This window comes from Microbulbifer variabilis, assembly GCF_020524905.1.
Lineage (GTDB): Bacteria > Pseudomonadota > Gammaproteobacteria > Pseudomonadales > Cellvibrionaceae > Microbulbifer > Microbulbifer variabilis_A.
In genome coordinates this window covers 460,885-501,896 of record NZ_JAIVKI010000002.1, presented here as the reverse complement: position 1 = coordinate 501,896, position 41,012 = coordinate 460,885, and the positions used below count along the sequence as shown (strand labels likewise).

At 50.9% G+C, this 41,012-nt stretch carries 39 protein-coding genes (1 of these 39 running past the window's edge); 16 read left to right on the top strand and 23 right to left on the bottom strand.

What is annotated here, in order from left to right; all coding sequences use genetic code 11:
- Window positions 1–109: 109 nt before the first annotated feature.
- From LC073_RS05225 to LC073_RS05210, 4 genes are all read left to right on the top strand, one after another.
- Complete coding sequence (locus LC073_RS05225) at window positions 110–856, top strand: hypothetical protein (protein WP_226644373.1); 747 nt, start codon at window positions 110–112, stop codon at window positions 854–856.
- Between the two features lie 202 nt (window positions 857–1,058).
- Complete coding sequence (locus LC073_RS05220) at window positions 1,059–1,484, top strand: acyl-CoA thioesterase (protein ID WP_226644371.1); 426 nt, start codon at window positions 1,059–1,061, stop codon at window positions 1,482–1,484.
- A 222-nt stretch (window positions 1,485–1,706) separates the two neighbouring features.
- On the top strand, window positions 1,707–2,495 hold the full coding sequence (locus tag LC073_RS05215) for a YwqG family protein (RefSeq protein WP_226644370.1): 789 nt from the start codon (window positions 1,707–1,709) through the stop codon (window positions 2,493–2,495).
- A gap of 265 nt (window positions 2,496–2,760) precedes the next feature.
- Window positions 2,761–3,195: a DUF1810 domain-containing protein gene (locus tag LC073_RS05210; RefSeq protein ID WP_226644368.1), complete on the top strand. Its 435-nt coding sequence runs from the start codon at window positions 2,761–2,763 to the stop codon at window positions 3,193–3,195.
- Between the two features lie 31 nt (window positions 3,196–3,226).
- Here the strand turns inward: LC073_RS05210 and LC073_RS05205 are convergent, their stop codons facing one another.
- Both LC073_RS05205 and LC073_RS05200 read right to left on the bottom strand, forming a co-directional pair.
- Window positions 3,227–4,564: a dicarboxylate/amino acid:cation symporter gene (locus tag LC073_RS05205; RefSeq protein WP_226644366.1), complete on the bottom strand. Its 1,338-nt coding sequence runs from the start codon at window positions 4,562–4,564 to the stop codon at window positions 3,227–3,229.
- 325 nt (window positions 4,565–4,889) lie between these two features.
- Window positions 4,890–5,921: a LysR family transcriptional regulator gene (locus LC073_RS05200; protein WP_226644365.1), complete on the bottom strand. Its 1,032-nt coding sequence runs from the start codon at window positions 5,919–5,921 to the stop codon at window positions 4,890–4,892.
- A gap of 1 nt (window position 5,922) precedes the next feature.
- Between LC073_RS05200 and LC073_RS05195 the strand changes: the two genes are divergently transcribed.
- From LC073_RS05195 to LC073_RS05175, 5 genes are all read left to right on the top strand, one after another.
- Window positions 5,923–6,849: a CmcJ/NvfI family oxidoreductase gene (locus tag LC073_RS05195; protein ID WP_226644364.1), complete on the top strand. Its 927-nt coding sequence runs from the start codon at window positions 5,923–5,925 to the stop codon at window positions 6,847–6,849.
- Between the two features lie 71 nt (window positions 6,850–6,920).
- On the top strand, window positions 6,921–8,249 hold the full coding sequence (locus tag LC073_RS05190; RefSeq protein WP_226644362.1) for an aldehyde dehydrogenase family protein: 1,329 nt from the start codon (window positions 6,921–6,923) through the stop codon (window positions 8,247–8,249).
- A gap of 39 nt (window positions 8,250–8,288) precedes the next feature.
- On the top strand, window positions 8,289–9,107 hold the full coding sequence (locus tag LC073_RS05185) for a prolyl hydroxylase family protein (protein ID WP_226644360.1): 819 nt from the start codon (window positions 8,289–8,291) through the stop codon (window positions 9,105–9,107).
- 232 nt (window positions 9,108–9,339) lie between these two features.
- Complete coding sequence (locus tag LC073_RS05180; protein ID WP_226644358.1) at window positions 9,340–9,972, top strand: DUF6058 family natural product biosynthesis protein; 633 nt, start codon at window positions 9,340–9,342, stop codon at window positions 9,970–9,972.
- Between the two features lie 186 nt (window positions 9,973–10,158).
- The gene (locus LC073_RS05175; protein ID WP_226644343.1) at window positions 10,159–11,661 is read left to right on the top strand and encodes a tetratricopeptide repeat protein; all 1,503 of its coding nucleotides are present in this window, start codon (window positions 10,159–10,161) and stop codon (window positions 11,659–11,661) included.
- 87 nt (window positions 11,662–11,748) lie between these two features.
- Here the strand turns inward: LC073_RS05175 and map are convergent, their stop codons facing one another.
- A complete protein-coding gene (gene map, locus LC073_RS05170; protein WP_226644340.1) occupies window positions 11,749–12,519 on the bottom strand; it encodes a type I methionyl aminopeptidase in 771 nt (256 codons plus the stop codon).
- A complete protein-coding gene (locus LC073_RS05165; protein WP_226644339.1) occupies window positions 12,512–12,718 on the bottom strand; it encodes a ParD-like family protein in 207 nt (68 codons plus the stop codon). The genes map and LC073_RS05165 overlap by 8 nt, the downstream gene beginning before the upstream one ends.
- Window positions 12,719–12,839: 121 nt before the next feature.
- Between LC073_RS05165 and LC073_RS05160 the strand changes: the two genes are divergently transcribed.
- Window positions 12,840–14,576 (top strand): phytoene desaturase family protein, encoded by a 1,737-nt coding sequence (locus LC073_RS05160; protein ID WP_226644337.1) that lies wholly within the window; start codon window positions 12,840–12,842, stop codon window positions 14,574–14,576.
- A gap of 77 nt (window positions 14,577–14,653) precedes the next feature.
- Here the strand turns inward: LC073_RS05160 and LC073_RS05155 are convergent, their stop codons facing one another.
- The 6 genes from LC073_RS05155 to LC073_RS05130 all read right to left on the bottom strand — a co-directional run bounded on the left by LC073_RS05155 (window position 14,654) and on the right by LC073_RS05130 (window position 21,658).
- On the bottom strand, window positions 14,654–15,247 hold the full coding sequence (locus tag LC073_RS05155; RefSeq protein WP_226644336.1) for an OmpA family protein: 594 nt from the start codon (window positions 15,245–15,247) through the stop codon (window positions 14,654–14,656).
- 73 nt (window positions 15,248–15,320) lie between these two features.
- Window positions 15,321–15,968 (bottom strand): HAD family hydrolase, encoded by a 648-nt coding sequence (locus LC073_RS05150; RefSeq protein ID WP_226644334.1) that lies wholly within the window; start codon window positions 15,966–15,968, stop codon window positions 15,321–15,323.
- A gap of 14 nt (window positions 15,969–15,982) precedes the next feature.
- Complete coding sequence (locus tag LC073_RS05145) at window positions 15,983–16,348, bottom strand: hypothetical protein (protein WP_226644333.1); 366 nt, start codon at window positions 16,346–16,348, stop codon at window positions 15,983–15,985.
- Between the two features lie 50 nt (window positions 16,349–16,398).
- Window positions 16,399–17,145, bottom strand: coding sequence for a 16S rRNA (uracil(1498)-N(3))-methyltransferase (locus tag LC073_RS05140; RefSeq protein ID WP_226644331.1), 747 nt, complete (start codon window positions 17,143–17,145; stop codon window positions 16,399–16,401).
- Between the two features lie 134 nt (window positions 17,146–17,279).
- Window positions 17,280–20,411: an efflux RND transporter permease subunit gene (locus LC073_RS05135; protein WP_226644330.1), complete on the bottom strand. Its 3,132-nt coding sequence runs from the start codon at window positions 20,409–20,411 to the stop codon at window positions 17,280–17,282.
- Complete coding sequence (locus tag LC073_RS05130) at window positions 20,411–21,658, bottom strand: efflux RND transporter periplasmic adaptor subunit (protein WP_226644327.1); 1,248 nt, start codon at window positions 21,656–21,658, stop codon at window positions 20,411–20,413. Before LC073_RS05130 ends, LC073_RS05135 begins: the two co-directional genes overlap by 1 nt.
- Before the next feature lie 289 nt (window positions 21,659–21,947).
- On the opposite strand from LC073_RS05130, the gene LC073_RS05125 reads away from it, so the two are divergent.
- Window positions 21,948–24,302 (top strand): Tex family protein, encoded by a 2,355-nt coding sequence (locus LC073_RS05125; protein WP_226644323.1) that lies wholly within the window; start codon window positions 21,948–21,950, stop codon window positions 24,300–24,302.
- An 89-nt stretch (window positions 24,303–24,391) separates the two neighbouring features.
- Here the strand turns inward: LC073_RS05125 and LC073_RS05120 are convergent, their stop codons facing one another.
- The 5 genes from LC073_RS05120 to LC073_RS05100 all read right to left on the bottom strand — a co-directional run bounded on the left by LC073_RS05120 (window position 24,392) and on the right by LC073_RS05100 (window position 29,754).
- Complete coding sequence (locus LC073_RS05120; protein WP_226644320.1) at window positions 24,392–25,057, bottom strand: pseudouridine synthase; 666 nt, start codon at window positions 25,055–25,057, stop codon at window positions 24,392–24,394.
- Between the two features lie 69 nt (window positions 25,058–25,126).
- Window positions 25,127–25,966, bottom strand: coding sequence for a methylenetetrahydrofolate reductase [NAD(P)H] (gene metF / locus LC073_RS05115; RefSeq protein WP_226644307.1), 840 nt, complete (start codon window positions 25,964–25,966; stop codon window positions 25,127–25,129).
- A 61-nt stretch (window positions 25,967–26,027) separates the two neighbouring features.
- Entirely contained in the window at window positions 26,028–27,413 is a 1,386-nt protein-coding gene (ahcY, locus tag LC073_RS05110) for an adenosylhomocysteinase (protein ID WP_226644304.1), read from the bottom strand.
- A 94-nt stretch (window positions 27,414–27,507) separates the two neighbouring features.
- A complete protein-coding gene (gene metK, locus LC073_RS05105) occupies window positions 27,508–28,728 on the bottom strand; it encodes a methionine adenosyltransferase (RefSeq protein ID WP_226644301.1) in 1,221 nt (406 codons plus the stop codon).
- A gap of 69 nt (window positions 28,729–28,797) precedes the next feature.
- On the bottom strand, window positions 28,798–29,754 hold the full coding sequence (locus LC073_RS05100; protein ID WP_226644298.1) for a metalloregulator ArsR/SmtB family transcription factor: 957 nt from the start codon (window positions 29,752–29,754) through the stop codon (window positions 28,798–28,800).
- 254 nt (window positions 29,755–30,008) lie between these two features.
- Between LC073_RS05100 and tkt the strand changes: the two genes are divergently transcribed.
- Together tkt and gap are read left to right on the top strand one after the other, a co-directional pair.
- Window positions 30,009–32,009, top strand: coding sequence for a transketolase (gene tkt, locus LC073_RS05095; RefSeq protein ID WP_226644296.1), 2,001 nt, complete (start codon window positions 30,009–30,011; stop codon window positions 32,007–32,009).
- An 88-nt stretch (window positions 32,010–32,097) separates the two neighbouring features.
- A complete protein-coding gene (gene gap / locus LC073_RS05090; protein ID WP_226644293.1) occupies window positions 32,098–33,108 on the top strand; it encodes a type I glyceraldehyde-3-phosphate dehydrogenase in 1,011 nt (336 codons plus the stop codon).
- Window positions 33,109–33,847: 739 nt separating this feature from the next.
- On the opposite strand, the gene LC073_RS05085 is transcribed toward gap, so the two are convergent.
- Window positions 33,848–35,854 carry a hypothetical protein gene (locus LC073_RS05085; RefSeq protein ID WP_226644289.1) on the bottom strand — a complete coding sequence of 669 codons (2,007 nt, stop codon included), beginning with the start codon at window positions 35,852–35,854 and terminating at the stop codon, window positions 33,848–33,850.
- Window positions 35,855–36,084: 230 nt separating this feature from the next.
- Window positions 36,085–37,224 (bottom strand): aminopeptidase, encoded by a 1,140-nt coding sequence (locus tag LC073_RS05080; RefSeq protein ID WP_226644287.1) that lies wholly within the window; start codon window positions 37,222–37,224, stop codon window positions 36,085–36,087.
- Window positions 37,225–37,301: 77 nt separating this feature from the next.
- Between LC073_RS05080 and LC073_RS05075 the strand changes: the two genes are divergently transcribed.
- The 3 genes from LC073_RS05075 (at window position 37,302) to LC073_RS05065 (ending at window position 38,209) form a co-directional block, all read left to right on the top strand.
- Window positions 37,302–37,538, top strand: coding sequence for a hypothetical protein (locus LC073_RS05075; RefSeq protein WP_226644284.1), 237 nt, complete (start codon window positions 37,302–37,304; stop codon window positions 37,536–37,538).
- Between the two features lie 256 nt (window positions 37,539–37,794).
- Window positions 37,795–37,989 carry a DUF3149 domain-containing protein gene (locus tag LC073_RS05070; RefSeq protein WP_226644282.1) on the top strand — a complete coding sequence of 65 codons (195 nt, stop codon included), beginning with the start codon at window positions 37,795–37,797 and terminating at the stop codon, window positions 37,987–37,989.
- Between the two features lie 25 nt (window positions 37,990–38,014).
- Window positions 38,015–38,209: a hypothetical protein gene (locus tag LC073_RS05065; RefSeq protein WP_226644280.1), complete on the top strand. Its 195-nt coding sequence runs from the start codon at window positions 38,015–38,017 to the stop codon at window positions 38,207–38,209.
- A gap of 148 nt (window positions 38,210–38,357) precedes the next feature.
- Here LC073_RS05065 and tatC read toward each other — a convergent pair whose 3' ends face one another.
- The 6 genes from tatC to ubiB form a co-directional block, all read right to left on the bottom strand.
- Window positions 38,358–39,113, bottom strand: coding sequence for a twin-arginine translocase subunit TatC (gene tatC / locus LC073_RS05060; RefSeq protein WP_226644278.1), 756 nt, complete (start codon window positions 39,111–39,113; stop codon window positions 38,358–38,360).
- A gap of 2 nt (window positions 39,114–39,115) precedes the next feature.
- Window positions 39,116–39,667, bottom strand: a complete 552-nt coding sequence (gene tatB, locus LC073_RS05055) for a Sec-independent protein translocase protein TatB (protein WP_226644276.1) — start codon at window positions 39,665–39,667, stop codon at window positions 39,116–39,118.
- Window positions 39,668–39,694: 27 nt separating this feature from the next.
- Window positions 39,695–39,952, bottom strand: a complete 258-nt coding sequence (gene tatA, locus LC073_RS05050) for a twin-arginine translocase TatA/TatE family subunit (protein ID WP_152456476.1) — start codon at window positions 39,950–39,952, stop codon at window positions 39,695–39,697.
- A 111-nt stretch (window positions 39,953–40,063) separates the two neighbouring features.
- Window positions 40,064–40,402 carry a phosphoribosyl-ATP diphosphatase gene (locus LC073_RS05045; protein WP_226644266.1) on the bottom strand — a complete coding sequence of 113 codons (339 nt, stop codon included), beginning with the start codon at window positions 40,400–40,402 and terminating at the stop codon, window positions 40,064–40,066.
- Between the two features lie 8 nt (window positions 40,403–40,410).
- On the bottom strand, window positions 40,411–40,824 hold the full coding sequence (gene hisI / locus LC073_RS05040) for a phosphoribosyl-AMP cyclohydrolase (protein WP_226644263.1): 414 nt from the start codon (window positions 40,822–40,824) through the stop codon (window positions 40,411–40,413).
- Between the two features lie 55 nt (window positions 40,825–40,879).
- Window positions 40,880–41,012, bottom strand: partial view of a ubiquinone biosynthesis regulatory protein kinase UbiB gene (ubiB, locus tag LC073_RS05035; protein WP_226644260.1) — the end only. The gene runs 1,478 nt beyond the window's last position; the window shows 133 of its 1,611 coding nt (coding positions 1,479–1,611); the start codon falls outside the window, past its right edge — the gene reads right to left on this strand; the stop codon is at window positions 40,880–40,882.

Below are 41,012 nucleotides of genomic sequence, written 5' to 3'. Positions count from 1 at the left end.
ATGGCCTCCTTAAAGAACTTGCCGGTTCATGGAGGTCATATTTTCACTCTGCACGCCGGAACGGCAGAGCCTTGTCAAGTCTCACCGCCTGAGGCGGTGGTTTACCTATTTGTTAATTATTGAACAGGGTATCAACCTTAAAGATCTTCTGGAAACTTCATTTAAGAATAATCTGGAACAACAAGATTGGGGCAAAAACAGAAGCTTTACTAGCGAACAAATCAGTGGAGAACTCAACAAAAATGAGTACATGAGATCTACTAAAGAGGATTCGCTTTTACTTATTTCCACAAAATATTCTATGACTCCCGACATGGAAGTTATCGAATTTATTACTGAATACTCCTTATATAATAAAGTAAACGGAAAAAATCATGAACTTGCCTACCATAATTTAATTATATTTCAATCATACCCACACAATGGATCTGTCCGCCTTCTCAACTCAGAAGAAAGAGGTGCCGAGATAAGAAGGTTAAATGAAAAATATCCCACCGACTCATCAGTACCTAAAACTCTTGCAGAGAGAAATAAGGCGCTACTGAATAGGTCCCTGTCAAAATTAAAATATCGATTTGTCGAGATAGATAACCACAACCCAAATGGCAATATTTGGCTGGCCAATCAGGGAAAATTATTAAAAGAAGAATTGAAGAAAGCGCCTACGATAATTTCTAAGGTTATGGCCAAGGATCTTTCGGGCAAGTATCCACTACCGGCAGATCAACTAAAGCCTACAAAACATCTTCTGGAAGAAATTGATGGAGGCATGCTCATTAAACGCTTACCCGGAGGACAGCTAACTTACAGACACAAAGCCGCTCCTTATTACCATCAGTCAGGTTATTCATTTTAAAATAAGTTAGTTAAGCGATCCTCAGCGGCTTATCAATAAGCCGCTATCAAACTCCTTTTAGAGGCCAAGAAAACACTAAGAAATATTGGTTTTTTACTTGCAACTTTACCTTTATCTCAAGGTGAAAAATATAGAACTATTCATAGCTCCAGTGGCCCATTACAATTAACAGCTTTACTGTATTGATTTAAGTGTAATGACAATGAGAGAAGCACCCCGCAACCTTCTACATCAGGAAACCTTAGCTGTACGCTGGGGTGATATGGACGCCTTAGGACATATCAACAACGCCACCTACTTCACTTACTTTGAGCAGTGCCGCTGCAGCTGGTTAGCGGCTATTAAACGCTCCGGCGCGGTTAGCAGTAACCAAGGAGATGGCCCGGTACTACTCAATGCTTCGGCCAATTTTCAATTACCATTGGTATTTCCAGCCAACATTACTGTTAGTATGTATGGCGGCACTCCCGGGCGCAGTAGCTTTAATAGCTATTACGAGATCAGAGATGCGGATGATACCGATAAACTCTACACTACTGGTGAAGCTAAGATCGTTTGGGTAGACCAACAGGCTGGGAAATCCATGCCCGTGCCTGATGATATACGGGTTTTATTACCTACCGCTTAAATTGGACTCCGTCAACTGATTAAGAGAACAGAAAGAAAAGACTACTCCTGAGAACAAATTAGGCATGGATACCGGGTAGAAGTCTGGCGAGGCCTACTCACAACGTATCTCAGGTCAGTGTGTTCTTTCCTTTCAACACACAAGTGTTAACTGATAGTAAATAAGAACGTCGATTGGAAATACAGAGTTACCTCTCTGTCAAGAAATGAAAGGGATGCTGTAATGATTGGAGATGTAAAAAAGCTTGGCCATGAGTGCTTACGTTTACTCGGTTCCCCCACTGAGACATACAGTTTTTTAGGCGGACTTCCCATTGTTTGTCAGGAAATCAAGTGGCCGGAAAACAATGAAGAACCTTTAAGCTTTATCGCCCAGCTTGATTTATCTGAAATTAATGCCGACCAGTGTATTGATTGGCTACCTAAACAGGGGCGACTTTTATTTTTTTATGACCTTGAAGAGTGTCCCTGGGGCTTTGACCCAAAGGATAAGAATGGATGGGCAGTTATCTATGAAAATGGTAGCGAAGAACCCTTTGAACAACCGTTGCCCCTCAATATAGATCCCGAATCTATTGCTCCAGAAATCAAATATTTAAGGTCTTCTCGGTTCACCAGCTACCCCGACTTAGATCGTCTAGATATTTCTTACACAGAAATATCGGATGAAGATCACTGCGATTATTATGAATTTATCGCGAATAATTATGGAGATGATCCTTATCATCAAGTGGGAGGTTACCCAAAGCCCGTGCAGAATGACTCAATGGAGGAGGAATGTCAGCTGGTTAGTGGTGGGGTCTACTGCGGTGAACCTGAAGGCTTTACCTCCGAAAAAGAAAAACATCTCAGGGACCAGCCAAATGACTGGAAATTACTACTACAGTTTGATTCCGACGATGATGTTGAGGTTATGTGGGGAGATTGTGGCAGGCTTTATATCTGGGTTAGAGAAAGTGACGCAAAGCAATGTAACTTTGATAATTCTTGGATGATTATGCAGTGCAGCTGAACCTAAACCGCTAACGATAAAAAGGCGGTTAACTCCGCCTTCCATTTCATTCATCTTGAAAATATCACTATCGAACAAGGCGTAATATACAAGGGTTTTATTTCCACGGTTTCAATAAGCGCTGCTCAAAAGCAGCTGCTTAGAGGGTAAGTGCTACCTCTTTACTATTCCATCAGGAACATGACCCCTATAATCTAGCCCATGGATATTCATGCTACGTTTTACTTCCTGTAAAACATCAATAACCTTTTACGGAAAAATGTTTATGAGTGATTATTTTGACCTGGAGCGGTTCTGCCAGGCACAAAACGACTCTTATCCACAGGCCCTGCAGGAGTTGCGACAGGGGCACAAACGCAGCCATTGGATTTGGTATATTTTTCCGCAGCTCAAGGGACTGGGACACAGCGCTACGTCACAAAGATATGGGGTGACAGGTCTGGAGGAGGCGCAGGCTTACCTGAAGCATCCACAGCTTGGCCCTCGATTGCGGGAGTGTTGCCATGAGTTATTAAACCTACAAGATCTCAGCGCCCTGGAAATATTCGGTAGCCTTGATGCGATCAAGGTCAGATCTAGTATGACCCTGTTCGCCCTTGCTGCGGGTGGCACTGATAATCTATTTATGCAGGTTTTAGAGAAATATTATGAGGGCAAACAGGACCCCCGCACCCTGGAGATACTGCAAAGCCCCCATTAATCTCGAGCCCCCAAACCTCCCGAAAAAACACTCAAGCGGTCTGGGTTTCAGGTTCCTCCAGGCTGTCGCTGCCTAGTAATTTATCCATCACCAGACAGGCGGTGAGGTCGCCCGTGACGTTAACGGCGGTCCTGCACATATCGAGTATGCGATCCACACCGAGAATCAATGCAATACCCTCTGGCGGGACACCTATTCCGGCCAGGATGCTGGCGAGAATCACTATCCCCACTCCCGGAGTACTCGGGGAGCCGATTGAGGCGCCAACGGTGGTTACAGTAAGCCCCACCAGCTGTGCCGTGCTGAGGTCAATGCCATAAACCTGGGTGAGGAAAATCGCCGCGATCACCTGATAGAGCGCGGTGCCGTCCATATTCACCGTAGCGCCTAGGGGCACAATAAACTTGGCGATGGCGGGCTTGACCTCGAGCGAGTGCTCAGCAGTGCGCATTGAAAGCGGCATCACGGCCGCGGAGCTGGAAGTGGAAAAAGCCAGCAGCTGTACGCCGCTAATACGCTGTAGGAAGCTCAGTGGCCGCATTGGCGTGGCCAGTGTGACAATCAACAGATAAAACAGCAGCAGGATTAGCAGCCCCAGAATTACCGTGCCCACATAGACAGACATTCCCACTATCGCGGTGAGACCCACGCGAATGGCGATATCCGCCAATAATCCAAATACCGCCAGCGGCGCGAACAGCATGGCCCAACCGACTATCTTCAGGGCGATTTCCTGCACTATGCCAAAAGCGTATACCGCGGTTTCACGCTGCTTTTGTGGCAGTAACATGACCGCAACACCGGTAAAAATTGCGTAGACCACCAGCTGGAGCATATTGCGCATAGCAATACTCTGATTCAGGTTGGCCGGTATCAGTTCGGCGATTCGCTCCGGTAACGACTTGGCTTCCAGCGCCTGAGGGGGAAGGCTACCGGGTAGTTCGGTGACAGCGCTGAGTAGGGTCTCATCAATATAATTGCCCGGTTGAATAAATTCGGCCAAGAGTATGCCGATAATCACCGCCATAGTGGTTGTAGCAATAAAATAGGGGGCTATACGCAGCCCGACCCGCTTAAGCTGGCCCACATTGCCGCTGCCACAAAGTCCGAGAATGATGGAGGAGACCACCAGTGGAATCACCACCATCTGAATCATATTCAGGAATAGGGCGCCGGGCAGCTTGAACCAGCTGGCCAATATTACACTGAGATTCTCATCGATCAGCCCAGCCCCTTCTGGAGACAGCAGCAGGCCAATACCAAGGCCCAGCACCATAGCGAACAGGATTTGCATCCACAGGCGAGTGCGCATCAATAGGCCCAGGGATTCCACCATCCTGAACAGGTAAACATTGGAACCATGATTCATGTGTGAACAACCAAAATCGAATTCATTAATACGGCCAATCCATGGGAAAGCCACCATTATCCCGCAAGCCTATAGCAAAACCCTTTAGTCAGATCAAGTGTGGGCGATCCAATCCTGTTCGAAGGTAGACGAACACTGAGTCCAAACAATGATTGGCAAGACCTGTTGCAGAATGATTACGTTTAGGTCGCTGAGAGAGGGCGCCGTACAGAGCAATCTCGCCTGCTAGCGGAACCACTCTAGACCAACCCCAACCCTGTGTGCTCTCAATCGACATTGGCGTTTGATGCGGGTGCGGTAGCAATAAAAACGCCCTTCTTTGTTTTCACTGACGAGCGGACGCTGGAACAAACTGTTGCGACAATAAATCCCTGATCCATTTGTGCAGAGGGTCCTGCCCACTGCGGCTGTGCCAGGCGGCGATCACATCGAAACCGGGGGGCTGGTCGGCAATCGGCAGGGTACTCAGGCGCTCATCGGGCAACAGGCGCGAGGGCAGGAAGGCCACAGTATTGGTGGAGGCGATACACTCAGCTGCGGCGGCAAAAGAGGGCACCGACAACACCACATTGCGCTGCAAGCCAAACTCCTCGAACCAGGTATCGGCCATGCCACGCAGTTCTCCACGGGAGGGAGAGACCACCAGCTGCGGTAGTGCCGCCAACTGTGCCAGTGCTAAGGTCTTCCCTTTTAACTGACCCGGTATTTTTGCATGGCGGCAACACACACAAACATAGTGCTCCCGATACAGCAGCATTGCCGGGCAGTTGTCCGGCACAAAACCCGGCGTACTGAACACCAGATCTACCTCGCCGGTTTGTAGCTGTTGCGCCATGCGGTCGATTTCCAGCTTGAGCACAACCACCTTGAGCCCGGGCGCCTGTTCGCGCAGTTTTTTCAGCAGCCCCGGTAACACCACTCGCTGCTCAAAGTCGGTGGCGCTGATGGTAAAAATGCCGGAGTAATCGGCCGGCCGGAATTCGTGTCCACGCAATAGTGAGGCGATGTCGTTTAACACGCTATCGATTCTGGGCGCCAGCCGCTCCGCCAGGGGAGTGGGCACCACTCCGTTACTGGTCCGAATAAATAAACGGTCGCCAAAGATCTCCCGCAGTCGTTTGAGCTGCTCGCTCACGGTCTGCTGAGTCACACCGAGCTGATCCGCCACCCGGGATAAATTTAATTCGCGCAGAATTGCCTGCAGTAGCCTCAGTTGCTTTAGTTCCAGCCGATCTAAGCGATCGGCCCTGTTACCCCTGGTCAAACCTGTATCACTCACAATCGTTACTTGATTTTCATTGTATCTACTCCAGCCTAGCATTGCCGGTACATAGACCCCCATGAGTGAGGAACCCACTATGCCAGGCGCGACTCTGCACCCATCGACACCGGGCTTAATGCGGGCAAGTATCAACTACGCGGACCCCAGCGCAGAGCTGATTTACGACCAGCGCCATACAGGCCCCGGCCCCGCTAGCCTGATTGATCAGATAATTCCCCACCAGGTGACAGTTCATGACGGCAGGCAACTGCAGGCTGCGGGGGAGACCTTCCGTTTGGACGAGCAGGGGTTTGAGCTGGTAGAGCCCAACCTCAATATCGATCTGCACCAGCTGGACAACACTTTAAAAGCGCTGGATAGCGGCAAGCCTTCAGCCAATAGCGCTGTGCTATCGCCAGAATCCCGAGACACCTTGATCCGTACTCAGTGGTATCCGGCGATTGAGCGATGGCTGGCTGCTTATTTGGGGGCGGACCAGGTTGTGACCTTCGATCACACGCTGCGCGCTCAGACTAAAGCAGACGCCATCGCTGAGCAGAGTCGCAGCCGCCGCGCCCCGGTAAAAATCGCGCACAACGATTACACACCCTGGTCCGCCCAGCGCCAGCTCAAGCAGACGCTGCCTGAATACGGTTTAAATCCGGACGATTATCCCCGGTTTAAGTTTGTGAATTTGTGGCTGCCGCTGCTACATAGGGTTGAAGAGTCCCCACTGGCTATGGCGGATTTGCGCAGCGTGGAAGAAGCGGATTTCCATAACATGCGCCTGATTTACCCAGAACGCGAAGGGCAGATTTCTGTCATCAGCTCCAATTCTCATCACCGCTGGATTTGGTTTAGTGATATGTGCCCCGGTGAAGGGCTATTACTGCGGGTTTTTGACAGCGAACACAGCGATGTGATTACCGGTAGTCCCCACAGCGCCTTCGACTTACCGGAAAGTGAAAATGCTCCCCGGCGTACCAGCCTGGAAATTCGCACTATCGTTTTGTTTAAACATTAAGGTGAAAACCGGCAACTCAGAGATGCGCCAGCTCATGTCCAAATTTGAATTTCAATATCGATCGAAACCCTATGAATAATACCCTGAGCTCAATAGATCCCTTAACTAACGAAGTCGTCGGCAGTGTCGATATTTGTTATGAGGACGATTTAAAAAAAATACTGCAACAGGCCAAGCAGGCACAAGTTGAGTGGAGCAAGAAGTCCATTCAGCAGCGTGTACAACTTGTACAAGAAGCCTATAAAAAGCTTGAACCCTTACAGGCAAAGTTGGCAAAACTGATCAGCCGCGAAATGGGCAAAGACGCACGGCGGGCCACTTACGAAGCGGGTGGCGCAATTCATAATGGCCCCTGGTTGGCCGGCGATTCCGGTGAAGCCCTGCGCAGTCAGCGTCAGGGTAACAGTGAAATTCAGTATCGCCCGCTGGGCGTAGTCGCGGTTATTTCTCCCTGGAATTATCCTCTGGCAATGGCCAATAACCTGATCGTGCCGGCACTTATTGCCGGCAACAGCGTGATTTTAAAACCCTCTGAAGAAACCCCTCTGGTTGCGGACTTACTGGTAAAAACACTGAACCAGTCGCTGCCCAGCGGGGTATTACAGATTGCCCATGGGGACGGAAAAACCGGAGAAGCCCTGGTCAAAGCGGATATCAATATGGTCGCTTTCACCGGCTCCCGTGCAACCGGCCAGGCCATCATGGCCAATGCCGCCCCCAAGTTAAAACGTCTGATCATGGAGTTGGGCGGCAATGACCCCATGCTGGTTTTGGCCAGCGCCGATATTCACCGCGCCGCACAGTTCGCCGTGGCTTCCAGCTTTGAGAATGCCGGACAAATGTGTACATCAACAGAGCGTGTTTATGTACACGAGCGTATCGCGGAACAGTTTGAACAAGCGGTGGTTGCCATTGCGAAGAATTACCGCACCGGCGGTTGGTCAGAAGCGGACGTCGATATAGGTCCACTGGCCAATCCCCGTCAGCATCAAAAAGTGGTTCAGCATATTCATGATGCACTGGAAAAGGGCGCAAGGCTTTTGCTGGGAGAAAAGTCCCCCAAACTCCCTTTTATCCCTCCTACAGTAATCAGCGGCATCAAGCCTGGGATGCAACTTGAAGACGAGGAAACTTTTGGTCCGGTAGTCGCAGTAGACCGTTTCAGTTCTATTGAAGAGGTTATTCACAGAGCCAACGACTCTGTATACGGCTTGGGAGCCGTAGTTTTTGGCAAAGAGGGCGCCCAGGAAGCCGCGAATCAACTACAGGCGGGCATGATCGGCATTAATCAGGGTGCCGGTGGAACACCATGGGTAGGCGCCAAGCAGAGTGGTTTTGGATATCACGGCGGCGCTGAGGGACATCGACAATTTGCCCAGCTCACCCTTATTAATCATTAATTAAAAAACCTGAGTGCAGATATTTTGGACGAAGTCATTATGCCAAGCTCTTTAGACATTGCGATAAGCCCACCAACTGAAGCCAACCGTAACCTTGAGCAGGAATTCTTTATTATTGCCAGGGAACCCGGTGCGGAACATCCTGCTCTGCCCACCTGGGCTGCACGGGGGGAAAACCCAGCCTCACTTAATGGAAGCGCGCCTTCTTTAGTTCAGCGAAAAGAAATTACCGAGGTACCCGGCGCTTTTCAATTACTCAATGTATTTTCCCGAGATGAATGTAGGCGTCTGATCGACATCAGCGAAAACATTGGCTATCTGCCCGATGCCGCCGTTTCTTTGCCCAGGGAGGTACGCCATAACGACAGCCTTACCTGGGTGGTAGATGAAACTACCGAACGGCTAATCTGGCAGCGGTGCAGCGCTTTTATGCAGGACCCCAAAGGCTACTTTGAAGGGCGTGAGCCAGTGGGACTTAACCAGCGCTTTCGCTTTTATCGCTATGGAGTGGGCGATTACTTCCAATTTCATACCGACGGTGCCTGGCCGGGCAGCCGAATTATAGATGGCCAGTTGATAGCCAATGGTTTTCCAGACCGTTTTAGCGAAATGACTTTTCTAGTGTTACTCAGTGAAGATTTTGACGGCGGTGCCACACGTTTTCGTTTCAATGCAGATGACCCCTACCAGCAGCCCAGCCGACACTCCATGATGGATATTGATGTAAGAACCCCCGTAGGATCAGTACTGTGCTTTCCCCATGGAATACATCCCCTGCATAGGGTCCACAGCTCAACGCCAATTACTCGGGGGATAAAATATATTATTCGTACAGATATATTATTTCTTCAGGATTGATTAACAAGGTTATCAATTTTTGATTTTATAAAAACCTGCAAAGAACATTCAGCCGCAGGGAAGCTGCTCAATTCAGAGTAAAAGAAAGCACCCCGTAGAGTTTTACAAAAAGACGTTGTATATATTCTGCAGCCCGACCTACATACTAAGCCCGCCATCGAAGTATTGCTGTACGATTTATGTCAACCTGTACTACCAATCCAATCGCAACGGGATATACGGGTGTATATTTATGGAATTGATAGAATATTTACATAATCACTTTTACCGAAAAGAGGAGCTGCTGTCACTAAGCGGTATAGGGCTAGAAGAGTTTACAAACTATCAAAATGCCCTTGTTATGCCTAAAGCTTCCTACACGCTGGCACTGGGTCTACAATGCCATTCTTTCTTCGGCACCCATAATGAATCCCATAACCGGGAGTTCTATGCCAAAGGTTATGTATCCTGGTTAAAAGACCTTCGGCTACAAAATAATCCAAAACAGATTTTTGATCTATTTAAAACAAGGTATAACGATACAATCTATCAATTAAATTCAATTGGCCATACCTGTTCCGATATAAGAATGAACAAGGGGCTTGCCATACATATCGAAAACGAGTGGAAACACTTTATCGATGGGACTTATGGGCTATGCACCAAAAGCGGACTCCCCGAGGATATAGCACGTAAAGAGCTGGCATCTATAGAAATCAAGGAGCTGACGAAAGAGGAAAACCTCGAAAAAATAGATATTCAAAAATTACAAAGGGCTGTAGATCTGCTAGATAGCGCCAGTAGCCTTTTCGCACCCCATGAGCGGCAGAAAAGTTCGAGGCAGGCTCTCATCAACAATATTCGTCAAAAATTTGACCTTAAATAAATACGTTTTGTGAACCTACCTCACAAACCTGTAGAAAAACTGTCACATCAGGCCAATTAAAGATTAGGGCTTAGTGCAAATACCTTATGACTATTTGGTCTTACATATACGAAACGTATATTACTCTATAAAATCCCGCCCCTTAAATTGGCTTAGCCCTCTCCGTACCTTTATTCGAGACATCCCATGAAAAGCAGAGTTTACTGCCTTATATCCTTACTATTGCTATCCGTCTTAGCGGTATCAGCCTACGCTAGAGATTGGCGGGAATATAAAAGCACTAACTTTACCGTCTACTCCGATGTTTCACCGCAAAAAGCTGAGAACTTATTGCGCGAGCTGGAAAAATTTCGCAGAGCCTCACTTATGGTAACAGGCATGGAAGATCATCCTGAAAATTCTAGGCTTAGGGTCTATCACTTTAATAAGTCTAGAGAATTTGAAAACTTCTCCGGAAAAAGAAGTACCGCAGGCTTCTACATCAATACCATCGATGGCCCCTTAATTTTCTCCCAGGAAAACAAACGTGGCATAGTGAACGGCCAAGCAATCATGTTTCATGAATATGTTCACCATCTTATGCGTAAACGCGGTTCCATGCGTTATCCAAAATGGTATTCCGAGGGTTTCGCAGAGTTACTAGCCAGCGCAACTATTGATAAGGATTCCATCACTATCGGCAACTTTCCTGAGTGGAGAGCTTATGATTTGGAAGAGGGTCCCTTGAAAGCCAGGGAAATTCTTCAGCCGGATTACAGTAGAAAGGGTTGGAAACATAGTAGTCAGTATTACGCCAGTGCATGGTTATTATTACACTATTTATTTTTCAGCGATGATGCCAGAGAAAATGCATATCATGAAAAAACTAAAAATTACCTAACGGACATCAATAATGGAGGAGATCCACTAGATCTCTTTAGCCAGCATTATGATATCCGAGTGGAAGATTTAGATATCGCATTAACTCGTTACCTGAAGGAACGGCGCCTGTCGGGATTCAAGGTTAATTTAACCAAAAACGCCTTTAAAATTGAGAAACGAAAACTGAACCATAATGAAAAGTCCCTATTATTGGCGGAACGAGCAGTTGATCTAGAAAGATACGATCAGGCGTTAAGCTATCTGAATAAAGTAAAAAAAGATGCTGCCAAGTTACCTGGAGTTATCGCTCTGAAAGCGAATCTATTAATGCACAATCAGCAGGAAGCTGCGGCACAGGCTTTACTTCAGGAATTATCAGAAATATCTAATTTAAATCATACAGCGGCAACGAATCTATCTGTTTACCATTTATATAGCTTACAGAATACGCTTGAATCCCGACAATGGGATGAGGGGAACTATACCAAAACATTGCATTATGCAGATATGGCTATAACGTTGAATCCGGCTTCCCTACCGGCTTACCAGTACAAATGGATGGCTCAGCAGTACAAAGGCGAAAGTGTTGCCGCACTGAAAACCATGATGGCGGCCTATCAGCAGAATCCAAATAGTATCGAAATTAATAGTGCCATAGGCTTTCATCTCGCAAAGCTCAAAAAACCACAACTGGCAAAACCATTTCTTGAGAGAACTCTAGCCTGGTCCCATGATTACAAGGTTCGATCACGTGCTAAAAAATTGCTTGATTGGGTCGCAAGTGAAACTTCCGCAGACAATAAAACGAATTCAGGTCAGGTATCCTGAGTCCGAGAGCCAGTCCAGGTTTACAAGCACGCGGGGAATTGATCTCTGCGTGCTGTGATTGCGAAGAAATTAACCATCACTCTAATCTTACCTTTCTTCTTCCCGCAAAGTCAGCACTTCATACCCCTCCGCCGTAACCAACACTGTGTGCTCCCATTGCGCGGAGAGCCTGCCATCTTTGGTCACCACGGTCCAACCGTCTTTCTTGAGTTTGGTTTTGCGATTGCCCTGATTGATCATAGGCTCAATCGTAAATGTCATCCCCTCGCGTAAAACAGCACCGCTACCAGCTCGGCCAAAGTGCATTACTTGGGGTTCTTCATGCATTTCACGTCCAATACCATGGCCACAGTATTCACGCACCACACTAAATCCGTGGCTTTCAGCATACTGTTGGATCGCATGGCCCACATCACCAAAAGTCGCGCCGGGTTTTACGGTGTGAATGCCGGCCCACATGGCATCGTAACAACACTGCACCAGTTTTTTCGCAATGGGCGTTACGCTGCCAATCATATACATCTTGCTGGAGTCGGCGATATAACCAGACTTTTCCAGGGTAATATCCACGTTGACGATATCGCCATCGCACAACGCCTGTCCCTCGCGAGGCATGCCGTGGCAAACCACCTCATTGATCGAAGTATTAAGAGAGTAGGGATAGTCGTATTGCCCCTTGCTGGCTGGGCGCGCCTGCAACTCCCGGGTAATAAACATTTCCACCCGGTCGTTAATTTCCATGGTGGTAATGCCCGGCTTCACAATATCATCGAGCATGGCGAATACGCGGCTCAATAACTCACCGGAGTTACGCATCAAAGCCTGTTCCCTGGCGGTCTTTATTTTTATGTTATTCACGGGTGAGTTCTTCCAGAGTAAATGATTCGGTGCGCAGTAACTTCCTACATAATTGGCTGTAACTGAGATCTGGATTCAGCTCGGCCAACATACCGATCTTTATCCAATACTCGGCCTGGGCGTTAATAGAACGCGCCAGCGTGGTACTCGCTTTACGGATTTCATCGTGTAATTCATCCGAGATCTTAACGATACCCATTTTATACACCATATATATAATTCATATATGAAGTGTATATCTCTTTTTACTGAGCGTGCAAGGCAGTTAGCAATACTGAAATTATGCAACTTGTTGCATAGTCAATATTTGAGCGATATGGTTGAAAGATAAAAACAATAGTGATGAGGCCACCATGTCCGAAACCACCGAGAAGAAACGCAGTGCCCCCAAGCCCAGCCGCCTGCGTATTGGCCAGCGTTACCGTGCCAGTCGCTTGAATGGCCCCTATGATGCCCTGGTAATCGGCTCAGGCATTGGTGGCCTGACTACCGCAGCCATGCTGAGTGCTACCGGTAAGAAAGTGCTGGTCCTAGAGCAGCACTACACCGCCGGCGGTTATACCCATGCCTACGACCGCAACGGTTACGAGTGGGATGTAGGCGTACACTACATTGGCGATGTGGGCGAACACCCGACCATGACCCGCAGGATTTTTGACTTTATCACTGCTGGTAAGTTGCACTGGGCGCCGATGGACGACACCTATGATCGCATCTGTATCGGCGAAGAGCAGTTTGACCTACGCGCCGGACGCCAGGCGTTTATCGATGAGCTGGTCAAACATTTTCCCGCCGAACGGGAGAATATTGAGCGTTACCTGGCCCGACTCAATGAAGTAGCCAAATCCATGCAACGCATAGCCATGGAGAAACTATTCCCCGGCTGGTGCGGCCCATTCCTGCGTTTGTGGCGCAAACTGCGCGATCCCTCGTGGCTGAATAAAACCACCCGCGAAGTGCTGGCAGAGATCACCGGTAATGAAAAACTAATCTCAGTGCTCACCGGTCAGTGGGGCGACAACGGTATGGCGCCGGCACAGAGCAGCTTTATTATTCACGCTCTGATTGCCAAGCATTACCTGTATGGCGGTTATTACCCGGTGGGTGGTGCCAGTAAGATTTCCGAAACAATTATTCCGCAGATTCAGGCCAGTGGTGGAGATGTATTCACCTATGCCAAGGTGGAAACCATTCTGTTACAGGGCAACAAGGTTCGCGGCATTCGCATGAGCGATGGCACCGAAATCGAGGCCCCCATAGTGATTTCCGGGGCCGGTGTATTTAATACCTTTGAGAGACTGCTGCCACAGAGTGCCAGTGAGCGCCTCGGCTACCTGCACGACCTGAAAACCGTTTCCCCATCCATGTCCCACCTGTGCCTGTATATCGGCCTGGAAAAGACTGCCGAGGAATTACAGCTACCCAAAACCAATTACTGGCTCTATACCAGTGAGAATTACGAGGAGGATATGCAGGCGTTCCTGCAGGATAGCAACAAAGATATTCCGCTAGCCTATATCTCTTTTCCCTCGGCCAAAGACCCCACCTTTACCCAGCGCTATCCTGGGCGCGCCACTATCGAAATCGTTGCGCCGGCTAATTACGATTGGTTTGCCCAGTGGCATGACAAACCCTGGGGCAAACGCGGTGAAGACTACGAGGCCCTGAAAGAGGCTTTCAGCCTGCGACTGCTGGAGCACCTGTACAAGCACTTCCCCCATCTGCGCGGGCAAGTCGATTACTACGAATTATCCACACCGCTGTCGACGGATTACTTCTGTTTCTATCCCCGCGGTGAAATCTATGGCCTCGATCATGACCCCGAACGTTTCGAGCAGCGCTGGCTGAGACCCAAAACACGCTTGCAGGGGCTGTACCTGACCGGACAGGATGTAATGAGCTGTGGTGTGGCCGGGGCAATGATCTCGGGGGTTCTAACGGCTCAGAGTATTCTCGGTTTGCGCCAGGGAGGGAAATTAATGCGCCAGGTTATCAGTGGCCAGCCTTTTCAGGTACCAACAAGCAGTGGTGAGGAGCTAGGCAAAGTATCCACCTGATATATCGACAGTAAGGAGTTTTCAGCCGCTGCGATCATCAATGGCCCGGCAATAAAAGCCGGGTTTTTTTATTGAATTCACGGGCTCGGGGAAGTCTTTAATCGAGGCAGTCTACCGGGCACTCTGTCGAAATTTAAAACGCGGATAACCAAGCGCCGGTTTTCCTTCTGCCCGTTCTTACTTTCGTTATCGGCAATGGGATCGGTATCGCCATAGCCTTGGGCACGCATGCGCTCAGCATCAATACCGCGCTCGATAAGGAAATTGCGCACCCAGTCTGCACGCCTCTGGGATAGGTGCAGGTTTTTCTTCGGGTCGCCGACGTTGTCGGTATGACCCTCAATCGCAATGCGCATTTCAGGGAAATCGCGCATGATCACCAAAAGCGCTTCCAGATCGGCGATGCTGTCCATACGCGGTGCGAAGCCACCAAAGTCAAACTCCAAACGCAACCTAAAAATATCCCTGCCTTTACGTGAATTTCCACGCAAAAAACGCACCAAATCATCGGCGAAAGGGGCCGCCTGACGCGCCTCTTTCTCACTTTCTCCGGACTGCACCGCAGAGTGAGGCTCAAGCACGTATTTCCTGTTGGGATCGGGGTTGGGACAGCCGGCAAGAAGCAGCACCAGCAGGGCGAGGTAGCAGACGAATAAAGGCTTGCCCGCCATAGACAGAACTTCCGGTTTGCAGACGTCAAATTCAGTGTAGAACAAGCTGCCGGCGGGAGGGGAAGTCTAGCCGTTAGAGAAAATTCAGCACCGCCATCATATCGTTGACCACCTGGGCACCGCGCTGCTCCAACTGCGGCGCTCTCTGACTATGGGTGCTGTAGCCAATTACGCGCATACCGGCGGCCACTGCCGCTTCCACACCGGCGATGGAGTCTTCCACCACCAGGCAGCGCTCTGGCTCCACCCCCATGTTGGTAGCCGCATGTAGGAACAGCTCCGGCCAGGGCTTGCCGCGGGAAACATCCTCGGCACTGAAGATCCTGCCGTTGAAGTAGTCGTAGAGACCGGTTTTACTCAGGGTCAGCTGCATCTTCTGGTGGGAACCCGATGAGGCCACGCAGCTGCGCATGCCGATCTGCTGCAAGTGATCAAGCAAGTCTTCAATACCGGCTACGGGTTCCAGCTCCGCGTGGAATGCCTCGCGAATACGCCGCTCGGTATTGCCAAAATAATTATCCGGCAAGGGGCCGCCAAAACGCTTCTCAATTTCCAATAAACAGTCCCTGGCGGGCCGGCCACTGAACTGTTCATCCAGCTCCTGCGCAGTCGTGTCCATACCCAGCTTATTCATTTCTTCAGCCAAGATGCGGCAGACGATACTTTCGCTGTCCACCAGCACACCGTCGCAATCAAAAATGATCAAATCTGTGGAAGACATGGGACCCCGTAAAATCAGCGTGCGGAGAGCAGCATAATACCGATAACCACACCGAGTATTCCGCTGATACGCAAAAAGTTTTCATTGCCCTGGGAGATTTTGATCGCCAGCGTTTTGCCGCGCTCGAAACCAATTTGCAGCATATAGGCACCACTCAGCAGTACCAATACACCTAAGGCGTTGAAGAGGATATACCAGTTGCGTGTGTCGGCGACCAACAGTAGAAAAAGGCCGACAAGAATGCGCAACCAGGCGGAAAAGAAATAGCCGGTTTCGCTTAGTCGCTCACTGATGGTTTGCGCCAATTTGGGCTTGGCAATAACCGCCACTGATAACAGGACAATCGCAATACCCAATAACCCTACAAGCACTCGAATCATAGTTTCCCTTCCTGGTTTTCATCCTATCCAATTTTGGATTGCGTCGGTTCCTATAGGTCTCCCCATTGGAACTGCAATACGGACAACGCGGCGATAGGCGCGGTTTCAGTGCGCATGACCCGTGGCCCCAAGCGTAGCGGCATAAAACCCTGGCTCAGGGCCAGATCAATTTCCGCCTGGGACAACCCACCCTCCGGTCCCACCAATAACAGGGCAGAATCCGGTTTGCCATTGTCCGCCTGCCAGCGGCGCAGATCCAGCTCGGTACGGTGGTGCAATACCAACTTAGTCTGCTGCGCACCCTGTTGGGTTGAGGTTTGTAAATACTGCGGGAGTTTTACCGGTTCGGCAATTTCCGGCAGCAGATTGCGCTCACACTGTTCACAAGCGCTAATGGCAATCTGGCGCCAGTGGCCGAGTTTTTTTTGCAGACGCTCACCAGACAGTTTGACCTCGCAGCGCTCGCTAAACAAAGGCTGTATGGACGCCACCCCAAGTTCTGTGGCCTTCTGTATGACCCAGTCGAAGCGGTCGCCCCGGGAAATACCAATCGCCAGGGTCAGAGCCAGTGGCGACTGACGATTGTCTTCATGAAATTCCCCAACACGCACCTGGGTGCGCTTACCGGTTACCAGCAACTCTGCGCTGTACTCGCCACCCAAACCATCAAACAGGGTGATCGGGTGGCCGGCACCGAGGCGCAGGACCTTTACTAAGTGCCGGGAGGCAGCCTCATCTAACTCGATTTGCGAAACACCGGCCAGGGCCTGTTGGGAGAAGATACGCGGGATGCGCATGGGCGAAGATCCTGTAAAACACTATAAAAAAGCCGACAGAGACGTCGGCGTTTTGTAGGCGGGTAGTTTAGGCATTTTTGCGCAGGGCAGGCAATGGCGGAGGGCCCCGCCATTGCTCGGAATGTGCATAGCGATCAGACCGTTTCCAGTGACACCGGGGTGTCAATTTGATCCTGGCGCTTGCTTTTCGGGCGCAATACTTCGATGACTTTGTATAAGTTCGGCACCAATAACAAGGTCACCGCAGTAGCGAAGAGAACGCCAAAGGCGAGGCTAATCACCATAGGAATCAGGAACTGCGCCTGGATAGAGCGCTCGAACATGATCGGCACCAGCCCGATAAAGGTAGTGATGGAGGTGAGAATAATTGGACGGAAACGGTCGCGCCCCGCCTGCACCACCGCATCCATCACCGCCCAACCCTGGGCGCGCAACTGGTTGATGCGGTCCATCAATACCAGGTTATCGTTCACCACGACTCCCGCCGCAGCGAGGAAGCCGAGCATGGACATGATGCTGATATCGTGGCCCATCAACAGGTGACCCACCACCGCACCAAAGAATCCAAACGGCACTGCGGTGAGGATCAACAGCGGCTGCGAGTAGGAGCGGAAGGCAATGGCCAGCAGTGCGTAAATGGCGAACAGGGACAATACGAAAAACGCCAAGATCGCACCGTTGAACTCTTCCTCCTCCTGCATTTCACCAGCGGTTCTCAGGGAGAAACCGGGGAACTGGCGCTCCAGCTCCGGCACCAGAGTCTCGCGCATATCCTTGAGAATTTCCTGTGCCGTAGAGGTGTTCGGCGTTAACTCGGCAAACACTCGCACAGTGCGCTCACGATTGTTGCGGCGGATGGTGGTATAACCGGGGACATAGACCGCATCGGCCACCGCAGAGAAGGGCACCTCTCCCTCCGCTGTGCGAATACGCACACGGCCCATCTGTTCTTCGCTGGCGCGTTCTTCCTGCGGATAGCGCACCATAACCCTCACATCCTCTCGACCACGGGGAATACGTTGCACCTCTTCTCCATAGAAACCCTGGCGCACCTGCCTGGCCACATCCGCAAGGTTGATACCCATGGTAGTGGCGTGGGGCTTCAGCTGGATTTCGATATCTCGACGCGCACTGGTGAGGTTGTCACGCACATCATAAACACCGGCGTAGCTGTTCATTTTCTTCTTGACTGCATCAGCAGCGGCGCGCAGTTCGTCCATATTTCCCGAAGCGGTGCTCAGGTTCAGGCTCATTCCATTACCGCCATCGTTGATGGTGGAATCGATTTTCATATCCTCGACACTGGCCGGCATTTCACCGATTAGCTCGCGCCAACGCAAAGCCAGGGTTTTGGAAGTCACATCGCGCGATTCACCATCGGTAAGCTGCAAGAGAACATAGATATTACCGCGCCAGTTGAACACCATGGAGTTCATCACAAAGGACTCGCCGTTGTTCTGTTTCAGCATTTCCTCATCGGTGGCGAGCTTGTCCGCAGCGGCCAGTATCTGGTTCATCACCCGCTCCGACTCCCGGAAAGGCTCGCCATCGGCCATGCTGACTCTCAATTCCAGTAGATCTGAAGGTACCTGTGGTGAGAAGGAAGAGCCCACATAACCACTCACAAATACTGCAATTGAAAGTCCCAGCGCCAACAGGAAACCCATTACCGTGGTGCGGCTATTGCTGAGAGATTTCTGCAATAGCGGCAGGTAATAATTTTCACTGGCGCTTGCCATACCCCTGGCGAAGTATCCACGCAACTTTTGCAGCTTGATACCCAAGCGAGATTTGGCCGGTTGCTCAGGTTTCATACCCACTAAGTGCGCGGGCAGGATCAGCAAGGATTCCACCAGGGAGAACCCAAGACACAGCAACACCACCACCGGCAGGGCCAGCATCATTTGTGCGGTATAACCCGGCAGGAACAGCATGGGAATAAAGAACACCATGGTGGAGGTGACTGCGAAAATTACCGGAGCGGAGACTTGCTTCACCCCCTCTTCAGCCGCAGCCAGGCCGGTAATACCGCGATCGTGGGCCGCGTGTACCGCCTCTCCCACAATAATCGCATCGTCCACTACAATCCCGAGAATCAGCAGAAAGGCAAACAGCGACAACATATTCAGGCTGACCCCGGTAATCGGCAATAGCCAGAAGGTACCGAGAAAAGCCACAATAATGCCCGCTGTCACCCACATCGCCAGTGCCGGGCGCAGGAACAGCATCAGCATGATAAAGACCATGACGAAGCCGCTCAGGGCGTTGGTGGTGAGCAGGTTCATACGGCCTTCAAAGGCCTTGGAGAAATCGAACCAAACGTCGAACTCCATCCCTGGTGGCAATTGGGTACGGGTCTCCGCCATAAACGCCTTGATCCGCTCGGCGGTGCCCACCACATCCAGCGGCTCACCTTGGACTACACGCAGGTTCATGGCCGGATTGCCATTAAAGAGAATAACGTTGTTGTACTCTTCAAAGCCGTCGCGCACCTTGGCCACATCGCGCAACAGCAGCACCGAACCATCTGCACGGCTGACTACCGGAATACGCTCGAAGTCCTCGGCCGTATAGGCTTGACCGCGGGTCTGTACCTGGATATCGCCGCGATCCGAACGCACCATACCTGCGGGCAGGTCGAGGGAAGAACGACGCACCGCATTGGCGACATCATTAAAGCTCAAGTTGTAGCGGCGCAGATCCAGCTCGGAAACCTCGATGGAAAGCTCATCCGGGCGCTCGCCCCAGATATCCACACGGCGCACGCCGGGGATCAGGGTGAGCTTATCGCGCAGATCCAGGGCGGTCTCCTTGAGCTGGCGCTCGGAGACCGGACCGCCGATAGCAATCATCATCAGCTGGGTATCCCACTCCTGCAGGCGAATCACCGGCCGTTCGATACCCTCGGGAAAGGTGTTGATACTATCAATCTGCACTTTGATATCGTTGAGCAGACGCAGCTCGTCATAGCCATCCACGGCCTGAATTTCGATGGAGGAATGGCTGCGGCGGGAGGCGGAGTTCACCTCCTTGATGCCCTTCACCTCGGAGATCGCCTCCTCCACACGCACGGTCACCTGCTGCTCGACCTCCGCCGGGCCAGCACCAGGGTAGGAAATTTCCACTTCGACAATGCCGGGCTGGATGGCCGGGAATACCTCCCGATCAATTCCCAAGATACCGAAAACGCCACCGATGATAATCATGATCATCAATAGGTTGGCGGCCTTACTATTGCGCGCAAACCAGGAAATGATGCCGTTCATTAGTGGCCTCCACGGGCAGCATTATTCGTCGCTGCGGTATCACCGGTGGTGGTTGCCTCGACTTCCGTATCACTCTTTACGCTGTCGATCAGGCCGGCCGGTTTTTCGTTGAGCGGATTAGCGGAGAGCGCCATACCTTCACGTGAATAACCCAGGCTGGAAACCACCACCCGATCACCGACGGCAATATCGCCGCGCAACCACACCTTGTCACCGATGCTCTGCAGCAATTCCACGGTTTTAAAAACCAGCTTGCTCTCATCGTTCAATACCAGCAGGTGATCCCCTTCATGCAGGGCCTGGCGCGGCAATATCACCACATCGTCCAGTGTGCGACCGGCAATATCTGCTTCCACAAATAAACCGTTCATCAAGGGAACATCGCCCTCGTAGGGGTTCTGCACCTGCGCCACGGCATAAATAAAACGGCTGTTGGTATCAATACTGGCCTCGGTGCGCACCAACTTGGCACGCCACTCGCGCTCGCGCCCAGCTACAACAGCCTGCAGGCGCACTTCGGGGCCACGCGCAAAGGATTTACCCAGAGGCAGATCCAGCAATGCCAGTTGCTGGTCGGTGAGAGGTAAACGCACTTCGGCGATACCGGTGCTGTGAATTTTTGCCAAGGGTGTACCGGGGGTGATGTACTGGCCCAGGTCCACATAGGTTTCCACAACGCGCCCGGCAAATGGCGTTTTCACAGCGGTGCGCGCCAGATCCAGCTTGGCCTGGTCGCGATCCGCACGCGCGGCAGCCACTGCGGCTTCGGCGGCCTGTAAGTGGGGCTTGCGCAGGAACAGTGCGTTGGCGGTTTCGCTGCCCAGGTCGCGCCATTCGCGCTTGGCCTGTTTAGCGCGGCCCTGCTCTTGCGCCAGGGCGGACTTGGCATCGGCCAGCTGCGATTCGGCGCGGGTCACTTTGTGGATGTAGTCCGCCTGTTCAAGCTGGAGCAGCGATTCCCCTTCGGTAAAGAAGCCACCGGGAACAAAGGCCTCCCCCACACCTTCAATGACACCGCCGACACGAGCCACCACTTCGATTTCATGGCGGGCATGCACCGTGCCCTGGCTAGGCACCAACAGAGTCTGGCGCCCCGGCTCCGCATACAGGACATCCGCCACTGGCGGCACCACCGCTTCCGGTGGTTTTTCTTCCGGCTTCGGTTTCAATAACACCACCGCAGTAATGGCGGCCACCCCAATAGCCAAAACGGTAAATAAAAGCTTGTTCTTGCTCGACACTTTCACAGGCACCCTCTACCCCATTCTGTGACCGAAACTGGTCAAATTTTAATTAGCGCGCATTCTACTGGAGTTCGACGCAGATAAGAGTCGATTTGGATGCAGGTCGCCGCAAGAGTTTGTGCCTTATCGCAAACCTTCCTCGCCGGGCTCGGGTAACGCATAATGCCCGCCCCAATTTACCGTTGCAGGAGAGACAGCGGGCCGCGCAAAGCCAAGGAAACCGACGGGCTATTTCCCGGTCAAACGCCGCTCCTTAAGGTACGAACCCCCGGAAAACGGATATAGACATCACATGCTGGATATCAACGCTCGCATCGCCGAAGAACTCAACGTACGTCCCCAACAGGTTACCGCCGCAGTATCCCTGCTGGATGAAGGCGCCACGGTGCCTTTTATTGCCCGCTACCGGAAAGAAGTCACGGGGGCCCTGGACGACACCCAATTACGTACCCTGGAGGAGCGCCTGCGCTACCTGCGTGAGCTGGAAGAGCGCCGCGCAAGCATCCTCAAGAGTATTGATGAGCAGGGCAAACTCACCGCGGAATTGGCGCAACAAATCAATGGCGCTGACACTAAGAATCGTCTAGAAGATCTTTACCTGCCCTACAAACCCAAGCGCCGCACCAAAGGGCAAATCGCCATCGAAGCGGGTCTCGAACCCCTCGCCGACGCCTTGATTAACGACCCATCCCTCGACCCCGCCGCAGAAGCACAGCAATATCTCAACAGCGATCACGAAGACGCCTCCCTTCAGGTCAAAGACATCAAAGCCGCACTTGATGGAGCCAAATTTATCCTGATGGAACGCTTTGCCGAAGATGCCGAACTGCTGGGCAAACTGCGGGATTTCCTCAAGCGCGATGGCCAGGTCAAGTCCAAGTTGTTGGATGGTAAAGAGGAAGAGGGGGCCAAATTCCGCGATTATTTCGAATACGCCGAAGACTGGTCCAAGGTGCCATCACACCGCGCCCTGGCGATTTTCCGCGGCCGTAATGAAGGCATTCTCGCCATTAGTGTTGGATTGCCCGAAGAGGAGGGCGCTTCAGCCACCGCCGGCCACCCCTGCGAAACCATGATCGCCAGGCACTTTGATATTACCGATGAAGGCCGCCCGGCGGACAAATGGCTCGGCGAAGTGGTGCGCTGGACCTGGCGTATCAAGCTACTTACCGCGCTGGAAACCGACCTGTTGGGAGAACTGCGCGAAAAAGCGGAAGAGGAAGCCATCAAGGTCTTCTCCCGCAACCTCAAAGATCTGCTGTTGGCCGCACCTGCCGGACACAAGGCCACTATCGGCCTGGACCCGGGCCTGCGCACCGGTGTGAAAGTGGCGGTAGTGGATGCCACCGGCAAGATACTGGATCACACCGCCATCTTCCCCAACCCGCCGCAGAACCGTCACCAGGAATCTGCTGCGGTTATTGCCGCCCTGTGTAACAAATACAACGTCGGCCTAATTGCCATCGGCAACGGCACTGCCAGTCGCGAGACCGATAAATTTGTCGGCGAAACCATCAAACAATACAAGCTCAGTGCACAAAAAGTGGTTGTGAATGAGGCCGGCGCCTCCGTGTACTCCGCCTCCGAATTCGCCGCGCGGGAATTCCCCGATCTGGATGTCACCATCCGTGGAGCCATCTCTATCGCCCGTCGCCTGCAAGACCCGCTGGCTGAACTGGTGAAGATCGAGCCCAAGTCAATCGGCGTTGGCCAGTACCAGCATGATGTTTCACAGACCCAGCTGGCGCGCTCTCTCGACGCCGTGGTGGAAGACTGTGTAAACGGTGTTGGTGCCGAATTGAATTCCGCCTCGGCGCCGTTGTTGGCTAAAGTTTCCGGCCTGACCGCCTCCATCGCCAGCAATATTGTCAGCTACCGCGACCAGCACGGCGCTTTTAAAAACCGCAAACAGCTGCTGGAAGTACCGCGCCTTGGGCCCAAGGCCTTCGAGCAGGCCGCCGGCTTCCTGCGAATTAACAATGGCGAAAACCCGCTGGATAAATCCGGCGTGCACCCCGAATCCTATATCGTGGTGAAACGCATCGCCGAGAAAAACAGCCGCGAGATCAATAGCCTGATCGGCGACTCCGCCTTCCTGCGTCGCCTCAATCCAGCGGATTACACCGATGAGAAATTCGGTGTGCCAACCGTTACCGATATCATCGCCGAACTGGAAAAACCCGGCCGCGACCCGCGCCCGGAATTCCGCACTGCGCGCTTCGAAGAGGGTGTCGAGGAAATCAAAGACCTGCGCCCCGCCATGGTATTGGAGGGTACGGTTACCAACGTCACCAACTTCGGTGCGTTTGTGGATATCGGTGTACACCAGGATGGACTGGTCCATATCTCCGCGCTTTCAGAAAAGTTCGTCAAAGACCCTCACGAGGTGGTTAAAGCCGGCGATATCGTCAAAGTCAAAGTGATGGAAGTGGATGTCGCACGCAAGCGCATCGGTCTTTCCATGCGCCTCTCCGACGAACCCGGCGAGCAGGGCGACGGTGGTATCAATAAAGGCGACCAGCGGGAAAACCGCCAGGCCCAGCGCTATAACAAGCAACAAGGCAATCGGCAACAGAAGGGCGGCCAAGGGAATAGCCGTGGCAGCATGGGCGACCTGTTAATGGCGGCAATGAAGAATAAAAAGTAAAACGACTTGTCAACGAAAAAGGGCGATCAAATGATCGCCCTTTTTCGTTTAATTAAATATAAAAACGAACTGAAAACTAGCATTTACGATTATTCCGCAGAAAATGCTTCTGGTAACTCACTGGTAAAACTTAAGAGCTCTTGAGTCTCTGGATGAACAAATTCCAGCGCACTCGCTTGTAGTAATAATCTCGGGGCCGCAGCTAAGGCTTCTGAGTGTGCATAGAATGGATCACCCAATATCGGGTGTCCCATCGCCTGCATATGCACCCGCAGCTGATGAGAACGGCCTGTCACCGGCAAGAGGCGCAGTAAGCTGCTGTCTACCGTGCTCGATATTTTTTCCCAACGCGTGAGAGAGGGCTTACCCACCTCATGATCTACTTTTTGTTTTGGCCTGTTTGGCCAGTCACAAATCAGGGGCAGATCCACCTCACCTGAGTCTGCAGTGGGTACCCCCCACACTCTGGCAATATAGGTTTTATCGACCTTGCGATTTTGAAAGAGTGTGCTGAGTTTGCGGTGAACTTCAGGACTCCGCGCCATTACCAACAGACCTGAGGTATCCATATCCAGGCGGTGCACTATCAGTGCTTCCGGGTAGTTTTTTTGTACCCTGCTCGCCAGGCTGTCTTTATGGGCTGGATCTCTGCCAGGCACACTGAGGAGACCGCTGGGTTTATTTAATATTAGAAGGAAGGAATCCTGATAAATCACCGATAAAAAAGGCTCAGTTGGCGGGCAATATTTTCGCATTAATTAACTCTTACAACCTGCTAAATGCTACTGCCCACACCCAGTGGCAATATCAAACTATCAAGGAAACTATTGGGCTTCGAGGCCCAGGGCCTTTAAAATACTCTCTGAGGCGCCAATCTGATTCATCGTATAAAAATGCAATCCCGGTGCCCCCCCCTCTAATAGGGTTTCGCACAGGTCGGTAACCACTTCGAGACCCAGCTTGCGGATATCATCTGGGTTGCGATAACTCTCCATGCGTTTTTTCAACCAGCGCGGAATTTCAGCCCCGCAGTTGCGAGAAAAACGCACTAAATTATCGAAGTTGATAATTGGCATAATCCCCGGATAAATCGGTGCGTTGATACCGGCTTTTTCACACTGATCTATAAAGTAAAAGTAGGAATCGGGATTATAAAAATATTGAGTCAGGGCACTATTGGCTCCCGCCTCAAACTTCCCTTTTAGAAAGCGTATATCATCGTCATAACTGTTGGATTCCGGGTGAATTTCCGGATAGGCGGCGACTTCCAGGTGGAAGTGGTCACCGGTATGGCGGCGGATAAAGGCCACCAGCTCATTCGCATAGACCAATTGCGCCACAGCACCCATCCCAGAGGGCATATCCCCACGCAAGGCGACAATACGATTTACACCGGCCTCTTTGTAGGTACTTAACAGTCCGAGAATGGTTTCTTCATTGTCACCACCAAATGACAGGTGCGGTGCGATGGAAATACCATCTTTGCGCATATTGGTAACAATATTGACAGTAGTTTCACGAGTGGTGCCACCGGCACCATAAGTGACTGAAAAAAATTCGGGATTAAACGCCTGTAAAGCCTCGCGGGTTTTATACAGCTTGGCGCGACCTTCGGGGGTTTTGGGTGGGAAAAATTCGAAACTGATGCGAATGGGATTTTTCATTATATTTTCCAGGCCCTCCGAAATTCAGGTGCCGGCACAGCCGGCACCTTCTATGAGGGTATTAGTATTTATAACTTTCGGGCTTGAAGGGGCCGTCGACAGAAACACCGATATATTTGGCCTGCTCCTCGGTCATACGGGTAATCACACCGTCGAAGCCTTCCACCATATAGCGGGCCACTTCCTCATCGAGGTGTTTGGGCAATACTTTGACGTAGAGTGCAGACACTTTTTGGTCAGAGGGCAGGTCGGCAAATTTCTCTTCAAACAGGTGAATTTGTGCGAGAACCTGGTTGGCGAATGAACCGTCCATAATACGACTGGGGTGGCCGGTGGCGTTGCCCAGATTTACCAGGCGGCCTTCGGACAACAGCAGCAGGTGGTCATTGGTTTCACGATTGCGCACTATCTTATGCACCTGGGGCTTCACTTCCTGCCACTCCCAGTTCTCACGCATAAAGGCGGTATCGATTTCATTATCGAAGTGGCCGATGTTGGAAACTACGGCGCCGCTCTTTAGCGCTGCAAGCATATGCTTGTCGCATACATTGGCATTACCAGTGGTGGTTACGATCAGGTCGGTATTCGCCAGCAGCTCTTTATTAATGCCTTCGGCAGTACCGGTGTTGATACCGTCAATATAGGGAGAAACCAGCTCGAAGCCATCCATACAGGCCTGCATGGCACAAATTGGATCCACCTCGGATACCTTGACGATCATACCTTCCTGGCGCAGGGAAGCAGCGGAGCCTTTACCCACGTCACCGTAACCGATAACCAGCGCTTTCTTACCCGCCAGCAGATGGTCGGTGGCGCGCTTGATAGCATCGTTCAGGCTGTGGCGACAGCCGTATTTATTGTCGTTTTTACTCTTGGTTACGGCATCGTTGACGTTGATCGCCGGAACCTTGAGGGTGCCATCGCGCAGCATTTCCTGCAGGCGGTGTACACCAGTGGTGGTCTCTTCACTGATACCGTGACAGTTGTTCAGAATGCCGGGGTATTTGCGGTGCAGAAGCTCAGTCAGGTCGCCACCGTCATCCAGAATCATATTCGGGCGCCAGCCGGCAACATCGGCCCCCACGGTGCGCTCCAAACACCACTCGTACTCTTCCTCGGTTTCACCCTTCCAGGCAAACACGGGAATACCACTCGCGGCGATAGCAGCGGCAGCGTGGTCCTGAGTGGAGAAAATATTGCAGGAAGACCAGCGCACTTGCGCACCCAGAGCGACCAGAGTTTCGATCAGCACCGCGGTCTGGATGGTCATGTGAATACAGCCCATAACGTGCGCTCCGGCGAGAGGCTGCTGTGCACGGTATTTCTCCCGCAGGGTCATCAGTGCCGGCATTTCACCTTCGGCAATCTCAATTTCACGACGGCCCCAATCGGCCAGAGAGATATCCGCGATCTTAAAATCTTTAAATTCAGTGCTCATTTCATTCATTCTTTTTCAGTTCCAATAACATTCTTCTTTCGCTAAGAGACGCCGCAGCGCTTCCTCACAGCAGCCCCAGGTTGAACCTGCGATTACAAGGGAATTACAGACCTGCCTGGGCACGCAGAGCATCGACTTTATCGGTCTTCTCCCAGGGGAAGGCAGTGAAGGTTTCACTGCGCGCCTGGCCGTTGCTATCGATCCAGTTATAGGTGTGGGTAAAAGGGTCGCGGCCAAAGTGTCCGTAAGCTGCGGTCAACTGATACATGGGGTGCAGTAGGTCGAGGGACTTGGAAATAGCATAGGGACGCAGGTCGAAATTTTCACGAACCAGCTCCACCAGTTTTTCTTCGGAGACTGCACCTGTACCAAAGGTATTGATGGCAACAGAGGTGGGCTCGGCAACGCCAATGGCATAGGACACCTGGATTTCACAGCGCTTGGCCAAACCCGCGGCGACAATATTCTTGGCTACGTAGCGGCCGGCATAAGCAGCGGAGCGGTCCACTTTGGACGGGTCCTTACCGGAGAAGGCACCGCCGCCATGGCGCGCAGAGCCACCGTAGGTATCCACAATAATCTTGCGCCCGGTCAGGCCACAGTCACCGACGGGGCCGCCAATCACAAAATTACCGGTGGGGTTAATATGGAACTTGGTGTCCTTGTGTAGCCATTCGGCCGGCAAAGTGTGGTGTACGATCAACTCCATCACCGCATCGCGCAGGTCGGCCTGGCTCACATCGGGATTGTGCTGGGTGGAGAGCACCACCGCATCGATAGCGCAGGGACGGCCCTGGTCGTCGTAGCGAAAAGTGAGCTGGCTCTTGGCATCGGGGCGCAACCAGGGCAGTAGGCCGGACTTGCGCGCTTCCGCTTGGCGTTCCACCAGACGGTGAGAGTAGTAGATGGGCGCCGGCATAAAAGTAGGGGTTTCATTGGTGGCGTAACCAAACATCAGGCCCTGGTCGCCGGCACCCTGGTCTTCCGGCTTGGCGCGATCGACACCCTGGGCAATGTCCAGGGACTGCTTGCCGATGACGTTGATCACACCACAGGTTTCCCCGTCGTAACCCACGTCAGAGGAGGTGTAGCCGATATCGGTAATCACCTTGCGCACCAGTTCCTCCAGGTCGACCCAGGCGGAGGTGGAGATTTCCCCAGCGATGACCGCAATACCGGTCTTCACCAAAGTTTCACAGGCAACGCGCGCCTGCTTGTCACGAGCCAACAGAGCATCCAATACCGCGTCGGAAATTTGGTCGGCAATTTTATCCGGGTGCCCTTCAGACACGGATTCCGAGGTAAACAGTTTGTATTCACTCATGTGAGAGTCTCCATGTGTTCCGCCGCGGGCGGTTAGCAAAATTCTTGTCCTGACGATCGACTGCAGTCGTCAGGGTTTTACAAATTCTCTGATCTGGATCTGAAAGCCATTGCGCAGCGCGCTGTAGACACTGCGACCATCACTTAAACCGGCAGTTTGCGCCCACAGGCTCAGCTGTTCGGGGGCAAATCCCAGCCATAGATCGCCACAAGCTTCCCGCGCCCAGTCCTGACCGTGCTCCTGCAGCTCTGCCACCAACAACTGGCCACCGCTTTTCAGGGCACCCTGCAAGTCCTGGAATATCTGCGCGGGATCGGGAGTGTGGTGCAGCACCATATTCACCACAATGCTGTCGGCGCTGGCTGGCCGTGCCGCTGCAGCACGGGTATCACCACAGACAAATTCGATATTGGCCAGATCCTGCTCATCGGCGAATGCCTGGGCGCGCTCCAACATGGCTGAAGACAGGTCCAGAGCGGTGACTGTGGCAAAGCGCAGGGACAACTCCTGTAGGAACTCCCCCTCGCCAGGCCCCACTTCCAGGGCGTGGCGGCCAGAATTGAGCAGCTGCGCCACCTGCGGGCCATACACGCTGTAACTGGCGATCAGCTCCTGCTGCTCGCGGAAGCGATTGCCATAATCTGCAAAGAAGCGGCGCGAGGCTTCGGCGCGCTCTTCCGAGATACGCGCCACTGATTGAGCCCGCGCATCAGATAACGGCAACTGATCCAGATTGGCGAACAGCTGTGCGAGCAGAGGCGTGGTACCTGTACGCCGGTAAAAGAGGTTGTTGCCCTCGCGACGTTTACTCACCAGCCCCGCCTGGGCAAGCACCTTGAGGTGGTGGCTCAGGGCTGGCTGGCGCAGATCAAAAATTCGGCAAAGCTCGAGCACGCTGTAGGAGTCCTGGCTGAGCAGGCGCAATATCTCCAGGCGCAGGGGATCGCCAGCAGCTTTCAGGGTCGCCGCCAGCTGGGGAATCTCCGTGCTTGGGCCGGATTGAGATAGGGACTGGATTTCAGACATGCCGACGAGTCTAGCAGGCACACCTCACTATATCAAAGAACTTTGATATAGCTTTATAAAATTATTTTGATGTAGGTGCTTGTAGCCACCATCTGCACATTGACCAGAGCAATTGTTGCTTCACTTAATAGCAATTTCCCCCGCAAGCCTTTGCGTGAAGCACACCTTTACGGGAAAATACGCCCCCATTTTGTCGCTGTGGGAAAAGCCTATAGAGCGCCCTGCGGCCATCCGAAAATCAGAGAGTTCTTCCTATGTCTTCTACTCCCTCTCGCACAGACAAGGCCAACGCTATCCGCGCCCTGTCGATGGACGCCGTCCAGAAAGCCAACAGCGGCCACCCCGGTGCGCCTATGGGTATGGCGGATATCGCCGAAGTGCTGTGGAATGACTACCTGAAGCACAACCCGGCCAATCCCGAGTGGGCCGACCGCGACCGCTTTGTGCTTTCCAACGGCCACGGCTCCATGCTGCTGTACTCACTGCTGCACCTGTCCGGCTACGACCTGCCGATCGAAGAGTTAAAGAATTTCCGCCAGATGCATTCCAAAACCCCGGGCCACCCGGAGTACGGTTACGCACCTGGTGTTGAGACCACTACCGGCCCTCTCGGCCAGGGCATTACCAATGCCGTAGGTATGGCATTGGCCGAAAAAGTACTGGCGGCACAGTTCAACCGTCCGGGTTACGAGCTGGTCGACCACCACACCTATGTATTTATGGGTGACGGCTGTTTAATGGAAGGCGTTTCCCACGAGGCCTGCTCCCTGGCCGGTACCCTGGGTCTGGGCAAATTGATCGCTTTCTACGATGACAATGGCATCTCCATCGACGGAGAAGTGGAAGGCTGGTTTACCGACGACACGCCCAAGCGCTTCGAATCCTATGGCTGGCACGTTATCCCCAATGTGGATGGCCACGACGCCACCGCGATTAAAGCCGCCATCGAGGAGGCTCGCGCCAACAGCGACAAGCCCACCATTATCTGCTGTAAAACCGTGATCGGCTTCGGCTCCCCCAACAAGCAGGGCCGTGAGGAATGTCACGGCGCACCTCTGGGTGATGACGAAATCTCCCTGGTACGCGAAACACTCGGCTGGGCGCACGCCCCCTTCGAAATCCCCGCGGAGATCTACGCTGAGTGGGATGCCAAGCCCAAGGGTGAAGCGCAGGAAGACGAGTGGAAAGATATTTTTGCCGACTACCGCGAAGAGTTCCCCGAGCTGGCCGCCGAATTCGAGCGCCGTATGAGTGGCGAACTGCCCGCAGACTTCCTCGCAAAAGCCGATGACTACATCCAACAGTGCCAGGATGATGCGCAAAAAATCGCTTCGCGCAAGGCGAGCCAAAATGCACTGAACGCCTATGGTCCACTGCTGCCGGAATTCCTCGGTGGTTCCGCCGACCTGGCCGGCTCCAACCTCACCATCTGGTCCGGCTCCAAGGGCGTCAGCGCCGAAGACGCCTCCGGTAACTACGTCTACTACGGCGTGCGTGAATTCGGCATGAGCGCCATGATGAACGGCATCGCCCTGCACGGCGGTTTCGTCCCCTATGGCGCCACTTTCCTGATGTTTATGGAATACGCTCGCAACGCCGTGCGAATGGCCGCACTGATGAAGCAGCGCGTGATCTTTGTCTATACCCATGACTCCATCGGCCTCGGTGAAGACGGCCCCACCCACCAGCCGGTTGAGCAGCTGAGCGCTTTGCGCTCTACCCCCAATCTGCACACCTGGCGCCCCTGCGATGCCACCGAATCCGCAGTGAGCTGGAAGATGGCTATCGCACGCAAAGATGGCCCCAGCACCCTGATATTCAGCCGTCAGGGCCTGGCACCGCAGCCACGCAATGCCGTACAGCTGTCCCAGGTAGAGAAGGGCGGCTATGTACTGTCTGACTGCGACGGTACCCCGGAAGCAATCATTATCGCCACCGGCTCCGAAGTGGAACTGGCCATGGCCGCCAAAGAGAAGCTCGCGGGCAAGAAAGTGCGCGTGGTCTCCATGCCCTGCGCCGAAGCCTTTATGGAACAGGACGAGTCTTACCGCGAATCGGTACTGCCCTCCGCCGTGCGCGCCCGCGTGGCCGTAGAGGCCAGCCACCAGGATTACTGGTATAAATTCGTCGGCTTTGACGGCGCCATTATCGGTATGAGCAGCTTCGGCGAGTCCGCCCCCGGCGACGAACTGATGCGCCACTTCGGTTTTACTGTGGAAAATGTGGTGGAAACTGTCGAGAAAGTACTGAACTAATTTCAGCGCTTAAACCAGGCTCCCCTTGCGCTCTGTGTCGCGGGGGGTGCCTCGGCGACGCCTTTAATTCCTATCCGGCATTACCACTATGACCACCCGACTCGCCATTAATGGCTATGGCCGCATCGGCCGCTCCGTTTTACGTGCCCTGTACGAATCCGGCGCCCGCGATACCCTGCAGATTGTCGCTATCAACGAGCTGGCCGACTGCACTACCATCGGCCACCTCACCAAGTACGACTCGGTACACGGGCGCTTTGCCGGTGATGTCTCCGTGGAAAATGACACGCTAACGGTTAATGGCGACCGTATCTCCGTCACGCATTTCGAGCGTTTGGAAGACCTGAATTGGCGTGAAGAGAATGTCGATATCGTGCTTGAATGCACCGGCAGTTTTAAAGAGCGGCGCTGTGCCGAACTTCACCTGGTCGCAGGGGCAAAGAAGGTTTTATTCTCCCAGCCCGCCAGCCGCGATGTGGATGCCACTATTGTTTATGGGGTTAACGATCACACCCTGAACGGCAATGAAACCATTATTTCGGCCGCCTCCTGCACCACCAATTGCAGCGTGCCGGTGATCGCAGCACTCGACAAGGCGTTCGGCATAGAAGCGGGCGTGCTAACCACTATCCACTCCGCCATGAACGACCAGCCGGTAAGTGATGCCTACCATCACACCGATTTAAGAAAAACACGCTCCGCCGTTACCTCCATTATTCCCGTCGACACCGCACTCGCCCGCGGCATCGAACGCATATTGCCGCACTTATTTGGAAAGTTCGAAGCCCAGGCCATGCGCGTACCCACGGTCAATGTCTCCGCTATTGATCTATCTGTGCAATTACAAAAAGATGTAAGCCAGAGTGAAGTCAACGCTTTGCTGAAGTCCACAGCCGCTACAGAGTTTAAAGGCGTACTCGGCTTCACCGAAGAGCCACTCGCCTCCTGCGACTTTAATCACGACCCACGCTCGGGAATTATTGATGCCAGCCAGACACGGGTTGCCGGCGGAAAATTAGTGAAGATATTGATTTGGTTTGATAACGAGTGGGGATTTGCGAATCGGATGTTGGATGTAGCAAACAAGCTGGGAAAATAATAGAGTGAAAATCACTCTATTATTTTTCATTTAGCATCTATTTATATAGCGTCTATTTATAAATTTTGATTTCAGAGCAAACTTACCATACTCTTACGCTGCAAATAGATCATCTCTTCACCTTATTATAAGTACACTTGTATATCTCTCGTACCATTTATAACTTAGCCTGCTTCAGTCGACAGAATGCAAGTTGAAATTCTCAACCTTCATACTGTAAATTCCAGGACCTTCTAGGGTAGATTTTTGAGAGAAGCTGTTGGAGATTGTAAAAATAAAATCTATAGCACTTAAAGATCCGCTCGCAGAGTGTTCTTGTAGCTTAACAATAACCCTATGGGTCTAGTTGAATTATTCCTCACTTGCAATCGACTTCTCTTTTTTAGGGTCAAATCATAGATTTGCTAACATTTTTTATCGGTCATTATCATTGTTATACGGAGTGGTTAAATTTAAGGTTTTGGCAATTGATAATTTAATCATAGGTTTATCCTCCGACCCAAGATTTCGCCGCAATTTTAGCTAACCGCCATTCAATCTCTTCCCGAAAATTTTACAGTTACAGCCTGACAACAACCACTTTTTAGCTTTTGGAGCTGGTATCGTACCTTTCTCATCTGACTGGTAGTAACCTGTCGATATTTTCACTTAGCAGGGAGAGGCCCTGAAACTAGCAGCTGACCTCTCTCTTTCCTAATAACACTTACTATCGAAAATTAAAGCTTATAGAAAATATAGGTTATTGGTAAGGAATAGTGATTGGTCTTTCAGATAATTTTTCCACTAATGTGTGGTAGATTAAAGTTGATTCCAAAATAAGCCCACTATCATTTGAATCACTTGTAATATTTTCTTCTTTAGTTTTAGAAAAGAACTGAAAAATACTTTTAACATGAAGAGTTTGATCGTTGACAATGTTGAATATTTCCCAATTACGTACCCGACGTAGCTGACAATCAGAATTCATAGGAGGACTCCAAGACAATGGATCACAATCTTTATAAGATTGATCCGAGTATTGTCTAATCTCTATATTATTTTTGCCATTAAGTTTCCACAATCCATGACGCATGCTAATCTCATCATCCTCTAGGCTTCCACTTAAATCTGAGTCGTAAGCACTTATTATCATTACAGCCCCATCAGTTTTTAATTCAAACCAATAGTGATCCAGTGGCCACCAGAAACTGTATTTTGGATCAATCAACTGGTAAATACCTGAAATTTCTGTCTCTTCCCAATCTTCGAAATTCTGAACAAAACTAGAGTAAAATCTTGCCGTTTTTTTTCCTTCAAAGTCCTCAAGTACAAATACCCAGTCTTGATCTTTGTATTCATAATTTAAAAAACAATAAATTAACTTAACTCCATTTGGCATTTCCACAACGATTTGATCATCATTATCTAAATACCAAACTCCAGATTTCTCAAACTCAAACAATTCACCACTTTCATTAATTTCTGGGAAGGTAATATCAACATTACCACCACTTTCATAACTTCCATGAAAGCGCATATCTAAGACTTTTACGGTATATTCTGGAGTAATTTCAACTATAGGATTAATAATTTCACTTGGTGTAGTCACTATAGGAAGGCTATACAACTTTCCCAACTCAATTTTATCAGATATAGGAAGCATCCCAGATGATCGAAGTGCTATTGCCATATCTGTTCTATCTACAAATACCGAATCTTTATATTCTCCATTTGGAGAGTGCTCATACTCCTGAGCATCGACAACAATTAAGTCAAGATCTGAGCCTTCGGAAAGCCATTTTATTTTACTGATTTTATAGTGTGTTTCTTCGTAGGATGAATCAAATTCATTGTAAGAAGAACTTATTACTAAATCTGCTCCTTCTATAAGAATAGCGTTATTTGTTTGCATCCAAGTAATATCTACGCTATCCATTAAACCATTAATTTCACCTGTTCCATTCTCCCTTAAAATTAATCTTACTCCCTGTGAAGGTAGATAATATGAATCAGCGATGAAAGATAATTCAGATGGTGAAGATGCCAGAATCCCTTCCTCCCTAACAATTTCCTTTTTAGTTTCCACAAATAGCTCAAAAACAGTATCGGTGACCTTAGCAACATAAAGAGATATTTCGCTATAATTTGTAGCAAATTCATAAATGTCAACGAATTTTTCAGGTAGACTAAGACCATTTTCAACTAAATAAAGTGAATCATTAATTAACATCTTTAAAGATGTAGCAATAGCAAATGCTACAGAGGCATCTATCTTATGATAAGCCAACTCATATTGAGACTGAGATATAATTGGGCCATCATTTGCAGTTTCTATAACTGCTGAGAGAGCAGTTGAGAGAGAGGTAATATTTACATCAAGTAATTCAGTACGTACTAAAACTTGGTCTTTACCAGATTTCTCTAGCAAAGTTCTTACAGATCCAAGTAGACTCACAAGCCTTATACTACTTTCGACAGGAAAAATGGCTTCAGCTCTTAGAAAGCTATCAATCTGAGATTCAGGAATTTCTATATCGATAGAGTAATTCCCTAATGCGTCTACCTCTCCATAAAATTCAGTATCATCTACCTGTAACTTCACCTCAACATCACTATAGCTATTAGTTTCCACATACCCTTCAATCGTTAGGCTGAGCGTTTTCTCGGGAAGCTCATTAGTGTTGCCTTTATCATCACTGCTACAGGCTGATAGAAATAATAAGCAACCAATTATTAGGAAACTGGATAGGAATTTAGGGTACATCATTCTACTCATTCTTACTGGATGGAATTCTGAAGGGCGGGACTATAAAGAAACAACTAATGCTAGGCCAGAAAAACAAGATATAAAATATTTAAATCACCCTAACCAGCTGTCACGAAATGAAAACACCTTTAAATTAAGACCGTAATTTATTGATAGGGCATTTTATGAAATTAGAATAAATACCCATCACGAACCATTCTTGGAAAAAATAATTCTGTGATATTTTCACATTAACCACTCGAAATGCATCTCTTTTCATCCTCCCCACTCCCTTGTTTTCTCTCTGTGTTTGATCGGTGATATTCATCTCCCAACTGAAGCAAGCGTTCTTCTCGATTAGCCTTACTTAAACCCCCTAGTCTCTGTGCTGCGTCATAAAAAGCCTCCCAACTACCACTATCCAAATAAAGTTGCTTAAAAGCCGGTACCTGGGATTCATATTCAGCGGCCAGGGCCAGGGTGGCGTTATTCGTTTTTTCTATATAGCTTTGATAGCGGGCGGGATTGGGCCAGTTTGCGGATAGCTTTCTATAGCATTGGCGTAATCGGGATAAAACCTGAGCTTTTTGTTCACGCTTTAAATTGTCTGGCTCAGAAGAGTGATAGATAGGCCTTAATTGTCTGCGGGCGGCTGCCATCAATTGACGGACAGACATGGTCTCTGCGCGGGCCTGAGCCGCGGAGCTGACCAGGCCCTGGCTGCTGAGCCAGCCGGGTAGGGCGATTTCTGAAACAGCGGTGGCGAAGCTTTCGTTAAACTGGGTATCACCGGAGATATATACCCTTCTATGGGCCAGCTCATGGAATAAAAGACCGGCTAGGCGCTCCTGAGGCCAGTTTACGAAACTGGATAATATTGGGTCGTTGAACCAACCAAGAGTGCTGTACGCGGGCACCGGGCCTAAATATACATCGTAACCCTCTGCATACAGCTGGTTCGCTTTTGCCTCTGCGGAAGATTTGCGAAAGTAACCGCGGTAACTGGCGCAGCCGGCGATAGGGTAGCACCAGCGCTTAGGCTCAAGGGAAAATTCAGACGCTGCCAGGACATTCCAAATCGGGTAGGTGTCGTCTAGCTGTACATAGGCACTGTAGGCATTGCCCACCGGTAATTGCAAAACCTCAGCCGCATAGGCGCGAATCTGCAGTACCAATTGCAACTGCTGCTGTAATTGCTCACTGGTGCCCGTCGCATTAATGACTTTTTCAATCGGCTGACGCCCGGACAAAATACGCCATTGACCGGCAGCTGCCTGGGCGTAGTAGCCTACAGTTTCACAGCCCGTCAAATAAAGAGATACGAGCAGCAACCATACGCGCCAATTAAACCCTTTGCTAAGTAACCTTGCGATAGGCAATCTGATATACACTTCCTTTCCTATTTTGATTTTATAGCGATCAACCTGGGGATTTTCCTTTCCCTTCAATAGCCTCTAAGGGTTATAGCATGATGCCTGTGAGCGCGATTCTGACAGTGTTTACCCTGGTATTTGCTGCCATTGTCTGGCTACGTCTATTAAGTGTCTGCTTTGATGACAGCACCTTTGCTGGTTTTATTGCCTTATTTATCCCCCCCTTAGCACTCATGCTACTTATGCCCCGCTGGCGACAAGAAAAGGATCTTTATCAGCTATTGGGTTTGGCGCTAGTCTGCCTGCTCTTAAGCCTTACGCTTCATTTGTAAACGGCGTGTTTTTCCCTGCACAGCTGGTTCGCATGAATTCTACTACCAACATTACGAAAAAATACCGTTTAGTCACACGATAGAAATTTCCCGCTCCGAAAACCCGGAAACGCCTTAAATTATTTTCAATCAAACGATACAAGGTCAGCTTCCACTCTCTTTTCCAATAACTCAAGCCCAGTTGATTTAGGTCAAGAATCTGGCTCTGCAACCCCATACACTGCATAGCTGAAGCATTGGCGTACTGGAGAGAGAGATGGATGCCTTAGTAGATCTATTTACCAGCTTTTCCGGCTTGCTTAGCCTGGCCGTAATCGGATTTATATTCCTGATGGCATACTATTTTTATCGCCTGGTTAGCAGCAATGTGGAAAAAGAAATAGCGGAGCAGGAAAAGAAAGAGCGTACGAAAACTACGCCTATCAATAAACCTGCCACCGCATCTCACTAATACCTGGGGTCTCAGGGTAAAGTAATTGCCGCAAAGTATTTTTGCGGCTGAGGCGATTGATGGAGGAACAGGAGTTCTTCTCACTAATCGCCACTTTCCTCAGCTGACCGTTTGGTTTTTGTTGCGATGGGGGCTTGCCAGTAGTGGCGCAAAAACCAATATCGTTCAGCTTTTATTGCATGGAACGCAGACTGTCCTTCCACAGCCAATTCTGTTTTGAGAGCATGGGGTTGGATTTGGGCAGGGCAGGCAAAACAACAGGGCGACTGCCCCGGCTGCAAAAGCGCCGGGGCATTTTAATGCATTAATAATTTTTCTTGGAAATTTTCTTTAAGACCATTTTTGCCAGGCTTTTATAAACAATCTGATTAGGACTTTTCAGCTTCCTCTTTTACCTGGCGCAATGTAATCCAACGGCCAAATAAAATACCCACCTCAAACAGCAACCACATGGGTACAGCCAGTAGGGACTGAGAAATCACATCCGGTGGAGTAAGCAGCATACCGATCAGGAAGCAACCCACAATCACATAGGGGCGTTTGCTCGCTAGCGTTTTGGCATCCACCGCGCCACTCCAGATTAACAACACCGTGGCTATTGGAATCTCGAAGGCAAAACCAAAGGCAAAAAATAATTTCAACACCAGATCCAGATAACTGCGCATATCCGGCATGACTTTGATATCTGCGTGGGCCGAGCCGACGAAAAAATCAAACAAAATGGGGAATACCACATAATAAGCAAAGGCAATACCCGCGTAGAAAAGCACTACGCTGGTAACCAGGATCGGTATCGCGATACGTTTTTCATTTTTATATAAACCGGGAGCAATAAAAGCCCAGGCTTGATAGAGCACAAAAGGTATTGCGATAAAAAACGATACGATAAAAGTAGTTTTAAATGGTGTGAGGAAGGTCGAAGTTACTTCTGTCGCAATCATCCCCGCATCGCCGACCAAACGCTCCTGCAGTGGATTGGCAATAAAGTTATAGATATCCGAAGCAAAGGGCACCAGGCAGGCAAAGAGAACCACCACAACCAGTAAAGTACGCAGCAGCCGATCCCGCAGTTCGATCAGGTGATCGATAAATGGTTGATGGCTGTCTTGTGATTGATCGCTCATGGTTACTTGTCTTTTTCCTGTTGCGATTCTTTTTCTATCTCTTTGGGTATATTTTCCGGGTGATCTGGATTCAACTCCGGGTCGCCGAAATCGTGCCAATGCTCTGGATATTCCGGGTCTTGCAGTTCCTCAACTGTCTCATCCTGTTCAGGTAAATAATCCTCTTTTTCCGCGCGCGGGTGCTCGGGCTCCTGTAGGGATTTTGCTGGAGCTTTTTCCTCCGATTTAGCCGACCCGTCGGGCTGAGATTTATCCTCTTCTAACTGTTGCTGCAGGGATTCATTCACCTCGTGGTTAGCCTCATTGAAGGTGCGTTCCATCTCCCGACGGCTCTCTTCGATCTCCCGCAGGATGCGCTCATTATGCAGCTCCCGGCGGATATCGTCCGCACCCACCTCCCGCTCTAGCTCCTCGCGCGCACCTTGCAAGGTGCGCTTCAAGCCAGACCACCAGCGCGCCGTAGTACGAATGGCCTCGGGCAGGCGCTCCGGGCCCACCACAAGCAGTGCCACTACCGCGACCAACAGCAGTTCAAAAAAACCAATATCAAACACGGGCATTACTCGCGTTACAGTGCCGAATTATTTGTCCTGGGACTGCTTGTCTTTTTCCTTGGAGGCGCTGCCCTGCTTCGGCTTCTCTTCCTCATCGTGCTGCAGGCGCTCGGGATCTTTGTCTTTGTCCTCATCCTTATCATCATCCTTCACCGCTTTGCGGAAGCCTTTAAGTGCACCACCCAAATCACCACCGAGGTTTTTCAGGCGCTTGGTTCCGAACAGCAGCAGGACAATGACCAAAATAATCAACAGCTGCCAGATGCTAATTCCACCGAATCCCATAATTGTCTCCATGTCATTGAATACGGCAGCCACTTTGCATTGCCATTGGCCGCCATGGGTAAAACCACAACTTACCAGAGGACTGTTACGTCAGTATCTCCGGCTGAATTCTTATCCCTCTTTATTGCGGGATGCCTTTTCTTCCAAGCCGGAGAGGCCAAAACGCCGCCCCAGTTCGTGTATTACATCCTGGGAGTCCGCTCCCAGGTGAGAGAGCATCACCATTGAGTGAAACCAGAGATCCGCCGTCTCGGCGATCATATCCCGATTGTCACCAGTGGTCTGTGCATCCTTGGCAGCGAGAATCGTTTCGGTAGCTTCCTCACCCACCTTTTCCAGTATCTTGTTGAGTCCTTTTCTGTGAAGGCTGGCCACATAGGATTTATCGGCATCATCCCCGCGCTTGCGGCTCTCTAATACGGCGTCGAGTTGCTGCAGCAGATCGCTCATATTGGGGCTCACTTATAGATGGCTTTGGGATCTTGCAGTACCGGTTGGCTAACCTGCCATTCGCCGTCCTGCAACAGTTTGTAAAAGCAGCTGCTGCGGCCCGTATGGCAGGCAATTCCACCTTCTTGCTCCACCAACAGCAGTACTGTATCGCCATCGCAGTCGAGGCGTATCTCGCGCACTTTCTGCAGGAAGCCCGATGTTTCCCCTTTGCGCCATAGGTTCTTGCGGGAACGCGACCAGTAAACCGCGTAGCCTTCACTGGCGGTTAGCGCCAGGGATTCGCGATTCATCCAAGCCATCATCAATACGCGCCCACTTTTAAAGTCCTGGGCAATCGCGGGTACCAGGTCATCGCAGTTCCAGCTGACCTGATCCAGGAAGCCGCTTGTGGGTACAGCTTGATTCAATGTCTCTTCCATCAGAATTCCAAGTGTAGGCCGGCACGCCGCCGGCTAAATATCGCCGTCAGTATCATTAGGGCCAGAGCAACAGTACCAGGGCGGCGATGCCCAGCACCCAACCGGAGGGTGGCAGCTGCTCCAACCACTGTGGTCGGCTTAGGGCCAGGGCGCCGGCACCGAGCAGCACTCCTGCGAGCCGGCGCAAA

Bases quoted from the DNA above. Each gene is read 5' to 3' on its own strand.
- LC073_RS05220 (WP_226644371.1), top strand. From the start codon at position 1,059: ATGAGAGAAGCACCCCGCAACCTTCTACATCAGGAAACCTTAGCTGTA.
- LC073_RS05215 (WP_226644370.1), top strand. From the start codon at position 1,707: ATGATTGGAGATGTAAAAAAGCTTGGCCATGAGTGCTTACGTTTACTC.
- LC073_RS05210 (WP_226644368.1), top strand. From the start codon at position 2,761: ATGAGTGATTATTTTGACCTGGAGCGGTTCTGCCAGGCACAAAACGAC.
- LC073_RS05205 (WP_226644366.1), bottom strand. From the start codon at position 4,564: ATGAATCATGGTTCCAATGTTTACCTGTTCAGGATGGTGGAATCCCTG.
- LC073_RS05195 (WP_226644364.1), top strand. From the start codon at position 5,923: ATGCCAGGCGCGACTCTGCACCCATCGACACCGGGCTTAATGCGGGCA.
- LC073_RS05190 (WP_226644362.1), top strand. From the start codon at position 6,921: ATGAATAATACCCTGAGCTCAATAGATCCCTTAACTAACGAAGTCGTC.
- LC073_RS05185 (WP_226644360.1), top strand. From the start codon at position 8,289: ATGCCAAGCTCTTTAGACATTGCGATAAGCCCACCAACTGAAGCCAAC.
- LC073_RS05180 (WP_226644358.1), top strand. From the start codon at position 9,340: ATGGAATTGATAGAATATTTACATAATCACTTTTACCGAAAAGAGGAG.
- LC073_RS05175 (WP_226644343.1), top strand. From the start codon at position 10,159: ATGAAAAGCAGAGTTTACTGCCTTATATCCTTACTATTGCTATCCGTC.
- LC073_RS05165 (WP_226644339.1), bottom strand. From the start codon at position 12,718: ATGGGTATCGTTAAGATCTCGGATGAATTACACGATGAAATCCGTAAA.
- LC073_RS05155 (WP_226644336.1), bottom strand. From the start codon at position 15,247: ATGGCGGGCAAGCCTTTATTCGTCTGCTACCTCGCCCTGCTGGTGCTG.
- LC073_RS05150 (WP_226644334.1), bottom strand. From the start codon at position 15,968: ATGTCTTCCACAGATTTGATCATTTTTGATTGCGACGGTGTGCTGGTG.
- LC073_RS05145 (WP_226644333.1), bottom strand. From the start codon at position 16,348: ATGATTCGAGTGCTTGTAGGGTTATTGGGTATTGCGATTGTCCTGTTA.
- LC073_RS05140 (WP_226644331.1), bottom strand. From the start codon at position 17,145: ATGCGCATCCCGCGTATCTTCTCCCAACAGGCCCTGGCCGGTGTTTCG.
- LC073_RS05135 (WP_226644330.1), bottom strand. From the start codon at position 20,411: ATGAACGGCATCATTTCCTGGTTTGCGCGCAATAGTAAGGCCGCCAAC.
- LC073_RS05125 (WP_226644323.1), top strand. From the start codon at position 21,948: ATGCTGGATATCAACGCTCGCATCGCCGAAGAACTCAACGTACGTCCC.
- LC073_RS05120 (WP_226644320.1), bottom strand. From the start codon at position 25,057: ATGCGAAAATATTGCCCGCCAACTGAGCCTTTTTTATCGGTGATTTAT.
- metF (WP_226644307.1), bottom strand. From the start codon at position 25,966: ATGAAAAATCCCATTCGCATCAGTTTCGAATTTTTCCCACCCAAAACC.
- ahcY (WP_226644304.1), bottom strand. From the start codon at position 27,413: ATGAATGAAATGAGCACTGAATTTAAAGATTTTAAGATCGCGGATATC.
- metK (WP_226644301.1), bottom strand. From the start codon at position 28,728: ATGAGTGAATACAAACTGTTTACCTCGGAATCCGTGTCTGAAGGGCAC.
- LC073_RS05100 (WP_226644298.1), bottom strand. From the start codon at position 29,754: ATGTCTGAAATCCAGTCCCTATCTCAATCCGGCCCAAGCACGGAGATT.
- tkt (WP_226644296.1), top strand. From the start codon at position 30,009: ATGTCTTCTACTCCCTCTCGCACAGACAAGGCCAACGCTATCCGCGCC.
- gap (WP_226644293.1), top strand. From the start codon at position 32,098: ATGACCACCCGACTCGCCATTAATGGCTATGGCCGCATCGGCCGCTCC.
- LC073_RS05085 (WP_226644289.1), bottom strand. From the start codon at position 35,854: ATGATGTACCCTAAATTCCTATCCAGTTTCCTAATAATTGGTTGCTTA.
- LC073_RS05075 (WP_226644284.1), top strand. From the start codon at position 37,302: ATGATGCCTGTGAGCGCGATTCTGACAGTGTTTACCCTGGTATTTGCT.
- LC073_RS05070 (WP_226644282.1), top strand. From the start codon at position 37,795: ATGGATGCCTTAGTAGATCTATTTACCAGCTTTTCCGGCTTGCTTAGC.
- tatC (WP_226644278.1), bottom strand. From the start codon at position 39,113: ATGAGCGATCAATCACAAGACAGCCATCAACCATTTATCGATCACCTG.
- tatA (WP_152456476.1), bottom strand. From the start codon at position 39,952: ATGGGATTCGGTGGAATTAGCATCTGGCAGCTGTTGATTATTTTGGTC.
- LC073_RS05045 (WP_226644266.1), bottom strand. From the start codon at position 40,402: ATGAGCGATCTGCTGCAGCAACTCGACGCCGTATTAGAGAGCCGCAAG.
- hisI (WP_226644263.1), bottom strand. From the start codon at position 40,824: ATGGAAGAGACATTGAATCAAGCTGTACCCACAAGCGGCTTCCTGGAT.